The organism is Thauera mechernichensis (genome assembly GCF_029588855.1).
Classification (GTDB): domain Bacteria; phylum Pseudomonadota; class Gammaproteobacteria; order Burkholderiales; family Rhodocyclaceae; genus Thauera; species Thauera mechernichensis.
In genome coordinates, this window is record NZ_JARQZE010000002.1 from 113,122 (window position 1) to 168,960 (window position 55,839).

Consider the following 55,839-nt stretch of genomic DNA (forward strand, 5'->3'; position numbering starts at 1 on the left):
TGTATATAGCCAGATCGGCCTGGTCACCCTGGTCGGCCTCATCACCAAGCATGGCATCCTGATCGTGGAGTTCTCCAACCAGCTGCGCGAGCAGGGGCAAACCCTGCGCGAGGCCGTGGTCGAAGCCGCGGTGCTGCGACTGCGCCCGATCCTGATGACGACTGGGGCGATGGTGCTGGGGGCGGTGCCCCTGGCGCTGGCGACCGGTGCCGGTGCCGAGAGCCGCCAGCAGATCGGCTGGGTGATTGTCGGCGGGCTGCTGATCGGTACCTTCTTCACGCTGTTCGTGGTGCCGACCGTCTACACGCTGCTGGCGCGTCGTGAGCGTGAGGCGCTGCCAGACGGGGCATCGGCACAGATCCAGACCTGAACAAGCGATCGGGCCCGCACCCCGCCCGTGGCGCGAGTGCGGGCCCGGTTGACCGTGTGTGCCGTTGTCAGCCTGCGGTCTCGGCCTTCTTCAGGTGCGCATAGATCTGATCCTTGATCAGCAGCTTTTCCTTCTTCATCACTTCGACTTCTTCGTGAGTGCCGAGCTCGATGTTCGCCTCGACGTTCTTGATCTTGTGATCCAGTTCGTTGTGGCGCTCGAAGAGCTGGGTGAAGTGACGGTCGGTGTTCTTGAGACGGGTGATCAGTTCGCGGTATTCGGGAAACATAGGCTCTCCTGCATTTCAGGCTTGGGAAAAGTCGCGATCTGTTAGCTGCAGTCTACTCCTCTCCCTGTGCCTCCGCGAGTGTCTGCCCGTGACCTGAAAGCCCTCGCGGCTGGCGCCGCGCCCACTGCAGCCGACCTGTACGCGGCCCCGCTGAGCTGTGGGGCGCGACGCGGGCGTTCAACCGAACAGGTAGGGGAAGAGTCTGTTGCGCTCCTCGGCGCTGAGCGCCTTCATGCGCTTGACGTTGCGCTCAGGGATGGCATCCACGTCGGGGTAGTGGGCGATGATCTTCTCCAAGCTCTCTTCGCGGATGATGTGAAGCAGCGGCCACGGCGAGCGGTTGGTGAGGTTGCCAGGGTCATCGCTGTCGGTGTCGGCGAACTGGTACTGGGGATGGAAGCTTGCGACCTGCAGTTCGCCTTCCCAGCCGAAGTGCTCGACCCAGAGGTCTACGGCATCGAGGAAATCATTGTAGTCGGCGAAGTCCTCGAGCATGTCGGGGATGGCGAGCAGCGTGGTCTCGAGCTGTTCCGCCGGGGTGTCCGACAGGCGCTCGAGTTCGGCCTGCAGGTCGTTGAGCAGCGCTTCCTCGTCGCGCGCATGGCTGACGGCGATGCGCACGCGCCCCTCGCGCCGTGGTTTGGCGGCGAAGGGACAGAGCTCGAGGCCGATGACGACTTCGTCGAGCCACTGCTCGACGTCGCTGATGATCTGTTCGTCCATGGGTTTCCGTTGCTTGGGGTAAGAAATGGGCTGGAGGGAGTGGGGCGGCGGGGTACTTGCGCTCAGCTGTCGAGCAGGCTGAATGCCGCCGCGCGCACGGCCTCGGTGAGGTCCGGGCGCAGGCAGTCGAGCTCGATCAGGTCCGGCCATGTTTCGCGGAACTGTCTTTGCCAGGTGAGCTGGCGCTTGGCGAGCTGGCGGGTGGCGGCGATACCCTTGAAGCGCAAGTCATCGTAGCCGATCTCGCCGTCCAGGTACTCCCACGCCTGGCGATAGCCGACACAGCGCATCGAGGGCATCGCCGGGTCGAGCCGGTATTTGCGGCGCAACTGGCGGACCTCATCAACGAACCCAGCGTGCAGCATGGCATCGAAGCGCTGTTCGATACGCGCATGAAGCGCGCCGCGCTCTGCCGGTGCGAGCGCGATCGGCAGTAGCCTGCAAGGCAGAGCGTTGTCTTCCTTGCGCCCATAGCTTTCGGCCAGCGGTAGGCCGGTGAGACGCACGATCTCAAGGGCGCGCTGGATGCGCTGCGCGTCGCCCGGTTCGAGGCGTGCGGCAGCGTCGGGGTCGAGGCGGGCAAGCTCGGCATGCAGGGCCGGCCAGCCCCGCGCTGCGGCCTCTGCGTCGATGGCGCGGCGCAGGACAGCGTTGGCGGCTGGCAGGTCGGAGAGGCCGTCGCGCAAGGCCTTGAAATAGAGCATGGTGCCCCCCGCGAGCAGGGGGATCCGTCCGCGCGCGCTGATCTCCGCCGTCAGCCGTACCGCGTCTGCGCGAAACCGTGCGGCGGAGTAACGCTCTTCCGGGGACACGACATCGATGAGGTGGTGCGGGCACGAGGCACGTTCCTCGGTGCTCGGCTTTGCCGTGCCGATGTCCATGTCGCGATACACCAAGGCCGAGTCCACGCTGATGATCTCGACTGGCAGGTGCCGCGCAAGCGCCAGTGCGCAGGCGGTCTTGCCGCTGGCTGTCGGGCCAAGGAGCAGCAGTGCTGGGGGGAGCGGCGGCGAGGGGTCCGAGGTCACGGTCAAGGGGCGCGGGAGGCAGGAGTCGAGCAGCGTTGTCAAGCGCGCGGATTATCGCTCACCAGGACCGACAATGGGAAAGGGGGCGATGGGCGGCGCTCGAAGCTCGCTATCCATCGCCCCCTGCGCGCCGGGTGGCGGGCTGCGTCAGCGGTTCGCGCGCAACATCGATCGCGTCACGCTGTCGAGGGGGAGCGCGTAGTCATGCACGGCCAGCACCACGTTGGTGTCGGGCTCGATCACCTTGAGGTTGATGAAGACCATCTCGCTGCTCTGGGCGTAGGTGCCGACCACGACCGCCTGCGCCTCATGTGCCGTGGCGATGTCGCGGATCTCGCGCGTCAGCATGAGTTCGCCCTGGTCGCGCGCCATGTAGACGTTATTGCGCAGCTTCATCTCGATCATGCGGTAGCCGGCGAGGGTGAAGCGTGCTGCAACCTGTTCGGAGACCACACGGCCGAGTGTGGAGGATCTATCGAGCGCATCGATGTTCACCACCGTTGCCGCGATGAGGGGATGGCCTGCGACCAGTTGGCCCTGAAGGCGGCTTAGCAGCGTCGTCGCTGCAGCGTAATTCGCGGGGATCAGCGGATTGGCGGCGGCCTGCTCGTAGGTTGGGGCCTTGCTTTCATTGATGTTGTTGGTGGCGCAACCACCCAGGCCGAGAGCGAGTGCGCCGGCGAGCCCGGCGAGGAGGGTTCGACGCATGCTCATCATTCACCCCCCACGACGGAGAAGGTCTTCGTCCTGGCGCGCGGGGCGGGCGAGTACAGCTGACGGTCGGCGTCCGCAACGTAATAGACGCTGGTGTTGCGTGTCAGGTACTGGTTGGCGTCGGTCACGCTGGTGGTCACGATAACTTCCATCGACGGGGTGCTGCCCGCGGCGAACTCCGATTGGAACCAGGCATACGCATCGGCTCCGCCGACCGCGAGGAGCGCAGCCTTGGCTGGGCCGTTGGATGCGTACTCCACGATGTCGTAGAGCGCCCAGAGCCCGGCACCCAGCGCGGTAGCTGTGCCAGCATGGCGGTATTGGGGGCGGTCAGCGGCGAACGGGACGGCCTGGGTCTCCACGCCGACGCGGAACGCCCCTTCGGGTGCGCGCATCACCGGATGGCCGGCATCGATGAGTGCGGTCATCAACTGGCCGACGAAGGCGCGCTCGAAAGTGGATGCTTCTGCATGCTGGTTGATGAAGAGGGGCGCATGTTGCGGAAGCCCGGCCGAGATCTTTCCTGCGACGTCACGCGCGATCAGGTTCCAGTGTGCAGCGGCCTGCAGCTTCGGCTGCTTGCTGGTCTCGAAATTGGTCGCCAGCGGGGCAGGTGCGTGGGGTGTGGCGCAGGCCGCTGCCAGCAGGGCAGCGGCCGCGGCCGCGATGATGGGTGTGGCGCAGGCCGCTGCCAGCAGGGCAGCGGCCGCGGCCGCGATGATGGGTGTCTTCATGGAGCAGGGTCTCCGCAGCGAGAACGCTTGGTCATTGCTGAATAATGACAAGTGCGTAATTGGTGATTTAAAAGGCGTATGTCAAGCCACTGGCGAGGCTAACAGAAGGGACTGGCAGGCTCAATTGGCGATGGAAGCACCCTGCGGCATATTTCCGTATCGGGCTTCTGCCCTATTTTTAGGCAGAGGCTCTTTGGTGTCTCGTCTCAAGGACTTGCGCTGCTTATCCACAGCTTGTCCCTATGCCCGCTCACGGTCGCTGGGGAAAACGGACCACGCCCGAGGGCTCGGATCTGCGCCTGTCGAGCTTGTCCGCATACATCGCGTGATCGGCATGGCGGAGCAGGCTCTCCGGGCTGTCGCCATCGTCGGGATAGAGTGCGCCACCGATCGCGCCGCCGACGCTCAGTCCGAGGCCTGCGATCTGGGGTGTGGTGAGGGGCGCGCGCAGTACGGCTTCGACGTGGAGACGAACCTGATCGAGTGCGGGGCGGTCGGTGACGTTGTCGGTGACGATCACGAACTCGTCCCCGGCGTAGCGGGCGACGAGGTCTTCCGCGCGAACGCTGTGCGCGAGACGGTTGGCAATCTCCTGCAGCACCTGGTCGCCGATCTCGTGACCGTGGTTGTCGTTGATGCTCTTGAAGCGGTTGAGGTCGATGAACAGCACGCCGACGTGCGGGTTGCGCCGGTCATTGCGTGCGCGCTCGATGCGGCGCTGCAACTGCTGGAGCAGGGCCTCGCGGTTGGCGAGCCCGGTCAGGCGGTCGGTGCGCAGGCGGTCCTGCATGCGCTCGAAGCTGCGTGCAAGCTCGCCGATCTCGTCACGGCGCACGATGCCGACCGGCGTCTCGAGGTCGCCGTCACCGATGCGGCTGGCGACTGCCGCCAAGCTGCGCAGATCGCGCGACACCCAGCTCAGGATGCCGAGGCCGATCGCGACCGCGACCATCACGGCGATGGTCGCCAGCACGACCGTGCGGCGTACGTTCTCGATGACGTCGCCGAGGAAGTCGCTGGCTGGCATTGCGACCACGGTAACCCAGTCGAGGCCTGCTGCATCGCGCACGCGGTCGATGGCGGCATGGATCTGGTTGCCCTCTGGGTCGACAAACTCGAATACCCGCGGCAGCTTCTCGTCGCTGACGACCGCAATGCGGTCGCGTACCGTCAGGTAGCTCGCCTTGAGCAGGGGGTGGTCGCTCTCCGCCGCTTGCAGCCGCCCGTAGCTGCCATCGGGCAGCACGACCACGTTGGCGCTCGCTGACGAGGCGATCAGATTGCCGTCCGGCTCCACGATGAAGGCGATGCCGTTGGGCGATACCTTGAGGCGGCCGACGAAGTCATTGAGCGCCTTGAGCGCGACGTCGGTGGCGACCACGCCGGCGAATTCATTGTCGGGTCCCAGCACGCGGCGCGCACGCGTCGCCACCAGCTGCAGGGTGCCGAAATCGATGTAAACCGATGTCCAGGTGTGGCCGTCGGTCGTCTTGCCGTTTGCATACCACGGGCGTGTGCGCGGATCGAACAGCGTGGTTTCCCGGCGGACGAACTCGAGGTGGCCGTCGACACCCTGGTAGCGGTAGATGGCGCGATGTTCGTCCGCGCGCAGTTTCATGCGCAGCTCGACCTCATCGCTCGAGCGGCGATGCAGCCCCAGCCCCTGGCCAGCTTCGTTGCCATAGTAAACGTAGTCGTTCGGGTCGGTATGGATGGAGGTTGCCACCCAGAAGCGGTTGCGGATGTCGTGGAAGTCCTGCTCGATGGTCGGTGGTGCGGGCATGCCCTCGGGGAAGGCCGACTCGAGCACTGCGCTCGAACCGACGACGTGCCGGTCGACGGCCTGAGTGATCCGACCGACGGTTTCGAGCAGCAATTGACCCGAGACTGTAGACAGGGCGCGGCTTCCCGCCGAATAGGAGAGCACCCCGAGGGCCACGGCGAGGCCAACGAGGAGCAGCACATAGGGCACGATCAGCACGAGCCGCAGGGAGATGGATTGCAGGAGGCGGGTCGGCATGGCGTTGGTTCGCGTTACAGACTGGCAGTCGCTAAGGCCCTGATTCTCGGACCTTGTGGGGAAGTGCGCAAGGCAGGGTCATCCGCAAGGCGGTGCCGACGAAGCCGACAAGCGCAGGTCATGGACTTGCGGTTATCATCGCGCCTCGCCCGGTCGCTGCTGGAACCGGGTTCGTCTTCGAAATCCCCCGGAGTGTTGTCTTGAAGATCTTCTCGCCGTTGTACGCGCGCACGATGGCATGGTCGCGGCATCGACGCGCCCCCTGGTTTCTAGGTGGGCTCAGCTTTGCGGAGTCGTCATTCTTCCCGATTCCCCCTGATGTGATGCTGGCGCCGATGTGCCTGGCAAACCCGCGGCGGGCAATGTGGTTCGCCTTGCTCACGACGCTGGCTTCGGTTGCGGGCGGTGTGCTTGGGTATGTCATCGGGTACTTCGCATTCGACGCGATTGAGCCGTGGCTGCGCGAGACACGCTACTGGGCGGCCTACGAGCAGGCGGTAGCCTGGTTCGATACCTGGGGTTTCTGGGCAATCTTCGTCGCGGGCTTCTCGCCGATTCCGTACAAGGTGTTCACGATCGCAGGGGGCGTGGCGTCGATGGCGCTGGCGCCCTTCGTGCTGGCCTCGCTGGTGGGCCGTGGGGCGCGCTTCTTCCTTGTAGCCGGGCTGATGGCCTGGGGCGGCGAGCGCATGGAGGCCGTGCTGCATCGCTACGTCGACCGCCTGGGGTGGGCGACGGTCGCCGTGGTTGTGGTGGGGGCGCTGATCTACAGTTTATAGGTACGCGCAGGGGCTTGCGTCTTGGCGCGCCGGCGCTACTGGGGTGCCGGCACTACTGGCCGCGCATGAAGAAGCGATCGAGTTCTGCCATGCTGAACTGCGTCCAGGTCGGCCGTCCGTGGTTGCACTGGTCTGCGCGCTCCGTGGCCTCCATGTCGCGCAGCAGCGCATTCATCTCGGGCAGGGTGAGCTGGCGATTGGCACGTACTGCGCCATGGCAGGCCATCGTAGCGAGCAGTTCGTTGCGGCGCGTCGTCACCACCTCGGTGGCTGGGTATTCGCGCAGTTCCTGTAGGAGCTGGCGCATCAGTTCGGCCACGGGGGCGCCGGCGAGGAGGGCAGGCACGCTGCGTACGGCGAGTTCCTGCGGCCCGGCGGTGCTCACGTCGAACCCCATGCCGGCGAGGACTTCGCGGCATTCCTCTGCGGCGGCCATGTCCTTGGCGCTGACCGAAAACACGGCTGGAATGAGCAGGCGCTGGACGGCGGGCCGGCCATCGAGCACCGTCTTCAGGCGCTCGTAAAGGATGCGTTCGTGCGCTGCATGCATGTCCACCAGCACGAGGCCATGCGTGTTCTGCGCCAGGATATAGACCCCATGCAGTTGGGCGAGCGCGAAGCCGAGCGGCGGCGCTGCGCCCTCGTCTGCAGACAGGGTCCTGGTTGGCCATGCGGTTGTGCTTGCCGCGGCCTGGACTGGCGCAGCGTCGCCGACAGGGCGGGCGCCAGCGGCGAAGTCCAGGTAGCTGCGGCTTGCGGCTTCCATGGCGAGCTGGCCCTGGCGCGCTGGGGCGGCAGACCAGGCGTGCCAGGTCTGAGTCCCGGCGTTGCCCGTGCTGCTGCCGGTGAGCGCAGACGTGGCGGCCATGCCAAGCATGCTGTCGGCGGACACTGCCCGATGCTGCGGCGCAGTCGAGCTCGCGTCCGGTTCGATGCGGTTTGCACCGCTTTCGGCGAGCGTGCGCTTCAGCGCGTGGTAGATGAACTGGTGGACCGCACGCGCCTCGCGAAAGCGCACCTCGATCTTGGCTGGGTGCACATTCACATCGACGCCCGCCGGGTCGAGCTCAAGAAAAAGGACATACGCCGGATGGCGGCTGCCGTGCAGGATGTCGGCATAGGCTTCGCGCACTGCATGGGTGAGCAGCTTGTCACGCACGAAACGGCCATTGACGAAGAAGAACTGCGCGTCGCGGCTCGACCGCGAGTAGGCGGGCAGTGAGGCGAAGCCGGCCAGCCTCAGCGGCCCGGCATCTGCTTCCACCTGGCGCGCCTGGGCAACGAAGTCGTCCCCCATCAAGGCTGCGACCCGTTGCGCGGCAGGTGAGGGCGGCAGGCGGTGGGTCACGCGCCCGTTGTGTGCGAGCTGCAGGCTGATGTCCGGACGGGCGAGTGCGACGCGGCGGAACACGTCGTCGCAGTGCGCGTACTCGGTGGCCTCGGTCTTGAGGAACTTGCGTCGTGCCGGGGTGTTGAAATAGAGGTCGGCCACTTCGACCACGGTGCCCTGGTTGAGCGCGGCAGGCGCGATGCTGCGATCGCTGCCGTCGATGCGCCAGGCGTGAGTCGCAGCTTCGGCGCGGCTGGTGATCGTGGTGCGGGCGACGGCGGCAATTGCAGCGAGCGCTTCGCCCCGAAAGCCCATGGTGCCGACGCGCTCGAGGTCGTCGAGCGACGCGATCTTGCTGGTGGCGTGACGTTCGAGGGCGAGGGCAAGCTCCTCGCGATCGATGCCGCAGCCGTCGTCGGTGACCCTGATGCGGCGCACGCCGCCCTGTTCGAGCTGGACCTCGATCGCACGCGCGCCGGCATCCACTGCGTTCTCGAGTACCTCCTTGAGGACCGAGGCCGGGCGTTCGACAACCTCGCCTGCGGCGATCTGGTTGACCAGCAGGTCGGGAAGGCGGTGTATGTGGGGCATGGCGTGCTTGGATGATGAGCCGACGGCTGGGCGGCCTCGCATTATAGGCGCTGAGCTGCAGGCCGGGCCGCGGCGCCGGCCGTGCGCGCCTTGGCTCGAGGGGCAGGGCATGATCGGCAAGCGCTCGGTTATGATCCAGGGTCAGGGGCAATAGCGGGGGCGCAGGGCAGATGCATCAAGCTGAGCGGGGGTTGCCGGCACGGGCCACAGGCGTCCACCTCGGTGTGGTCTGCCTGATGTTGGTGCTAGCGGTGGCGCTCGGAGGCTGCTCGTCGCCGGGGACGGCGCCTTCTGAGCAGCGCGCGCGTGGTTTCGACCTGCGCCAGCTGCTCAAGACCGACATCAACCGCGTCGCCGAGCGCCATCAGCAACATGTGTTCGCCAGCTTGCGCCGCCTTGCCGACAAGCTGTACAAGCGCAATCCCGATGAGTGGCGCAAGGGTGGTGCGGGCAGTGCCGAGGCAGCGATCTCGAGGATCTTCGACGAGAAGCATCGCTGGCGTTTTGCATCGCTAGGTAACCGTCGCGACCTCGACGCCATGCAGATTGCGCTGCATCCGGAGTATCGCGGCGACCGGGTCCAGGCCCTCGTCGTCGGGCTCGCCAGCATGGTGCAGGCCGCCCTCGGCGATCGCGAAGTTTTTTACATGCTGGATGATCTGGAGCCCCAGCACATCTACAATGCCGCCCGTAACGTAGAGATTGCAGCGTGGAAGCTCGCGACGGCGCGCGACCCTTCGGGGCGCCCGCTGTTGTTGTCCAACGAGATGGGCGAGGTTGCCAACCTGAGCTTCGAGCGCGAGTTCGGTCGCATCATCGGGCTGCTCGATGCGCTCGCCGATATCGTCGAGGACGAAACCGACCGCACCGTCACACGCGTGGTCCAGAACCTCGGCACCGCGGTCTTCCTGCCTGTGTATTGAGCCAGCCAGCTACTTTGAAAGTGCCCGTGCTGGAGCCTGTTTCCCGACTCCCTCATTGCCATGAAGTCCATCGTCATCCTTATCTCCGGCCGCGGCAGCAACATGGAAGCCATTGTGCGTTCACGCATACCCGGCGCCCGCATCGCCGCGGTGATCAGCAACCGGCCGCAGGCGCCGGGCATTGTCTTTGCGCGTGAGCACGGCATCGACACCGCGGTGGTCGACCACACCGCCTATCCGGATCGCGAGGGTTTCGACGCGGCGCTGATCGAGGCCATTGATGCCCACCGTCCGGATCTCGTGGTGCTTGCCGGTTTCATGCGCCTGCTCACGGCCGGCTTCGTGCGCCATTACGAGGGCCGTTTGCTCAATATCCACCCTTCGCTGCTGCCTGCTTTCACCGGGCTCAACACGCATCGCCGCGCCCTCGAGGCCGGGGTGAGGGTGCACGGCACGACGGTGCATTTCGTAACTGCCGAACTCGATTGCGGCCCGATCGTCGTCCAGGCGGCGGTCGAGGTGCGCTGCGGTGACGACGAGGCGGCACTGGCCGCGCGCGTTCTCGAGCAGGAGCACCGCATCTATCCGCAGGCCGTGCGCTGGTTCGTTGACGGGCGGCTGTCCATTGATGCGCACGGACGGGTGAGCCTGCGCGACGCGCCTGATGAGCCGCTGCCTGCACTTGTTTCGCCGCGCCTCGAGCCCTCGGGTGGGGGCGTGTCGTGAGCGGCAGCCTGCGCTTTGTCGTGCTGCTCTGCCTGGCCTGCCTGGTGCCCGCGGCCGCAGCAGCGGGTTTTGCCGATCCGCCGGCGACTGGCAGCATGCGTTTCGACGTTCATTACGGTTCTCAAGGCTTCAAGGTTGGCAGTGCCCAGCACAGCTGGTCCCTTGCGGATGGACGCTATGAGCTCGAACTCGAGCTTGAGGCGCGCGGGCTCGCGGGTCTGTTCGGCTTGCAGTACCGTCAGCACAGCCGTGGGCTGCTGAGCGGGGCGGGCTTGCGGCCCGAGCTGTTCAGTGTCGAGCAGCGCGGACGCAAGAGCGAGGCAGCGCATTTCGACTGGCCGGCGGGGCGTGTCAGCATCCGCCGCGAGGGTGCGGAGCGGCGCAGCGGTACGCTCGAGGCGGGGGCGCAGGATCTGCTCAGCCTGTGGCACCAGGCCAGCCACGTCGCCCGTAATGGAAGGCCTGTCAGTCTTCAGGTCATCACCAACAAGAGCGTCAAGGACGCAGTGCTGGAGCCGGACGGCAAGGAGTCTCTGAGCCTGCCCATCGGCAAGGTGGAGACCTTGCGCCTGCGCGCGCACGCCGAGGATGGCGGGCTGAACATCCGGATCTGGCTGTCGGTAGACCATGGGCTGCTGCCGGTGCGCATCCGCATCGAGGACGAAAAGGGCGGAGTGCTGGATCAGCGCGCCGCCGCGATTGAAACGGGACGCCCGGCGGCGACCGCAACAGGAACCAAGAACTGACATGACCAAGACGAGCAAACCCGGCCGCCCGCGCACGGCAGGCAGAACTGCCACGACCGGCCGAACCGACAGGGCGGCGCGCCCGCAAGAGGCCGGCGCTGTCACTGGGGCGGGGATTTCGCGGCAGCTATTCATTCAGGCAACCCAGGCCCTGGGGGCAGTGCTCGCCTTCGAGTACCCGGCCGATGCGGTGTTGTCGCGCCATTTCCGTGACAACCGCGAGCTCGGACATCGCGACCGCGGCTTCATTGCCGAGGCGGTGTATGGCGTGCTACGCCGCTTGCGCTGGCTGCGCCGGCTGGCCGGTGCGGAGGCCACGCCGCGCATGCTGCTGCTGGCCTGGTTCGCGCGTGGTGAAGGCTGGCCGATGCGTAATTTCGAGGGCCTGGTGAGCGCTACCGAGAGCGATTGGCTTGCTTCCGTCAAGGCTGCCGACGCTGGCGAGATGAGTCTCGCCGAGCGCGTCGACCTGCCCGACTGGCTGGCCGAGCGACTGCTGCAGCAGATGGACGAAGCCGAGCTGGTGGCGCTTGCACATGGGCTGAACCGGCCGGCGCCGCTCGACCTGCGGGTGAACCTGCTCAAGGCCGACCGCGACGCGGTGCTGGCGCAGCTGCAGGCCGGTGGTGTTGCCGCCGAGCCCGGCAGGCTGTCGCCGCAGGCCATCCGGCTCGCGGCCAAACCGGCGCTGCAAAAGCACCCGCTGTTCCTGGACGGCAGCTTCGAGGTCCAGGACGAGGGCAGCCAGCTGCTTGGCCTGCTGGTGCAGCCGCGGCGCGGGGAGTTGGTGGTCGATTTTTGCGCTGGCGCGGGTGGCAAGACGCTGCAGCTGGGGGCGCTGATGCGCTCGACGGGCCGCCTGTATGCCTTTGATGTGTCGGACAAGCGGCTGGCCAAGCTCAAGCCGCGCATGGCCCGCGCCGGTCTGTCGAACGTGCACCCGGTGCTGATTGCCCATGAGGCCGATGCCAAGGTCAAGCGCCTGGCCGGCAAGGCCGACCGCGTGCTGGTCGATGCGCCATGCACCGGCCTGGGTACCTTGCGCCGCAATCCGGACCTGAAATGGCGCCAGTCGCCTGCAGCAGTCGAGGAGATGGTCGCCAAGCAGGGGGCGATCCTGGCTGCGGCGGCGCGTCTGGTGCGCCCGGGCGGCCGCCTGGTGTATGCCACCTGCAGTCTGCTCGCGGAAGAGAACGATGCCATCGTCGACGCCTTCCTGGCTGCGCACCCTGGTTTCGCGCAGCTGTCGGCCCAGGACATCCTCGACAAGCAGGGGGTGGTCGTCGCCACTGGCGAGCGCCTGCGCCTGATGCCCCATGTGCACGACACCGACGGGTTCTTTGCTGCGGTGATGGAGCGCCGTGCCGAGGCTTGAGCACGCGCGCTGCGGCCCGGGTATCTGCGCCGGAGTGCTGCTCGCGGCCAGTGTGGTATTCGTTACGCCGGCGCTGGCCAGCCAGCGTTTTGCCGCCAAGGGCGAGGTTGAGCTGGCCTTCTCGCCCAGGGACAATACCGAGCAGGTCGTGATCGACCTCATTGCGGCTGCGCGCAAAAGCCTGCAAGTGCAGGCCTACGTGTTTACCAGCCGCAGCATCGCCGATGCCATGGTGGCGGCGCGCCAGCGTGGCGTGAAGGTGGAGGTGCTGGCCGACGCGCAGATGAACCGCCGCGAAAAGGGCAATGCCATCCCGCGCTTGCTGGCGGGCGGGGTGCCGGTCGCTTTCGAGACCAAGTACAACGCCGCCCACAACAAGCTCATCATTGCCGATGCCGAGGGGCCGGCCTGTGCGGTGCTCACCGGTTCCTACAACTTCACCTGGTCGGCACACAATCGCAACGCGGAAAATCTGCTCATCGTGCGCGGACATTGCGAGCTGGCACGCGCCTACCGCGACAATTGGCTGCGCCACCGTGCCGAAGCTGCGCCTGTCAAGTCGCTGCCATGGCGGCCTTGACCCGATTGTGGACGGCGTGAAAGCGTATTGAACGCTTGGTCGTGCGCGCCGGTCTCAAGCTGGCGTATGCGCGCGGCGGCGCGTTCCGGGTAGTGGTTTCTGGTTTGCTGCGCGCGCTGGCGTAGAATCCAAGCGCTGTGTTCCTCAGAGGTGTTGTCACGCATGTATAACGGGCTGTTCGATCTTCCCTGGTGGGGCTATGTTGTCGTCGCACTCGCGCTCACCCACGTCACCATCGCTGCGGTGACGATCTTTCTGCATCGCCATCAGGCGCACCGTGCGCTGGACCTGCACCCTGTGCCCAGTCACTTCTTCCGCTTCTGGCTTTGGCTCACGACGGGTATGGTCACGCGCGAATGGGCGGCGATCCACCGCAAGCACCACGCCAAATGCGAGACGGCCGAAGATCCTCATAGCCCGCAGACGCGTGGCCTGGCGAAGGTGCTATGGCAGGGGGCGGAGCTCTATCGTGCCGAGGCCAAGAATGCCGAAACGCTCGCACGCTACGGCCACGGTACGCCGGACGACTGGCTCGAGCGCAACGTGTATCGCCATTCCGTGCTCGGCGTCTCGATCATGCTGGTCATCGATCTCATTGCGTTCGGTCCGATCGGCCTGACGATCTGGGCGGTGCAGATGGTGTGGATCCCTTTCTGGGCGGCAGGCGTGGTCAACGGGCTCGCGCACTATTGGGGCTATCGCAACTACGATTGCAGCGATGCATCGCGCAACATCCTGCCCTGGGGCATCCTGATCGGCGGTGAGGAGCTGCACAACAACCACCACAGTTTCGCGACGTCGGCCAAGCTGTCGGCGCGCTGGTATGAGTTCGACATTGGCTGGATGTACATCCGCATGCTGGAGATGCTTGGTCTGGCGAAGGTCAAGAAGACGATCCCCAAGCCGCGCCTGGTCGAGGCCAAGGCGGTGCCGGACCTGGATACCTTGCAGGCGGTCGTCACCCACCGCTACGACGTGATGACGAACTACATGCATTCGCTGCGCAAGCTTTGCGCTGCCGAGTTGAAGCGTGTCAAGCGCGATGCGGTGAGCGGTCTGGACGTCAGGGCAGTGCGGCGCTGGGTGCTGTCCGGCGAGGAGCGCCACCTTGGCGACGCGCAGAAGGAGCAGGTGCGCGTCGCCGTCGGCATGAGCCCGGCGCTGGCAACCGTGGTTGCGATGCGCGAGGAGCTGGCGGCGATCTGGGCACGCTCCAGTGCATCGCGTGAGCAGCTGCTGGCGCAACTGCAGGACTGGGTTACGCGCGCCGAGCAAAGCGGGATTGCCCAGCTGCAGGAGTTCGCCCTGCGCCTGCGCCGCTACGCTGTCTGAACAGCGGCGCCCGGCAGGCCGGGCTTCAGGTGCGTACGGCGTCGGCCCAGCAGTTGGGCGTTTCGTAAAGTCGTACGCGCTCGAGCCGCAGGTGGTTGCCGTAGGTGTCGCGGTAGGCGGGATCGAGCAGGCGGAATGCCTCCGCGGCGAGATTCTCGGCGGTGGGAACGAGGTCCAGCACGACGGTCTTGTGTTCGGGCATCGAGGTGAGGAAGTCGAGCACCCGGGTGTCGCCACGATAGACCAGGAAAGCGTGGTCCCAGCGGTCCACGACGAGTTCCTTGGCGATGCGCTTGACGTCGGCGAAGTCCATGATCATGCCATTGACCGGAAGGCCGTCGGCCTTGATCACCTCGCCCGAAAGGGTGATCTCGAGCGCATAGCGATGCCCATGAAGGTGGCGGCATTGGCTGGCATGGTCGGGGATCCGGTGACCGGCATCGAACTCGAGGCGGCGGGTGATGCGCATGGCGACTCTCTCTTGTGGGGGCGCGGATTATAGCACCGGGGGCGCTGCTGCCGGTGTCCACGGAAATTGCAAGTCTCTGAGCTGACGATGAATTCTTCCATTTCTTCGGGGGCGCCGGCAAACCGCGCCAGCACCCTGGACATCCGAAACCACGACCGCGATCTCGCCGGGCTCACCTATGTGTATCCGGTGCTGTCAAGGCGAGCGGGTGGGGTGTCGATCGGCATCAACCTCAACCCGAACAATGCCTGCAACTGGCATTGCGTGTATTGCCAGGTGCCTGGCCTGGTGCGGGGCAAGGCACCGGAGATCGATCTTGCCCGACTGCAGGACGAATTGCGCGGCTTCCTCGCCGACCTCATCCACGGCAGCTGGATGGCGCGCCACGTTCCCGATGGTGCGCGTGTCATTCGCGACATTGCCTTCTCTGGAAACGGCGAGCCGACGAGTGCGGCGGTCTTCGGCGAGGCGGTCGAGCTGGTTGCCGGGCTCAAGGCGGAGTTCGGCCTTGCGGCGGATGCCGTGCCGCTCAGGTTGATCACCAATGGCAGCCTGTTGGGCCAGGCGCGCGTCCTCTCCGCAGTGCGCCGGCTGGCGGATGCGGGGGGAGAGGTGTGGTTCAAGGTCGATGCAGGCACGGTGGACGGTATCGAGCGCATCAATGGCGTACACCTGGAGCCGGAGGCCGTCGCACGCAACTTGCAGCGCTGCGCGCTGGCCTGTCCTACCTGGGTTCAGACCTGCATGTTCCGTTGGGATGGTCAGGTACCCGCGGACGCGGACATCGAGGCTTATCTCGGGGTGCTCGAGGCGGCCGGACTGGAGCACTTGCGCGGGGTGCTGCTGTACGGAGTTGCACGTCCGTCCATGCAGGCGGAGGCGTCACGACTCAGCGCCTTGACCAGCGACGAACTCGAAGCGATTGCCGAGCGCATCAGAAAAAAAGGGCTGACGGTATCCGTCAGCCCTTGAGCTCGATTGCCCGGTGATCAGCGCTCCTTGCGCTTGGCACGGGCTTCCTTCTTGAGCGTCTTGTAAAGCTCGGGGTTGGTCGCCTTGAGGTACTCGGCGACATCCACGTCGTCGCGCTTGACCTTGTTGATGTCGATTTGCTCGACATGCACCAGGCGCAGCAGCGCCTGCACGGGGCGAGGGATGTTGCGCCCGCTTTCGTAACGCGACCCGCCACTCTGGGTCACGCCGATCTTGGACCAGAACTGCGACTGGTTCAGGCCGAGCTTTCGGCGAATTTCGCGAACATCGATTTTTTCGGTGACTTTCATTACGGTATTCCTTTTTCTCTTGACCAAGGTGGACACGGCAACGGGGTCGACTCTGGCATGGGGTGAATGGGTTTCCTATGACCTAAGTCATAGGGTGTATGAAGTATAGATCACTATCCTTTCCTCATACAATGTGGTTTTTGTTGTTTTAGTTGAAATCTGTGATTTTTTGCCTGATGTGCTCTGTCTGCCGGCGTCCTCCGGCAAATTCCTGTCCGGACGCCTTCGACGGTAGTGACGAGGCACTTTCACGTCAAATTGGATACGACAATGGCACTAATAGTTCAGCTTGACGCCGTCGTGTGCTGACCTTCCTTCGGGGGGGGCGGCTCGATTCGGCCAATGGTGCGATGCATGAAAAAGGCGCGTGAACGTGTTTGACCGATAGCCCCGAACTCGCTATGATCGCGCCTTCCTGATGGAGACGTGGCCGAGAGGTCGAAGGCACTCCCCTGCTAAGGGAGCATGCGGGCTAAAACTCGCATCGAGGGTTCGAATCCCTCCGTCTCCGCCAGAGCACTGAAGCCCCTTGTTTCGAGGGGCTTTTTTGCGTTTACGCGGTGCAGGTCGAGGCGATGGACCTTGTCAGCGTTCATCTTGGGCGACCACGGTAGGCCGCTGTTCTGCCAGCCGTTCTTTTGGCGGAATCCGGCCTGTGTCCCTTCCTTGATCACTTCGCCCTGGAAACCGTTGATGACGTGGCGTGCGTTGGCAAAGCCGCTCTCGCGCAGAAAGGCGGCGTGATCAGCGCTATGTCACCGAGGTTACACAGGACTGCCGTGCAAGGACGCCAGGCGTACGACGGCCAGGGCGATGCCGAGCAGACAGGCGGTACCCGAGAACATCAGGCGCCAGGCCAGGTGTCGTGGTACGAAGCCGACGCCACGCACGAAGCCCGCGCTCATGGCCCAGAACAGTGCCATAGCGGCCCAGTGGTCCGCGCCGCCCTGCGGACCGGAGAGGGCGGCGGGCCAGGCGGTGATGCCGAGCATGATCGCGATGGCTGTCAGCAGCGGCAGCAGGCTGATCCCGCCGGTCGGCGCGGCGGGCGGGTGGGGGGCGACCTTCGTGTTCATCGTGGCCTCCTTGCCGCCTTCAGTGCGCGCCGCTGCCGTTCGGGCGACCCGGATCGGCGTCGAGACGGGGCTGTCGCAGTGCGTCGGCGCGCGCCTCTTCGCGCGCCTGTTCATTTTCGCCCCACAGGGCGTTGAGGATGGCCAGCAGCACGGCGAAGCCGATGCCCAGGACCCAGGCGAAATACCACATGTCGTTCTCCTTGTTTCGTGTGCGCGCTCAGTATGCGGAGTGCTCGTTCTCGCGGATGTAGGCTGCGGTGACTTTGCCTGCCATCACGCTGTAGGCCCAGCTGGTGTAGGCAACGATGATCGGCATGAAGATCAGTGTGGCCCAGAACATGATGCCCAGCGTGCGATGGCTGGAGACCGCATCCCATACGGTGAGGCTGGCACCCGGCACGGTGGAGGAGGGCATCACGAAGGGGAACATGGACACGCCGGCGGTGCCGATCACGCCCACGATGGCGAACGACGAGGCGACGAAGGCGGCTAGGGTGCGGCCCTTCCACACCAGCAGCAGCGCGGCGATGCCGCCGACGTAGCCCAGCGCCGGCACCAGCATCGTCAGCGGCGCCTTGCCATAGTTGGCCAGCCAGGCGCCGGGCTGCAGTTCGACCGTCTTGGCGAGTGGGTTGGGCAGCGCCGCGGTGTCCACCGCAGAGGTGATGGCGTAGCCGAAGCCGCCGTTGGCGATCCACAGTCCTGCGGCGGTGAAGCCGACCAGCATCAGCGTGCCGAAGATCAGCGCGGCGGTGATCGAACGGCGCTGGATGTCGCCCTCGGTGCGGTGTGCGAGGTAGATCGCGCCGTGGAAGGTGATCATCGCCGTGCTCACCACGCCGGCGAGCAGCGCAAAGGGGTTGAGCAGGCCCCAGAAACTGCCGGTGTAGTGGGATACCAGGGTGTCGTCGAAGTGGAAGGGCACGCCTTGCAGCAGGTTGCCGAAGGCCACGCCGAAGATCAGCGGCGGCACTGCACCGCCGATGAAGAGCCCCCAGTCCCAGGTGCTGCGCCAGGCGGCGTTGTGGATCTTGCTGCGGTAGTCGAAGCCCACCGGGCGGAAGAAGAGCGCCCACAACACCGCCAGCATCGCCCAGTAGAAGCCCGAGAAGGCTGTGGCATAGACGATCGGCCAGGCGGCGAAGATGGCACCGCCGCCGGTGATGAACCACACCTGGTTGCCGTCCCAGTGCGGGCCGACGGTGTTGATGACGACGCGGCGCTCCTCGTCGTTCTGGCCGACGAAGGGCAGCAGCGTGCCCACGCCCATGTCGTGGCCGTCCATGATGGCGAAGCCGACGAGCAGCACGCCCACCAGCAGCCACCAGATGATTTTGAGGGTGGGGTAGTCGAGGATCATGATGTGCGCTCCGGGATCAGGCATGGGCGTGCTGGGTTTCGTTCATGTAGCGGCCGGTACCCAGGCTACCGGGGCCCTGGCGGGCGAACTTGATCATCAGAACCATCTCGACGATCAGCAGCAGGGTGTAGAAACCGACGAAGCCGGCGAGCGAGCCGTACAGGCTTTCCACCGTCAGCGTGGACACCGAGAGGTGGGTGGGCAGCACGCCGTAGATCGTCCACGGCTGGCGGCCGTACTCGGCCACGAACCAGCCCATCTCGCAGGCCAGCCACGGCATCGGCAGGAACCACAGCGCCCACTTGAGCAGCCACGGCCGCTGGGCGAAGTCGCCCTTGATCGAGTACCACAGCGCCAGGCCGAACAGCGCCAGCATCGCGAAGCCCAACGCCACCATGATGCGGAAGGTCCAGAACAGCGGCGCCACCTTGGGCAGGGTGTCGCGCGCGGCGCGGTCGATCAGCTCGGGGGTGACGTCGTCCATCGACACCACGTACTTCTTCAGCAACAGGCCGAAGCCGAGGTCGGCCTTGACCTTGTCGAAGGCCTCACGCAGTGCAGCGTCCTGCGGGTTCTTGCGCAGCGCCTCGAGCAGCTTCACCGCCTCAACGCCCACCGTCACGCGCTCGCGATTCAGTGCATAGATCTGGTTGAGACCGGGCAGCTCCTTGTCGAGCGAGCGCGTGCCGATCAGGCCCATCACCCAGGGGATGTGGATCGCGAAGTCGTTCTTCATCTCGGCTTCGTTGGGCACGGCGATGACGTTGAAGCTGGCCGGCGCGGGCTCGGTCTCCCACATCGCCTCCATCGCGGCGAGCTTGGTCTGCTGCGCTTCGCCCAGGGCGTAGCCGGATTCGTCGCCGAGCACGATCACCGAGCAGATCGAGGCGAAGCCGAAGGCCGCCGCGATGCGGAACGAGCGCTTGGCGAACTCCACGTCGCGCCCGCGCAGCAGGTACCAGGCCGAGATCGACAGCACGAACATGGCGCCGGTCACGTAGCCCGCCGACACCGTATGCACGAACTTGCCCTGTGCCACCGGGTTGAACACCACCGCCCAGAAGTCGGTGAGCTCCATGCGCATCGTCTCGTAACTGAACTCGGAACCCACCGGGTTCTGCATCCAGCCGTTGGCGATCAGGATCCACAGCGCCGACAGGTTGGTGCCCACCGCCATCAGGATCGTCACCAGCAGGTGCTGCTGGCGCGACAGGCGGTCCCAGCCGAAGAAGAACAGGCCGATGAAGGTCGACTCGAGGAAGAAGGCCATCAGCCCCTCGATTGCCAGCGGTGCGCCGAAGATGTCGCCCACGTAGTGCGAGTAGTAGGCCCAATTGGTGCCGAACTGGAACTCCAGCGTGATGCCGGTGGTGACGCCCAGTGCGAAGTTGATGCCGAAGAGCTTGCCCCAGAAGCGGGTCATGTCCTTGTAGATCGTCTTGCCGGTCATGACATAGACGCTTTCCATGATGACCAGCATCCACACCATGCCGAGCGTGAGCGGCACGAAGAGGAAGTGGTACATCGCCGTGGCTGCGAACTGCAGCCGCGACAGGTCGACGAGTTGCTCACTGACCATGGGTTTCTCCAGGAGGTGGTCGATGCGATGGCGGAGTTGAGCGGGAAACCTGTGCGGCCATGGTCGAGCTGTCGACCGATACGCGTGCGTCGCGGATGAAGGCCCACCACAGCGCCGTGATCAGCGCGAGCTTGATCAGTACGACGACGACGAGATGGCGCAGCAGGCCTTGATCTGGCAGGTTCATGCGGAACTCCCTTTGATAAGGGGTTGCTTATCAAGTCCCGTGCCAGCGTCGCCGAATGGGCTGGATTTGAGTTGAATCAAGGCACTTGCGGGTAGATCCCTTGCTCAGGGGAGAGGGCTGTCACTGCTGCTGTCTGCAGATGTGGCAGTTCGTGCACCCTGGAAGTGTCAAAGTGGCAGCGATGGAAGGTTGTGCGCCAGAGCGCGGCGTCACGGAACGCTGTCAGCACTTGTGCCTGCTCGCGGGGCGTGGAGAAGCCCGCAGTGGCGCACGATCACGCGCGCGACGCCAGCTAGGCGGACGCAGGCCGCAGTGGCTGCGTCACGGCCTGCATTGCGCCCGCGTCAGTGGGCGCTGCAACAGTTTCTGGCGAGGGTGTTGAAGGCTTCGGCCTGGGTCATGAAGATGCGGCCCGACAGCCACGCTGTCACCCCGGTCCGGTCCAGGCGGTCCCGCACCGGACCTTTCAGTTCCGAGAAATGCAGCTGCAGGCCCTTGGCGCGCAGTTCGCGATCTAGCTGCATCAGGACCTCTAGGCCGGTGAGGTCGATGCCATTGACCCCGCTCATCATCAGCACCACGTGGCGCAGGTTCGGGCGGCGCGCCAGGGCAGACGACAGCGTCTCGGAGATCCAGCGTGAGTTGGTGAACACCAGACTCTCATCGACCCGGATCGACAGGACCTCGGGCAGCGTCTCTACCTCGAAGCGATTGACGTTGCGGAATACGTCGGTGCCGGCCAGGCGCCCGACCTCGGTCCAGTGGGGGCGGGCGGTGCGCTGCAGCAGCAGGCCGATGGCGCCAACCACACCGGCGAGCAAAGCCTCCTCCACGCCCACCGTCAGTGTCAGCACCGCTACCATCAGCATCAGGGCGAACTCGGTGCGCGAGTAGCGCCACGCCAGCACGAAGGGCGCGAAATCCACCAGCGACAGCACGGCAATGACGATGGTCGCCGCGAGCACCGCGCGCGGCAGGTAATGCAGCACGTCGCCCAGCAGCGCGATTGCGAGCGCAAGGAAGAGCGCGGTCCATACGCCGGCCATGCGCGTGCGCGCGCCGGCGTCGAAGTTGACGATGCTGCGCGCGAAGCCGCCGGTAACCGGCATGCCGCCGGACACGCTGGCCGCGGCGTTGGCCGCCGCCAGGCCGAAGAGTTCGCGCCGGGGCGACACCTTCTCGCCGCGGCGTGCGCCGAGGGCCTCGGCGACGGCGAGGCTCTCGACATACGCCACCAGTCCCAGCAGTACCGCAGGGGCAAGCAGCTCCCGCCACACCGGCAACGGCGCCGTCCACGGCATCGGGAATACCAGGCCCTCGCCAAGGCTGACGGCGCCGGACAGGGCGACTCCCTCGTTCAACCGCGGGAAGCCGGCGACCCAGGCGATCGAAGCCGCGACCACGACGATGGGCGCGGTACGCGCCAGCAGCTGGGCGGTCCGGGGCCTGAAACCCAGGCCTTGCAGCACGGGGCTGCCGTGCCGGCGCAGGGCCCACAGCATCGCCAGCGCCAGCAGGCCGATGAGTGCGGTGGTCATATGGGGCAGTGGATGACTGGCGTCCGCGAGCGACTGCCACAGTGCGAGCACCGTGCTGCCGCCGGCCTGCACCCCCAGCAGTGCGGGGAGCTGGCCGATCGCGATCACCAGCGCGGCACCGGTGATGAAGCCGTGCAGCACCGGCGTGCCGAGCAGCGCCGCCAGCGTCTCGAGGCGGAACAGCGCGGCGATGAGAAACACCGCCGCCATCTCCAGCGCCAGTACCAGTGCCGCCAGGTGCGGCGTGATCTGATGCGCGGCGGCGACGCCGCCGACCGCCTGCGCCGTCATCATCGCCAGCACCGCCACCGGCCCCACGGCGAGGCTGCTGCTGGAGCCGAAGGCGGCGTAGGCGACGATCGGCAGCAGGCTCGCCATCACGCCGACCACCGGCGGCAGGCCGGCAAGCATGGCGTAGGCCAGGCTCTGCGGTACCAGCAGGATGGTGACGATCACTGCCGCGATCAGGTCGTCGCTGAGTGCACCGAGCCGGTAGTCGTGCCAGCGCGCGAGCAGGGTGCGGGGGGCGGCGGCCGTCGTCGTGGGCATAGGATGGCGTGCCTAAAGCAGATCGATCGGTATCTTCAGGTAATGCACGCCGTTGTCCTCGGCCGGTGGTAGCTTGCCCGCACGCACATTGACCTGGATCGCCGGCAGGAGCAGCGTCGGCATGGCCAGCGTACGGTCGCGCGCGGTGCGCATGGCGACGAAGTCGGCCTCGGTCACGCCGTCATGGACGTGAATGTTCTTCGCCCTCTGCTCTGCGACCGTTGTTTCCCACACCGGGGCGCGGTCGTCGGGCGGATAGTCGTGGCACAGGTGCAGCCGCGTCTCGGGTGGCAGCGAGAGCACCTTGCGGATCGAGCGGAACAGCGTGGCTGCATCTCCGCCGGGGAAGTCGCAGCGCGCGGTGCCGTAGTCGGGCATGAACAGGGTGTCGCCGACGAAGGCGTCCGGTCCGACGATGTAGGTGAGGCAGGCCGGCGTATGGCCAGGGGTGTGCATCACCTCGACGTCCAGCTCACCAATGCGGAAGCGCTCGCCGTCCTCGAACAGGTGGTCGAACTCGGCGCCGTAGGTGTTCATGTCCTTGGCGTTGAAGATGTCCTTGAACACGCCCTGCACCTGGCGGATATGCGCGCCGATGCCGATCTTGCCGCCGAGCTGCTGCTTGAGGTAAGGCGCGGCAGACAGGTGGTCGGCGTGGGCGTGGGTCTCGAGCAGCCAGTCTACCGTCAGACCGGTCTCGCGTACGTAAGCGATGGCCTTGTCGGCGGAGGTGCGCGATGTGCGCCCGGACTTGGGGTCGTAGTCCAGTACGCTGTCGATGATTGCCGCGCGGCGGCTAGCCGGGTCAGAGGCGATATGCGTTACGGTGAAGGTGGCCGGATCGAAAAAGGATTGGATGTCAGCACGTTGCATGGCCAAACCTCCATGTTGAAGTGTTGAGAATGCGCTCATCGCGCAGGATGCGCTCGTGTCGCACGTCTATTCCGGCAAGCAGATCTTGCCATGGTGAGCCGCAGCCAAGGTCTTCCATGCGAGCAGCGCTACGACCCCACTGAGCACCGCGAGCATCAGCCAGGAAAGCCCCGCGTAGAAAGGCAGTCCGCTGCGCGCACTCATCTCGAAGGTGGCGATCGTCATCGCCGCCAGCGGGAAGGAGTAGGCCCACGCCGAGATAAAGAAGGGCAGGCGGAAGAAGCGCACGGCGTTACTGGCCAGCAGCAGGGTCAGGAACAGCGCGGTGAAGTAGAGCACGCGGGCAAAGGCGTCGACCTGGCCGGTAAGTGCGACATAGGCCAGGAAGCCGACCGAAGGCGGTGCGATCAGGATGAAGAGCGTTGGGGTAAGGCGCGCGGGCAGCGGTTCGTGGAAGAACAGCCGGTACAGCACGATCGTCATCAGCACCAGCCAGAACACCAGCCCGATGCTGAAGAAGAACCAGCTGATGTCCGCCGGCGCGAAGCGCACGCCGGCGATCGGCACGATGATGTTGCCCACCACGGGGATGAACCAGGCCGGGTTGGCGTGCTTGATGTCGTAGTGGGTGTGGTGGATCCAACTGCTCATGGCGAACAGTGTGAACATGAGATGCACCGCGGCGCCGATGCCCCACATCCACGGCGCGACGGTCGGGGCGTCCTGCGCCCAGGCGATCGACAGCAGCAGCAGGCCGATGGAGATGGCGGGGAAGAAGTTCAGACGCACTGGATGGGCGCGATCGGCCTTCACCGCCTCGGGGTGGCGCAGCAGCTTGGCTCCGTACATCACGAGCAGGAACAGGTACAGCGCGCTCGCCAGCCAGCGCAGCGCGACGCCGATCTCGATCGGCATGCCACCGATGTGATGGGCCTTGAGCCAGGCAATGGTGAGGCCCGCCATGCCCATTACGGTGGAGAACAGGGCGACCGGGAAATGTGCGAGCCGTCCGCCATGCGCGTCGTGCGCAGCGGCGGGCGTAGTGGAGGAGGCGGGGGCGTTCATCGTTCTTCCTTGCAGGGCTGTCAGTAACGGAGGTCGATGCTGATCCGGGTGGTGCCCGCACCGGCAGCTACTTCGAAGGCACTGTCCGCGAACGCGGGCGGGCCGGACACGGTGGGATTGTTCGAGAGGCCGTAGCCTTCGGTCGGGAACATGCCGAAGCGGCGATTGAGTTCGCCGTTACCGTCCTCGTCGTGATAGGCCATGATCGCGTAGCGACCGGGCGGCAGCGCACCGAAGCTCACCGTCACCGTACCGGCGCTGGCCGGCACCTGCTGTATGGCGATGGCCTGCGCTTCCTTGCGGAAGGTTTTCGGGTCGGAATACAGCCCCACGCGCAGGCTTCCGCGATCATGCTGGATTCCGGTCAGACTGACTTCAAGTGCGGACGCTTGCGCCAGCACCATGGTGGCGGTTGTGGCAGAGAGAAGGAATACGAGCAGATGAGCGCTCATTGCGTGTGGCATCCGTTGATGATCAAGTGCGATGAATCGTCAGAAACCAATGACCTTGCGGTTCGGCTCCAGCAGTGCGGCGCCCATGTCGGCCGGCTTGGCCGGCTTGATGCCTTCCTTCAGGTCTTCGGCTTGCTTGCCGCTGTTGGGCAGGTAGAGCGCGCACACCGAGGCGGTTGCGCCCTTCTTCAGCGCGCCGTCGAGTAGTTGCGCCGGTGTCACGTTGTTGGGCTTGAGCGCTTCGCCGCCGGCGCCCTTGAGCGCGAGGTCGCCGGCTTGATCGCATAACAGGATGTCGACCTGCGCGCCCTGTTCCTGCATCTGGTTGGCCAGCACCATGGCCATGCCCTGGGTCATCGGGCTCTGAGCGTTGAGGACAACGGTGACTGCGGGCTTGTCGGCGAGCACGGCGGTGGAGCCGAGGGCGATGGCGAGGGCGACGAGGGCTTTCTTCATGGTAGTGCTCCTATAGAAAGGGTGATGCATCGATGAATCAGGTCTGCAATTCCGGATAGGCCTGGCGCAGCTTGTGATCGGCAATAAATGCGCCCAGGGGCAGGAGCGCGCCGATGAGCAGCAGTAGCGCCAGGCCTGGCCGGAGAATTCCGCGTGCGAGCGCACTCAGCGTCGCAGTCGCAAGGGACAGGAACAGCGCCCCGTGCAAGGGGCCCAGCAGCTTCACCCCAAGCGGCTGGTCGAGCATGTACTTGACCGGCACGGCGACAAACACCAGGGCGAGCAGTGCGATGCCGTCCGAAAAGGCGAGCCAGTTGAGGATCTTGCGGTGGGACATGCTGGACGACTCCAGGTCAGAGGTGTTCGACGGGCGCGAGCCCGATCGGGTAGGGGTTTGGCAGCGGCAACTGCGCGGCGATGTCCTGTAGCGCTGTCTGCAACATCTCCTCGACCACGGGGTGGTAGAAGGGCAAGGCCAGCAGGTCGTGCGCGGTCTCGCCGCGCTGTATCGCCCAGGCAAGCAGATGGGCGAGATGTTCGCCGCCCGTCGCGACCATCGCGGCGCCGAGCAGTCGGCCATCGGTCGCGTTGGCATAGACGCGCAGCAGGCTGTCGGTGGCGCCGAGGATGCGGGCGCGTCCGTTCTTGTCGCCGCTGGCGGTGCCGACTACGATCCCCTCGGTGGGCAGGGCGTCGAAGCGCATGCCGACCGCGGCGATGTCTGGGTCGGAGAAGGCGATGCCGAGTGGCACCTTGCGCCAGAAGCGGGTGGGGGTTTTGCGGGCAGCGTTGTAGCCGGCAATCGCGCCTTCGTCGGCTGCCTCATGCATAAGCGGCCGGTCCGCATTGGCGTCGCCGGCGATGAAGACCGGCAACTCGCCGACCTGCAGGGTCGTGGGGTCGAAGCGCGGGGTGCCGCGTTCGTCGAGTGGGAAGCCGGCAGCTTCCAGACCCAGGCTGTCGACGTTGGGGCGCCGGCCGAGGGCAGCGAGCAGCAGTTCGACTTCGGCCTTCCGTCCGTCCGCGTGCATGACAATGCCGGATGCGCTGCGCTCGAGCCGGGTCTGCGTGCCCAGCCAGAGTTCGATCTCCTGCCCAAAACGTTCGCATGCGCGCTCGCCGAGTGCAGGATCGGCGAGGCCGCCGACATTCGGTGCGAGGTCTGCCCCGACCACGCGGATGCCGAGTCGGGACAGCGCAAGCCCCATTTCCAGCCCGATGGCGCCGAGTCCGAGGATGCCGATACTGCGCGGCAGCGCTTCGAGTTCGAACAGTGCGTCGGTCGTGATCACGCGATCGCGCAGGTCTTCCAGCCAGCCAGGCATGACTGGGCGTGAACCGGTGGCGATGACGACGGCACGGGCGCGTACGCGCTGCGATCCTGCAGGCGACGAGACCTCGATGAGCGTGGGTTCGAGAAAGCGCGCCGTGCCTTCGATGAGTTTGTCGCCGGCGGCGGCGCGAGCCTTGCCGGCGCCGTTGCTGGCGAAGAAGTCGCGTTGTTCGCGCAGCCTCGCCCAGGTCGCGGCAAGGTCGATGGACAGGGCCTCGACCCCGCGTGCACCGATCCCGGCCAGGGCTTTGCGTGTCGCCCACTCCGCACCGGCATGCAGTGCGGCCTTCGAGGGCATGCAGCCCACCCGGGCGCAGGTAGTGCCGAGCGGGCCGCGGTCGATCATCAGGACGTCGCGCCCGGCACGACGCACCTCGCGCAGCGCATAAAGTCCGGCGCTGCCCGCGCCGATGATGGCGACATCGGTGTGGATTTCGTTGGTCATGCGATCTCCTGTTCGCGCGTGGCGTGATGCCCTGCGGCGTGCGAGGCGCGCTGCAGGGCGGGGGCGGCTTACAGCGACTTGGTGGAGAAGTACCAATCGACCGTGTTGTAACCTTCGGTGGCGCGCTTGTCGGCCGCCTCGGCGGTCTTGGGCGGGGAGACGATCACTTCCTTGCCCGGGCACCAGTTCTCGGGTGTGGCGACACCGTGCGTGTCCGAGGTCTGCAGTGCCTGCAGCAGGCGGACGAACTCGTCGATGCTGCGGCCGTTGCTCATCGGGTAATACACCATGGCGCGCATTACGCCATTGGGGTCGATGAAGAAGGTCGCGCGCACGGCCTGGGTATCGGCAGCACCCGGATGGACCATGCCGTAGGCGCGGGCGACATCCATCTTGATGTCTTCGATGATCGGGAAGGGGATATCGACGCCGAATTTTTCCTTGATGTTGCGCGTCCAGGCCAGGTGCGAGAACAGGCTGTCGATCGACAGGCCGAGCAGTTCGCAATTCATCTCAGCGAACTTGGGCGCGGCATTGGCGAAACCGATGAACTCGGTGGTGCATACCGGCGTGAAGTCGGCGGGATGCGAGAACAGGATCAGCCACTTGCCGCGGTAGTCCTCGAGCGAACGCTCACCATGCGTGGTTCGGACGCTGAATGCAGGGGCCGGTTCGTTCAGGCGGGGAAAGCTGAATTGCTGTGCGTTTTCCATGATGGTGCTCCTAGGGTGAGGGAGATGTCTTTCGACGAGACATACATTAGAGTATTCTAATATTTAGAGCAATGTTATTTTTTGAATTATTTCGATAGCTAAACACAATGGCTTCCCGTGCTGGCTAGGCCTCGCTCTGTCAAGGCATGCGCAATCGGCGTGCCAACTCTGCGGAAGCAGGATTGCGCTTGAAATGTCTGCGCCAAAGCTGAAACCTCAGGACAAGACGCCGGCTTTGGAGTGACTTCTGCTGCCCAAGATGGCGGTGATTGCTGCCATTTCTGGCGCGGTTTGCCTGCTGAGTCGGATGTGGAGGTGTCGCGGCGGCGTATCACACGTTCCGACGTCTCCGCTGGAGTCCATGAGGACCTGTGTATTGATGCTGCGCGAGCCAGTCGGCCGGACGATGTGACGGCCCACAGGCATCGGGAGACGGGAGCGCTCATTGCCGAAGGTCCGCATGCAGCCCCAATTCGCGCTTGTCGCCGCGCACTGGAAACGTCCGTCGAACTTGGCGACAATGCTTGGGTGGCCTCGCTGGCAGGCCCGTCCTTGCGCAGCCCGATGGCAACCGGCGATCAGTCGCACGCCCCTTGACCAGGTCTTGCGCCCCCTGTTTCGCGGCATGCTCCAGTGGGGTCACAGTCGATGCAAATGCCATCATTGCCACGCGCACGGGTCGCGGCGGGGTTATCGGTGTTGCTGTTGATCGCTGCCGTTCCGCTTGGCGTGCATGCTGCGGTGCCGCAGGCCGCTGTTCAGCAGGTGCCGGCAGGTGTCGACTTCTCCCCGACTGGGTTGTCGGCGCGGGGAGAGGGGCAGGGCGCGGCTCCGGTCGGTACGGTCGCGAGCGACGATAGGGGCGCGTCCCGACTCGCGCAGCGTGCGCAGCACCTGACGATCGCACTGTCCGTATTTGCTGCCTTGCTTCTTGCAGTGGTCGGGCTGCTGAGCTTCATCTTGCGGCAGCGCCGCAAGGTCGTCGAGGCACTGCGTCGTGAGATTGCCGAGCGGCGCGCGGCGGAGCGCGCACTGCAGGACAGTGAAACCAAGCTACGTACCCTGATCGAGCACTTCCCGGGCACGGTCTTTCGTTGTCTTGACGACGAGAACTGGACAGCACATTTCATGAGCGGCAGGGATCAGCATATCGTCGGCTATCCGACGGCGGATTTCCTCGTTGCCGGGGGGCGGACCCTGGGCGGCTGCGTGCATCCGGAGGATATCGCCTGGGTATCCGAGCTGGTCAAGCATGCCGTCGAGGAGGCTGGGAGCTGGGAGATGGAGTACCGCATGCTGGGCGCCGATGGGCAGGTGCACTGGATGGCGGAGTACGGTGCGGTTGTTCCGCCACGCGATGGCGGGCCGCGCTATCTCGACGGTTTCGTGCTCGATATCACTCATCAGAAGCAGGCTGCGCTCGAGGTCGAACGCCAGGTGAGGGCGTTTGCGGTGCTCAACGACATCGCGTCGCGTAGTGCGCTCACGCTTGCCGAGCAACTGTCCACTGCGCTGAGTCTGGGGGCCGAGTTCTTGGGTATCGAGATCGCGGTGATCTGCGAGATCCATGACGAGCGCTGCCGAGTGACGGCGATCCATGCCTCGAGTGAGTCCGGTTTGGTCCAGGGCAGCGAGTTCGAACTCGCGTCGAGCTACTGCGACCTGCCGGTGCGTGCGGGCTACATCCAGGCCTTCGAGTCCGTTGGGGCCTCGGCCGCGCGCGATCACCCGAGCTACCGCATGCTTGGCTTCGAGACCTACATCGGTATCCGCCTTGAGGTGGGCGGACGGCTATACGGTTGCCTCGGTTTCGCTGCGGCTGAAGCGAGACAGACGCCTTTCAGCGCCGGTGAGAAGTACTTCGTGGAGTTGCTCGCGCGCTGGATCGGCGCCGCCATCGAGCGGGATCAGGCCGCCCAGCACATGCGCCGGCTGGCGCACATGGTGCGGCATTCCAATGACGCCATGTTCCTCGTTCGCGACGGCATCGTCATCGACTGCAACGACGCCGCGCTGGTGATGTACGAGCGGGCACGCGAGGACATCATCGGGCACTCGCCCCTGACGTTGTCACCGCCCATGCAGCGTGGGGGCGCCTCCGCCGAGTTGGCTGCGCGCTACCTGGCCGCGGCGCGTGCGGGGCAGCCGCAACGCTTCGAATGGGTTCACTCGCGCGGCGGCGGTGGCACCTTTGATGCAGAGGTGGCGCTGAGTGGGTTCGACGAAAACGGCGAGCGGCTGGTAATCGGTGTCGCGCGCGATATCAGTGTCCGCAAGCAGCGTGAACGTGAAGTGCTCGAGTTGAACGCTACGCTAGAGGGTCGAGTCGCCGATCGGACGCGCGAACTCGAGGCTGCGCTCGAGCATCTGCGCCGTACCCAGGACGAGCTGCTGCAGAGCGAGAAACTGGCTTCGCTTGGCGCTCTGGTCGCGGGCGTGGCCCACGAGCTCAACACGCCAATCGGCAACGCGGTCACTGCGTCGAGTACGCTGAACGATGTCTACCGCCAGTTCAACGCACGTGTGGCGACGGGTTTCACGCGATCGGTCTTCAACGACTTCCTTGCCTGTGTGGACGAGGCGGGGCGCATCATCGAACGCAACCTCAGTCGGGCGGCCGAGTTGATCGGCAGTTTCAAGCAGCTCGCCGTGGACCAGACCAGCGATCAGCGTCGCCCATTCGATCTGCGCGAGGTCGTGCAGGAGGTGGGGCTGGCGATGAAGCCGAGTATCCGCCGTACCCCCTTCCGGCTGGTGGACGAGGTGCCCGCTGGGCTGAAGCTGGACAGTTATCCCGGGCCGCTCGGGCAGGTGCTGATCAACCTCATCAACAATGCCCTTGTCCACGCTTTCGAGGGACGTGATCGGGGTGCGATCACCCTCACGGCAGCTCCCGCTGGGGAGGATTGGCTGAGGCTGGTCGTCAGCGACGACGGCTGCGGTATTTCTGCCGTTAATCTCAAGCGCGTGTTCGATCCATTTTTCACCACTCGGATGGGGCAGGGGGGATCTGGGTTGGGCTTGCACATAACCCACCAGTTGGTGACCGGTATCTTGGGTGGGCGAGTCAGGATCGAGAGCGAGGAAGGCAAGGGCACATCAGTCACGATCGAACTCCCTTGCGGTCCGGAACGCTCGGGGCAGAGCGTGGTGGAGTAGGCTGGGCGGTAGCGTAAAACGGGCGCTTCGCTATGCCGCAGTGCGTGAATCTGGTCGCCGCTGTCCGATAACGAGCAGGTTGCGTGGTGTCAGGCTGCGCTCGCAGAACCTTCCCAGGACAACGTCGAAACCACGCTCGCCCAGGCCCAGCGCGAGATCGAGTACCAGCCACAATTCCAGACCGCGCCGGAAGGCGTGGCGCACGAGTTCTAGGCGAAGTACTTCGTCACGTCGCTTCCAGCCGACATGCTCCCAGTCCGCCCATGCCGGATTCGCGGGCAGCCTTACATGCTCGCGGATCGCCAGTCTGCGGCAGAAGTCATCGAAGCTGCCGTCAAACCAGGCCGCAGGTACGGGACGGAAAGGGCGTCGCGTTTCACCCTCGACTTCAGTGCGTAGCGCGATGAAACCAAGCTTCCAGGCTTGGTCGCGCGCGAGACGAGTGCGATCGCGCTCTGGTGCGGTAACCAACTCGGTTACAGCGAGCCGTAGTGCTGAGGCGTCGAGCATCAGCGAGGCGTCGCTGCTCAGGGGTTGGTAGGGGTCTTCGCTTCCCAGGTGATAGCAACACGGAGAAATCCGGTAAGCCTCGGCACCGTCAGTATGTGCGTTGCGTACCAGGCTGCGGTGGAGTTCGCCGCATGCGTGGAGCGCGAAGACCGTGCGACCGCGCACGTGTCCGTGTCCGCTCGCGGTGAGCGCGTCGGCGCACAAGATCTCTTGGTCGACACCCTTGCGGGTGGCAAGGCTCTTGGCGTCGGCGCACAGCGCGGGGTTGAGCTCGAGCGAGACCACCGGTACCTGGTCGGTGAGTGCAACCTTGCGGCCGAGGTGGCCCTTGCCTGCGCACCACTCAAGCGCAGGGGTCACGGTGGCCGGGATGTGACGGACAAATGCTTCGACTTGCGCGCGCTTGCGTCCTGGCATGCCGTCATCCTCGCGCGCACGGGAAGCAGGTCGTGAGCGAGCGGGCAGCGCAGGGACCTCGGAGAGCTTGTTCACCATGCCTAGCGCGGGCAGGTAAGCCGCGAGCCAGTCTGCGCAGGCTTCGGGGTCGAGCCCGAAGCGTTTGACCGCCTCGTCGTCCAGCGCCTCCAGAGCGGTCGCAAGCGCGGGCCTGTGCTCCCTCCACCGGGGACTGACTGAATGAAACGGAGCTGGGCGCCAGATCTCTTCGTGTTCAGCTAGCAAGGTCTGCAGTTCAAGGAACCGGGCACGAAGGTTCATCGGTTGGCGCGCACTGTGTGTGTTCTCTGGGGGCGTTCATTCCATGGCTGGCAAACGCATGATACGTCCGGTGATCCGCGACGTGGTTGTCGTGCAGAGACCTCTCGAGCAGTCGGCTTGGGGAGGGCTGAGCGCTTGTGCGGAGAATCTCGATATATGTTGTGTCTTATAGAAGACTTTTGGCTTCAGAGTATTGACCCGCGCGCGATTCAATCGCATCCTTCGTTGGTTAAGCACCCTCGAAGGAGGGGCGTGGTGTCAACATCAAGTACAGAGAGCCCGAACATGACCGAACGAGTGACCTGCGAGCGTCTTCAGGTGGCCACCAGCCTGAAGCGATTCATTGAGGAAGAGGCCCTGCCGGGCAGCGGTGTGGACCCTGCCGCGTTCTGGAGCGGGTTCGATGCGCTCGTGCATGATCTGGCCCCCCGAAACGCAGCCCTGCTGGCTGAGCGCGATCGCATCCAGGCCGAGGTTGATGCCTGGCATCGTGCCAATCCAGGCCCCATCAAAGACATGGCTGCCTACAAGGCCTTCCTGGCCTCCATCGGCTACCTGCTCCCGGTCCCGGCTGATGCCAAGGTCAGCACCACCAATGTCGATGACGAGCTTGCCGTTCAGGCGGGGCCCCAGCTCGTTGTGCCGGTAATGAATGCGCGCTATGCGCTCAATGCTGCCAATGCGCGTTGGGGATCGCTCTACGACGCGCTCTACGGCACCGATGCGATTCCCCAGAAGGACGGCGCCGAACTCACCAAGGGCTACAATCCTGTGCGTGGCCAGAAGGTGATCGCCTTCGGTCGCCAGGTGCTGGACCAGGCCGCAGCGCTTGCCGGCGCCTCGCACGCCGATGTCACCGCTTACACCGTGTCCGCTGGCGAGCTGGTGGCTGCGCTGCGCAATGGCAGTACCGTCGGGCTGCAACAGCCCGAGAAGTTCATCGGCTTCCAGGGTGAGGCCGCAGCGCCGAGCGCGCTCCTGATTCGCAACAACGGCCTGCACATCGAGATCCAGATCGATCGCGACGGCGCCATCGGCAAGACCGATGCGGCTGGCGTCAATGACCTGCTGATGGAGGCCGCACTGTCGACGATCATGGACTGCGAGGACTCGGTCGCTGCAGTCGATGCCGACGACAAGATCGTTGCCTACCGCAACTGGCTTGGCCTGATGAGCGGCACGCTCGAGGACAGCTTCGAGAAGGGCGGCAAGCAGATGACCCGCCGCCTGAATGCCGACCGCGAGTACGCCGGCGCCGATGGCAAGGTGGTGAAACTGCATGGCCGTGCGCTGCTGTTCGTGCGCAACGTGGGGCACCTGATGACCAATCCTGCCGTCCTGTGGGGTGAGGGCAAGGAGATTCCCGAGGGCATCATGGATGCGGTGGTGACCACGCTGATCGCCAAGCGCGACCTCGGCCGCCGTGGCAATTCGCGTAAGGGCAGCATCTACATCGTCAAGCCCAAGATGCACGGACCTGCCGAAGTCGCTTTTGCCGACGAACTCTTTACCCGTGTCGAGCAGCTGCTCGGCCTGCCGGCCCATACGGTCAAGCTCGGCATCATGGATGAGGAGCGTCGCACGAGCGTGAACCTGCGCGCCTGCATTGCCGCTGCGCCCGCGCGTGTTGCCTTCATCAACACCGGCTTCCTTGACCGTACCGGCGACGAGATGCACACCGCCATGGAAGCCGGTCCGATGATGCGCAAGGGCGACATCAAGAACAGCAAGTGGATCGCGGCCTACGAGCGCCGCAACGTGCTGATCGGTCTTGCCGCCGGCCTGCGTGGCCGCGCCCAGATTGGCAAGGGCATGTGGGCCATGCCGGACCTGATGGCGGCGATGCTGGAGCAGAAGATCGCCCACCCCAAGGCGGGCGCCAACACCGCTTGGGTGCCGTCGCCGACTGCCGCCACACTGCACGCCTTGCACTATCACCAGGTCAGCGTGGGCGCGGTGCAGCAGGAGATCGAGAAGCTCGATCTCAACGCGCAGGCCGAGGCCCTGCTCGACGATCTGCTCACCATCCCGGTGGTGGAGCAGGCGAACTGGAGCGAGGCCGAGCTGCAGCAGGAGCTCGACAACAACTGCCAGGGTATCCTGGGCTATGTGGTGCGCTGGGTGGAGCAAGGCGTCGGTTGTTCGAAAGTGCCCGACATCAACAACGTCGGGCTGATGGAGGACCGTGCCACGCTGCGCATCTCCAGCCAGCACATCGCCAACTGGTTGCGCCACGGCGTGGTCGGCGCCGAGCAGGTGGAGGCCACGCTGCAGCGCATGGCTGCGGTAGTCGATGGCCAGAATGCCGGTGATCCGCTGTATCGCCCGATGGCGCCGGACTTCGGTGCTTCCGTGGCCTACGCGGCTGCGCGTGCGCTGATCTTCGAAGGCTGCGCCCAGCCCAGTGGCTACACTGAGCCGCTGCTGCATCGTTATCGCCAGCAGTTCAAGGCCCGTTTCGGCGCTTGATCTGGGTCGGCAGCGGGTCGAGGCCCGCTGCGCCACCGGCTGCGGCTCGGTCGGTGGGCCAATGAAGAAAGGCGCCCGTGGGCGCCTTTCTTCATGTCCTGCAGGGCATAGCCCCTGCCCGGGGCTATCTCACCACAGCTGCCACCACGGCTTGGTGTTTGCCGGCCCGCCACGGAAATAGACGCTGTCAGGGAAGTTCGTGCGCATGACGCGCTCGGCGTCGTCGCGCAGTTGGGTCATGCCCAGCGCGTCGTAGCTCTTGACGAGCAGGAACAGGGCTTCCTCGATGGCCGGTGCCTGGGGAAAGTTCGTAACTGCCGTCTGAGCGCGGTTGATGCTGGCAACGTAGGCGCCACGGTTGTAGTAATAGCGCGCGACGTGAACTTCGTGCGAGGCGAGCGAGTTGACCAGGTACTGCATGCGCGCGCGCGAGTCGTCCGCGTAGCGGCTGTCCGGGAAGCGCTCGACGAGTTCGCGGAAGCTGTCGAACGCTTCGCGAGCGCCCTTGGGGTCGCGCTCGGAGAGATCCTGGCGCGACAGGTTGGCGAGCAGGCCAAGGTTTTCGTTGAAGTTGATCAGGCCTTTGAGGTAGTAGGCGTAATCGACGTTGGGATGGTTGGGGTGCAGCCGGATGAAGCGGTCTGCTGCTGCCAGTGCCAGCGCCTGTTCCCCCTGCTTGAAGTACGCATAGGCGACCTCGATCTGGGCCTGCTGGGCAAATCTGCCGTAGGGATAGCGTGCCTCGAGCTTCTCGAACAGGGTGACAGCCCGGTCGTAGGCGCCTTCGGACATCGAAGTCTTTGCCTCGGAATACAGCCGCTGGGCGTTCCAGCCGGTTGTTTCGTCGACCTGATCGGGCAGTAGCCCGCAGCCACCGGCCAGCAGGGCGCCAATAAGAACAGCTTTTGCCGTTAAACTTCCGAGGGTGAACCTGGCCATCGAAGACACTCGCGTGAATGAACGCGCCGATTATATCCCAGCCGACGAGCCCGACTCGCTCGAAGCGCTGACGATTCCTGATGAACTTGCAGGCCTGCGCCTGGACCAGGCGCTCGCCCGCTTGCGCCCTGAGCATTCGCGCAGTCGCTTGCAGTCATGGATGCGCGATGGCTACGTCCTGCTCGATGGCAACGCGCCTGACCCGAAGCGCAAAGTGTGGGGCGGCGAATGCGTCGAGATCGCGCCGCCGCCCGCGCCCGAGCTTGGCGCCGAGCAGCCCGAGGACATCCCGCTCGACATCGTCTTCGAGGATGCGCACCTGCTCGTGATCAACAAGCCGGTCGGGTTGGTCGTGCATCCTGGCAGCGGCAACTGGAGCGGCACGCTGCTCAATGCACTGCTGCACCACGACCCGGCGCTGGCGGCAGTGCCGCGGGCGGGTATCGTGCACCGGCTCGACAAGGACACGAGCGGCTTGCTTGTCGTTGCCAGGACGCTCGCTGCGCAGACGGAGTTGGTGCGCCAGCTTCAGGCGCGAACCGTCAAGCGCCACTACTGGGCGCTGGTCAAGGGCGAACTCACGGCGGGCGCAAGCGTCGATGCGCCGATCGGGCGCCACCCCAGTCTGCGCACGCGGATGGCGGTGGTCGGCAACGGCCGCCCGGCCGTCACCCATTACCTTGTGCGAGAGCGTTTTGCGCGCTGTACCTTGGTCGAATGCAGGTTGGAGACAGGGCGCACGCACCAGATCCGGGTCCACATGGCGCATGTCGGCCACGCCTTGGTGGGCGACGCCGTTTATGGTCAGCGTCGCACGGGCTCAGCCTTGCTCGACAGCTTTGCGCGCCAGGCGCTGCACGCCTTCAGGTTGGGTTTGCGCCACCCGCAGAGTGGTGATGACATGGCGTGGGAATGTCCCATGCCCGCCGACTTCGCCATGCTGCTGCAGGCTTTGCGTGAGGAACTGGCGTGAGCGGGGGGCACTCGCCGACGGTTGGTCGGCCGCTGGTTCCTGGCTTGTTGTGCCCGGACTGGGCTCTGCCCAAGGGTGTCGGTGCATTGCTGACGACATGTGAGGGCGGGGTTAGTGCGGGCGACTTTACCAGCTTCAATCTGGGTGCCCATGTAGGTGACGACCCGGCGGCGGTGGCGTCGAATCGCGCACGGTTGCGCGCCCATCTGCCCTCGGAGCCGGCCTGGCTCGATCAGGTACATGGATGCACGGTGGTCGACGCCGAGTCGGTGACGGGCCATGTTCGTGCGGATGCCGCAGTTTCAAGGACGCCGGGCCGGGTGTGCGCCGTGATGACGGCGGACTGCCTGCCGGTGCTGCTGTGCGATGACGACGCCACGGTCGTGGCAGCGGTGCATGCCGGATGGCGCGGGTTGGCGGCGGGTATCGTCGAGGCGACGGTCGCGCATATGGCGGTTGCGCCATCCAGCCTGCGTGCGTGGTTGGGGCCGGCGATCGGCCCTGGTGCCTTCGAGGTCGGTGACGATGTCCGGTGCGCGCTCGCCGACAGTGATGAGGAGGCCGCGCAGGCTTTCGTGGCGGGCGCTGCGCCTGGCAAGTGGATGGCTGACCTCTTCGTGCTTGCCCGCCTGCGCCTGCGCAGGCTTGGCGTTGAGCGTGTCGATGGCGGCGGGGCGTGCACCTATTCGTCGCCACGGCAGTTCTATTCCTATCGCCGTGATGCAAGGACAGGCCGTTTTGCGTCTCTGGTCTGGCTCGATGCGCACTGATTCCGGGCTCCGGCATGGCAGGCACCCGCTTCGCATCGACCTCCAAACGGCTTGGGCTATTGATCAGGGCCCGTTTCGGCTCTATCGTTGCGGTCAAGGGCTTCGCGTTCGCGTTCGCGCTGGCGCCGCCGGCGGGCCGGGGTGCCGAAGATCCACATGAAGAGGGCGAGTGGGGCGATGCCCCAGAAGACGAAGGTCAAAACGCCAGCGACGACGGTGTCCTCGGACACGGCGACGAGGATGGCGACATAGAGCCAGGCAATCGGAATCAGGTACATGCGCCAATTGTAGCGCCGCTGCGACGCCGGATCGGGATTGCCATGCAGCACAAATCAGCACGCGATGGCCGCCGGCCGTCGCCACCAGCTTTGGGAGATGTGAATGTCGGATTCAGCGGGTAAGGGGACGCCGCCTGGCGTGCAGGCCATGTTCGAGGCGGGGCAGTCCATGGCGAAGAGCTTCTTCGACGCGCTGGCGCGACAGCATGCGGCAATGCAGGATTCCTCGGGCGTAGCGGCTCCCAAGCTGCCGCTGCCCGAGACGGAGGCCCTTGGCGCCATCCAGAAGGCCTACGCGGAGAAGCACGCCCAGCTGTGGTCGTCGATGCTTGCGCGCAAGGACGGCGGGCCTGCGCCGGCCGTTGTTCAGCCGCCGCCGGGCGACAGACGGTTTACCGCGCCGGAGTGGAGTGAGAGTCCGGTGTTCGACTACCTGCGCCAAGCCTACCTGCTCAACGCCGAGTTGCTCACCCAGGTTGCCGAGGCCATGCCGATCGCCGACGGCCGCGCGAAGTCGCGCATTCAGTTCCTGACCCGGCAGTACATCGATGCCTTGTCGCCGAGCAACTTTGCCGCGACCAATCCCGAGTTCATCAAGACCGCGCTTGAGACCAAGGGCGAGAGCATCACGCGTGGCGTGCAGAACCTGCTCGGCGACCTTGAGAAGGGGCGCATCTCGATGACCGATGACTCGGCCTTCGAGATCGGCCGTAACCTGGCACTGACGCCGGGCTCGGTGATTTTCGAGAACGAGCTCATGCAGCTCATCCAGTACGCCCCGCTGACCGAGAAGGTGGCGCAGGCGCCGCTGCTGATCGTGCCGCCCTGCATCAACAAGTTCTACATCATGGATCTGCAGCCGGAGAACTCCCTGGTTCGATTCGCGGTAGAGCAGGGCTTCACCGTGTTCCTGGTGTCTTGGCGGAACCCCCGTCCGGAGTCGGGCGGGCATTTCACTTGGGACGATTACCTGGAGAAGGGGCCGCTGGCTGCGCTGGATGTCGTGCGCGCGGTGACCCGCGTAAAGAAACCCAACGTGCTCGGTTTTTGCGTCGGCGGCACCATCCTGACCTCGGCGCTCGCGGTGGCGCGGGCGCGTGGTGAGGACCCGGTGGCGAGCCTCACTCTGATGACGACGCTGCTCGATTTTTCGGATGCGGGCGAGCTGGGCTGCCTGGTCGATGAGGCCGGCGTGGCCGCGCGCGAGGCAGCGATCGGCAAGGGCGGCGTGCTCAAGGGGCAGGAGTTGGCGAACGTGTTCTCCTTCCTGCGTGCCAACGATCTGGTCTGGCAGTACGTCGTCGGCAACTACCTCAAGGGCAACAAGCCTGCGGCCTTCGACCTGCTGTACTGGAATTCTGATTCGACCAACTTGCCCGGGCCTTTCCTGACCTGGTACTTGCGCAACATGTACCTCGAGAACAACCTGCGAGTGCCGGGCAAGCTCCGGATGCTGGGGCAGAAGGTCGATCTTGCCAAGGTGGATATGCCCGCCTACCTGCTTGCGGCACGCGAAGATCACATCGTGCCATGGAAGAGCGCCTACCTGGCGCGCAACCTGCTGGGCGGCGACACCACGTTCGTGCTCGGCGCGAGCGGGCATATCGCTGGTGCGATCAACCCGGCATCCAAGAACAAGCGCAGCTATTGGACCGCTGAAGGGCGGCCGACCGACCCTGATGAGTGGTTCGAAGGTGCGACAGAGCACAAGGGCAGTTGGTGGCTGAACTGGATCGAGTGGTTGCGTCCGCATGGCGGCAAGCAGGTTGCGGCGCGAGGGCGTCTCGGCAGCACGCGCTATGAGCCGATCGAGCCGGCTCCGGGACGCTACGTGAAGGAGCGTGCCTGATCCGTCTGTCTCGACCAGATTTGCGGCGACAGCGTTGGGGCGGGCGCTGTCGTCACGATTGAAGCCCGTCCGGCACACAAGAACCCCGTCTAGGGAGAGGAGAGAACAATGTCTAGAGTTGCACTGGTAACCGGTGGTATGGGTGGTCTGGGCGAGGCGATCTGCATCAAGCTCGCGGCGCTGGGCTACAAGGTTGTGACGACGCATTCGCCGGGTAACAGCAAGGCGGCAGAGTGGCTGCAGACCATGAACAACATGGGCTACGGCTTCAAGGCCTATCCCTGCGACGTTGCCGATTTCGATTCGGCCAAGGCTTGCGTGGAGCAGGTGACTCGGGAAGTGGGTCCGGTCGATGTGCTGGTGAACAATGCCGGTATCACCCGCGACATGACGTTCAAGAAGATGACCAAGGCGGACTGGGATGCGGTGATCAGCACCAACCTCGACTCGGTTTTCAACATGACCAAGCAGGTCATGGACGGCATGGTCGAGCGCAAGTGGGGGCGCGTCATCAACGTCTCCTCGGTCAACGGTCAGAAGGGGGCGTTCGGTCAAACCAACTATTCCGCTGCCAAGGCCGGCATGCACGGCTTCACGAAGGCGCTTGCGCTCGAGGTCGCACGTAACGGCGTGACCGTGAACACCATCTCGCCGGGCTACATCGGCACCAAGATGGTGATGGCCATCCCGCAGGAGATCCTCGACTCGAAGATCCTGCCGCAGATTCCCGTGTCGCGCCTTGGCAAGCCGGAAGAGATCGCCGGTCTGGTGGCCTACCTGTCGTCGGAAGAGGCGGCGTTCGTCACCGGCGCGAACATCTCGATCAACGGCGGTCAGCACATGTTCTGATTCCTGCCTGCAGGCTTGCCGAGCCGGCAGTGGAGCGCTCCTGAGGGGGCGCTTTTTTTTCGCCTCGATGCCGCGTTCTATTGCGTTGCAACAAGAGTTGTCAACAGTGTTTATAATGCGATCGCAAGGCAGTTGATGCGCTGCCGCAAGAAGCGCCGAATGTGGTCCAGGATCCGGTCTAGCCTGGAGCGTCGGCATCTAAAATTGCTCCTGAAGGATCTCAAGATGTCCCAGAAAATCGCTCTCGTCACTGGCGCCATGGGTGGTCTTGGCACCGCGATCTGTCAATCGCTGGCCAAGGATGGCATGAAGGTTGTCGCCAACTGCCTGCCTGGCTTCGACCAGAAGGAAGGCTGGCTGGCTGCCCAGCGCGACCTGGGTTTCGACTTCGTCGCGGCTGAGGGCGATGTCTCGGACTACGAGTCCTGCGCCGCCATGGTTGCCCGCATCGAGGCCGAGGTCGGCCCGATCGACGTGCTGGTCAACAACGCCGGTATCACCCGCGACAAGTTCTTCCCGAAGATGGAGAAGGGCCAGTGGGACGCGGTGATCAGCACCAACCTCAACAGCCTGTTCAACGTCACGCACCATGTGTCGGCCAAGATGGCTGAGCGTGGCTGGGGGCGCATCGTCAACATCTCCTCGGTGAACGGGGTCAAGGGCCAGGCCGGCCAGACCAACTATTCGGCAGCCAAGGCGGGTGTGCTCGGCTTCACCAAGGCGCTTGCCGCCGAGCTGGCGACCAAGGGCGTCACCGTGAATGCCGTCGCGCCGGGCTACATCGGCACCGACATGGTCATGGCCATTCGCGACGACATCCGCCAAGGCATCATCGACACCGTGCCGATGAAGCGCCTCGGTCGTCCGGACGAGATTGGCGATCTGTGCGCCTACCTCGCGTCGGACAAGGCAGCCTACATCACCGGCGCCACCATCAACATCAATGGCGGCTTGCACATGTGCTGATGGCTGCACTGCAGCATGCGTGAAATCACGAAACCCCGTCGAATGGCGGGGTTTCGTTTTCGCACCGCGATATAATCGATCCCGCAACCCAGAGCGGGACGGACCGCCGTCGAGGAGATGGAGAAATGCAGGAACAGCAGCGCCTGATCAAGAAGTACCCCAATCGTCGCCTGTACGACACGCGTACGAGTTCGTACATCACGCTTTCGGACGTCAAGGAGCTCGTGCTCAACAACGAGGAGTTCCAGGTCGTCGATGCGAAGACCGGCGAGGAGCTCACGCGCAGCATCCTGCTCCAGATCATTCTCGAGGAAGAGGCGGGCGGCGCGCCCATGTTCACCAGCGACCTGCTGGCGCACATGATCCGTTTCTACGGCAACGCCATGCAAGGCATGATGGGGAAGTACCTTGAAAGCAACATCAAGGCGTTCACCGAGATGCAGGGAAAGCTTCAGGACCAGGCGCGCGCGATCTATGGCGAGAACAGCCCGGTCGGTCAGGACCTGTGGGCGCAGTTCCTCAATTTCCAGGGGCCCGCGCTGCAGAGCATGATGGGCGCCTACGTCGACCAGTCGAAGAAGATGTTCGAGCAGATGCAGAGCCAGCTCGAGAGCCAGACGCGCAACATGTTCACCGGCTTCCAGTTCCCCAATTACGTCAAGCCCGGCGACGAGCGCGCCGATGCGCCCGCCGCGACCGGCAAGGGCGACGCCCACAAGTGATGCCCTGACGCGAGCGGGGCGGCTGAACCTTTCTGCCACCCCCTCGTGCCGACCCCCGGACAGGTTTCCCCACGCATGACCACTTTCAAGACCCCGAACCTGCCGCGCGTCGGCTTCGTTTCCCTCGGCTGTCCGAAGGCGACCGTCGACTCCGAGCACATCCTCACCCGATTGCGCGCCGAGGGCTACAGCATCTCCGGCACCTATGACGACGCCGACCTGGTGGTGGTCAACACCTGTGGCTTCATCGATGCCGCGGTCGAGGAGTCGCTCGATGCCATCGGCGAGGCGCTGGCCGAGAACGGCAAGGTCATCGTCACCGGCTGCCTTGGCGCCAAGGACGATGTCGTGTTGGCGGCGCATCCCCAGGTGCTCGCGGTCACCGGGCCGCATGCTACCGAAGAGGTCATGCATGCGGTGCATAAGCACCTGCCCAAGCCTCATGACCCCTTCACGGATCTGGTGCCGCCGCAGGGCATTCGCCTGACGCCGCAGCATTACGCCTACCTCAAGATCTCCGAGGGCTGTAATCACCGCTGCACCTTCTGCATCATTCCGTCCATGCGTGGCGACCTGGTCAGCAGACCTATCCACGAGGTCATGCGCGAGGCCGAGGCGCTTGCCGATGCTGGCGTGAAGGAAATCCTCGTCATCTCCCAGGACACCTCCGCCTACGGTGTCGACGTCAAGTATCGGACCGGCTTCTGGGGTGGGCGGCCACTCAAAACCCGCCTTGTGGACCTGGCGCGTGCCCTGGGCGAGCTCGGCATCTGGATCCGCATGCACTACGTGTATCCGTACCCGAGCGTCGACGAGCTGATCCCGCTGATGGCCGAGGGCAAGATCCTGCCCTACCTCGACGTACCCTTCCAGCACGCCAGCCCGCGCATCTTGAAGGCGATGAAACGGCCCGCCAATGCCGAGAATGTGCTCGAGCGCGTGCGAAAGTGGCGCAGCATCTGTCCCGAACTCACTATTCGTTCGACCTTCATCACCGGTTTCCCCGGCGAGACCGAGGAAGATTTCGAGATGCTGCTCAACTTCCTTGAGGAGGCGCAGCTTGACCGCGTGGGGGCATTTTCCTATTCGCCGGTCGAGGGGGCCGCGGCAAACGAGCTGCCGGATGCCGTCCCGCACGAGGTACGCGAGGAGCGACGGGCGCGGCTGATGGACTTCCAGGAAGATATCTCCACGCAGCGCCTTGAAGCAAAGATCGACCGCGAGATGACCGTCCTTGTCGATGAGATCGAAGAGGATGGCGCGCTGGCGCGCTCGCCAGGCGACGCACCCGAGATCGACGGCCTGGTGATCATCCCCGATGCCGAAGGGCTGGAGCCGGGCGACTTCGTGCGAGTCCGCATCACGGATTGCGATGTCCATGACCTCTACGCCGAAAGGCTCGACTGACGGCGCGGCAAACGCGTTCGTCTCAGGAGCAGGGCCTTGACTCCTCCGGGGGCGTTCGCCCTGCCGCCGCAGCGTGATGGTGGCCACGAGCCGGTCATTGGCTTGGCGCTGGGCAGTGGTGCCGCGCGCGGGTGGGCGCATCTGGGGGTGCTGCGGGCGCTGGCCGAGGAGGGCATTGCGCCGCGCGTGATCAGCGGCTGCTCGATCGGCGCGCTCGTTGGTGCAGCTGCGGCTTCGGGCGACCTCGACAAGCTCACGCGCTGGGCCGAGACGCTGAAGTGGCAGGACGTCGTATCCCTGCTCGACGTGTCGCTGCGTGGTGGCCTCATCAAGGGCCAGAAGCTGATCAGTTTCTTCGAGCGCAATTTCATCGATCGCGACTTCTCCGAGCTCGACGCACGCTTTGCCTGCGTGGCGACCGAGTTGGGCAGTGGCCGTGAAGTCTGGCTGCACGACGGCAGCGTGTCCGCAGCCGTGAGAGCATCGATTGCGTTGCCCGGGTTGATGACGCCGGTGATGTACCAGGGTCATCTGCTTGTGGATGGCGGGCTGGTCAACCCCGTGCCGGTGTCCTTGTGCAGGGCGATGGGTGCCGATGTGGTCATTGCGGTCGATCTGGGGTCGGATATGGTCGGGCGTGCGCTGCGCCGAACGGCTGCGGCGCCCGTGCCGATCGAGGAAACCGAGGCCGGCTGGACCGAGCGCCTGCTGGCCGGCCTGGGACTCTCGCGTGACGACATTGATGCCTTGTCGGCGGCAATCCCATTCGGTAGCGACAGTTCGCCTTCACTCGCTTCAGTGATCAGCTCCAGCATCAACATCATGCAGGTCCGGATCGCTCGTAGTCGCCTTGCAGGCGATCCTGCCGACGTGCTCATCTCGCCGCGCGTCGGCCAGCTCGGCCTGATGGACTACCATCGCGCCGATGAGGCAATTGCCGAAGGCGTCGCTGCCGTCGGCCGCGTGCGTACGGTGTTGCGCGAGCTCACCGGCAGGTCAGACTGAGGAGGCGGGCATGGCGTCCCTGATCGAGCTCTTGCAAGGCATTGTGGGGGCGCCGAACGTCCTTACCGCGGCCGCTGACATGGCGCCGAGTCTTGCCGACTGGCGCGGGCGTTATCACGGCACCGCTCAGGCCGTCGTCCGGCCGGCCACCACCGCAGAACTCGCTGCCGTGGTGGCCACCTGCGCGCACGCGGGTGTGCCGATGGTGCCTCAGGGCGGCAACACCGGCCTGTGTGGTGGTGCCACGCCGCTCGCCGACGGGCGTGCGGTGGTGATCGGCATGGGGCGAATGAACCGTGTGCGCGCGCTCGATGTCGATAACGGCACGATCTGCGTCGAGGCCGGATGCACGCTTGCAAGCGTGCAGGGCGCTGCTGCCGCCGAAGATCTGCTGTTTCCGCTGTCACTGGCCTCTGAGGGTAGCTGCCAGATCGGCGGCAACCTGTCGACCAACGCTGGCGGCGTGCAGGTGTTGCGCTACGGCAACATGCGCGAGCTGGTGCTGGGGCTCGAGGTAGTGCTGCCTGACGGACGGATCTGGGACGGACTGCGTGGCCTGCGCAAGGACAACACTGGCTACGATCTCAAGCACCTGTTCGTAGGGGCGGAGGGTACGCTAGGCATCATTACCGCAGCAGTGCTCAAGCTGTTTCCGCTGCCGCGGGCTCGTGCCACCGCCTGGGTCGGGGTGCCCGATCCGCGCGCGGCCGTGCACCTGCTGAGGCTGATGCGCGACGCCTGCGGTGAGCGCGTGAGCGCGTTTGAGATCGTCGGTCGCAGCGCGCTTGAACTCGTACTCGCTCACATTCCCCGGGCACGCGCCCCATTGGCTCGGGGCCACGACTGGGGCGTGCTGCTGGAGTTGACCGACCCGCAGCTCGATTCAGGGTTGGCGACCAAACTTGAGCAGGCGTTGGCGGTGGCGATGGCTCGTGGCCTGGTACTCGACGCCGTGCTTGCGACCTCCGAGGCGCAGGCGGCTGAGCTGTGGGTCTTGCGCGAGCAGATCTCCGAGGCACAGCGTCTGGAAGGAGTCAGCATCAAGCACGACATATCGGTGCCGGTCAGTCGCATACCGGAGTTTCTTGAGCGCACGAAGGCAGTGCTCGAGGCGCGCTACGCCGGTGTTCGTATCGTCGCCTTCGGCCATATCGGCGATGGCAACCTCCATTACAATCTGTCGCAACCCCTGGTCGAGGCCAACGCGGCCTTCATAGCGCGCACGGCTGAGATCAATCGCATCGTGCATGACGAGGTTGCAGCCCTTGGCGGGTCGATCTCCGCCGAGCATGGGCTTGGCCAACTCAAGCGCGATGAGATCCTGCGCTACAAGTCTGAGGTCGAACTCGACATGATGCGGGCGGTGAAGCGCGCGCTCGACCCACTGGGTTTGATGAATCCTGGCAAGGTCCTGCCGCTGCGTGCCTGAGCGAGAAGGGCGAGATGGGGGCAGGAATTGAAATTGTGTGACAAGGGGGTTTACAAGGTGGGGGCTAGTTCCTATAATGCGCGCTCTTCGGTGACGGGGGTATAGCTCAGCTGGGAGAGCGCTTGCATGGCATGCAAGAGGTCAGCGGTTCGATCCCGCTTACCTCCACCACAAAGAAGAATTGGTAGTACGCAGTCCCCATCGTCTAGAGGCCTAGGACACCGCCCTTTCACGGCGATAACCGGGGTTCGAATCCCCGTGGGGACGCCAGTCAAAGCGCCCAGCATTGAGCTGGGGGCAAAGCCGGCAAGGCCGGTGCAGGTTAGTGCGGAGTGGTAGTTCAGTCGGTTAGAATACCGGCCTGTCACGCCGGGGGTCGCGGGTTCGAGTCCCGTCCACTCCGCCAGTTTCAACAGAGCTTTGCTCTGATGTGCAGCGAAGGTGACAATTCGATGCACTTGCGGTGAGCTTGATCAGAAGCTATAATCGCCGACTTGTTGTGGGGGTATAGCTCAGCTGGGAGAGCGCTTGCATGGCATGCAAGAGGTCAGCGGTTCGATCCCGCTTACCTCCACCAAATGGTTTTTGCAGTAGTAGGCTTGCAGTCCCCATCGTCTAGAGGCCTAGGACACCGCCCTTTCACGGCGATAACCGGGGTTCGAATCCCCGTGGGGACGCCAACATTGCAGCTTGGTCGTCGTAAAGATCAATCTGCAGCTTCGTGGAAACACGAAGTCGATCAGCGCGGAGTGGTAGTTCAGTCGGTTAGAATACCGGCCTGTCACGCCGGGGGTCGCGGGTTCGAGTCCCGTCCACTCCGCCACCAAAAAGCCCCGAGTCAGGTTTCTGACTCGGGGCTTTTTCCATTGGCCCATCTGTGCCCATCTCGCCTTTGCTTTCCTGGCTGGTGCTGGTGAGCAGAATCAGCTAAAGTTCATAACATACGCTACGGTATGGAAAAAGGGCGTGCCTGTGCGTCTGTCCGTGCGTGTCTTATAACCAGTCGGGAGAGCAAGTACGATGAGTATCACCAAGGTTGGTGTCGTTGGCGCGGGGACGATGGGCAATGGTATTGCCCAAGCTTTCGCGGTTGCAGGGATGGATGTGGTGATGATGGACGTGGCCGAGGCGCAGGTTAAGCGTGGCCTCGATACCATTGGCGCCAGTCTCGATCGCCTGGTGAAGAAGGAAAAGATGAGTGCCGAGCAGAAGGCTGCGGCAATGGCGCACATCGGCACGGCGACGGCGCTTTCCGCGTTGGCTGATTGCGACCTCGTCATCGAGGCTGCGACCGAGAACGTCAATCTCAAGCTCAAGATCTTCGCAGAGCTGGATGCGCTGACCAAGCCTGAGGCCATTCTCGCCAGCAACACTTCGTCGATCTCGATCACCCGCCTTGCTGCCAGCACGCAGCGGCCGGCCCAGGTCATCGGCATGCACTTCTTCAATCCGGTGCCGATGATGGCGCTGGTAGAGCTCATCAAGGGGCTGCAGACCTCCGATGCGACTTATGAAGCCGTCGAGGCGCTTGCGCAGTCGATCGGCAAGTCCCCGATCAAGGTGAAGAACAGCCCGGGTTTCGTTGTCAATCGCCTGTTGTGCCCGATGATCAACGAGGCAGTATTCGCGCTTGGCGAGGGGCTGGCGACTGCGGCAGAGATCGACGAGGCGATGAAGCTGGGCTGCAACCATCCGATCGGACCGCTCGCCCTGTGTGATCTCATCGGTCTCGATGTGGAACTGGCTGTGATGCAGGTGCTGTACGAGGGCACCAAGGATCCGAAGTATCGCCCGGCGCCGTTGTTGGTCGAGATGCTCGAGGCGGGCTATCTCGGGCGCAAGAGTGGAAAGGGCTTCTTCGACTACCCCGCGAAGTGATGCCCTCGGCGCTCCGGGGCGGAAGCCCTGGAGGAGCCGGCAGCGCCCAAATGCAAACGCCACCGTGAGGTGGCGTTTGTGTTGATGCAGAGGGCAAGTGAATCAGCCGCGGCCTGAGCGCATTGCGTCGAAGAACTCGGCGTTGCCCTTGGTGGCCTTGATCTTGTCGAGCAGGAATTCCATCGCGTCGATGTCATCCATGCCGTACAGGAGCTTGCGCAGGATCCAAACCTTCTGCAGCACGTCGGCCTTGAGCAGAAGCTCCTCGCGACGGGTGCCGGAACGGTTGACGTTGATCGCTGGATAGACCCGCTTCTCCGCCATGCGGCGGTCGAGGTGGAGCTCCATGTTGCCGGTGCCCTTGAACTCCTCGTAGATCACGTCGTCCATGCGGCTGCCGGTGTCGACCAGCGTGGTGGCGATGATGGTGAGCGAGCCGCCTTCCTCGATGTTGCGCGCGGCGCCGAAGAAGCGTTTGGGCTTCTGCAGTGCGTTGGCGTCCACGCCGCCGGTCAGTACCTTGCCCGAGGCCGGTTGCACCGTGTTGTACGCGCGTGCGAGGCGGGTGAGCGAGTCGAGCAGGATCACCACGTCGTACTTGTGCTCGGTCAGGCGCTTGGCCTTCTCGATCACCATCTCGGCGACCTGGACGTGACGGGTGGCGGGCTCGTCGAAGGTGGAGGCTACGACCTCGCCCTTCACCGAGCGCAGCATCTCGGTCACTTCCTCCGGGCGCTCGTCGATCAGCAGCACGATCAGCTTCACGTCCGGGTGGTTGGCCGTGATCGCATGCGCGATGTGCTGCAGCATCACCGTCTTGCCGCTCTTGGGTGGGGCCACGAGCAGGCCGCGCTGGCCCTTGCCGATCGGCGCGATCATGTCGATCACCCGGCTGGTGATGTTCTCCTCGCCACGGACCTCACGCTCGAGCTTCAGGCACTCCTGCGGGTGCAGGGGCGTGAGATTCTCGAACAGGATCTTGCTCTTGCACTCTTCCGGCGGGCGGCCGTTGATCTTGTCGAGCTTGGTGAGCGCGAAATAGCGCTCGCCGTCCTTGGGCGTGCGGATCTCACCCTCGATCGTGTCGCCGGTGCGCAGGTTGAAGCGCCGGATCTGCGATGGCGACACATAGATGTCGTCGGTCGCAGCGAGATACGAGGTGTCCGGGGAGCGCAGGAAGCCGAAGCCGTCAGGCAGCACTTCGAGTGCGCCATCGCCACAGATCGGTTCGCCCCTGCGGGCACGGTTGCGCAGCAGCGCGAACACGAGTTCCTGCTTGCGCAGTCTGTTTGCGCCCTCGACACCGGCGTCCGTTGCCATCTGCAGCAGTTCGCTGACATGCAGGGCCTTGAGTTCGGACAGGTGCAGAGCAGGCACGTCGGGATCGCGGGGCGTGGAGTTGCCTTCCTCGCCACCGTTGTCGACGTCGAACAGATCGTTGTCGTTCTGCTGATTCTGGGGGGGATTACCGTCTCGGTTACGCGAGCCACGGCGACGGGCACGCGAGGAGCCGCGAGAGCGGGCCGGAGCCTGGTCCGGCTTAGATGTTGCTGTCAATGAAGGCGGTCAGTTGAGATTTGGAAAGGGCGCCCACTTTGGTCGCCTCGACGTTGCCGCCCTTGAACAGCATCAGCGTCGGAATGCCCCGGATGCCGTACTTGGCCGGCGTTTCCTGGTTCTCGTCGATGTTGAGCTTGGCGATCTTGAGCTTGCCGGCGTAGTCCTTGGCGACGTCGTCGAGGATGGGCGCGATCATCTTGCAGGGGCCGCACCATTCGGCCCAGTAATCGACCAGCACCGGGGTCTGGGACTGCAGCACTTCGGACTCGAAGTTGCCGTCAGTCACATAGTGGATATGCTCGCTCATGATTCCTCACTTAAGGGCTAGCGGGTGTTGACGAAAGCCGATGACTTCGTTGTGTTGTGATGCTTGTATGGGGCTTGCTGCTGGACGCCGCGCTCGACGATTACCTCCCGAGCCGTTGTGCGGTAGGGGGGCTGGACTACGGGGCGCGGTTGGCGGAAGGGGAAGCCTTCCGGAAAGGAAGCTTGGCGAAACTTATGCGAAGGTTCGGCGGCCGTCAAGCGTGATTGATGGCTGACCAATAAACTGAGCGCCGAGGCGTGGCAAAAAAACAATGGGCTGGACTATATTCACGTCCTGCGCCTCGTCGATGGGTGGTCTGGGCGCCTGACAAACGGAGATCCTGCGATGACCTACGTCGTCACCGAAAGCTGCATTCGCTGCAAATATACCGACTGTGTGGACGTGTGTCCGGTCGATTGCTTCCGCGAGGGGCCCAACTTCCTCGTCATTGATCCCGAGGAGTGCATCGACTGTACGCTCTGCGTGGCCGAGTGCCCGGTGGAAGCGATCTATGCAGAGGACGATGTGCCTGCGGATCAGCAGCACTTCATTGCGCTGAATGCGGAGCTGTCCAGGCAGTGGAAGCCGATCGTCGAGCGCAAGGATCCCTTGCCCGATGCTGAGGACTGGGCGAAGGTCAAGGGCAAGCTCGACGAGCTTGTGCGCTGATTGCACCCAACGGGGCGCATGGCGGCTATGCGCTGCCGCATCGATGCACTAATATGGCGCAGACTTGACACTGAAACCGACGAGGTTCGGAGAACGACATGCTGGTGAGCGAGATCCTGGCGATCAAGGGCAAGGTGCTTTTCACCATTTCCCCGAAGAAGAGCATTGCAGAAGCCGTAGAGATCATGAACGAGCAGGACGTGGGCTCGCTTGTCGTGTTCTCGCGTGGCGAAATGGTGGGCATGCTGACCTTCCGTCAGGTCCTCCAGGCCGTGCAGAAGGGCGGCGCTGACTGGCAGGCGCTGTGCGTCGAGGACGTGATGTTGAGAGATCCGCTCGCTGCTTCGCCAAACATGGAGATGGACGAGCTCCGGCGCCTCATGGTCGAGCATCACCAGCGTTATCTGCCGGTCATGGAAGATCATACGCTGCTGGGTGTCGTCAGTTTTCATGATGTGGCCAAGGCGGTGCTCGAAGAGCAGAGCTTCGAGAACCGAATGCTCAAGAACTACATCAGGAACTGGCCTGAGGCCGAACAGGAGGAGCGCTGAACAGATGCTGGAGTAGCGACTCCGGCTTGTGGCGACCGTGTCGCCACGCCTCCGTGACGAATCTGTTTTCGTCCGATTGACGCCCAACCCAAAATAATCGGGCGCGATCAAGTTGGAATTGCGGGGCTGCCCTCACGGGCTGACCCGACGCCTCGGGAGGGCGGGGCCGAACGGCAATCATGCGGTTCGGCAGTTTCCAGCAACAGGAGGAGGTAGCGTGGAAAAAATCTGGCTGAAGAGCTATCCCGCGGGCGTACCGGCCGAAATTGACGTCGACCAGTTCCGCTCGCTCGGTGATCTGTTCGAGAAGAGCGTCGCGCAGTTTTCGCAGCGTGATGCCTTCTACTGCATGGGGAAGACGATCACCTATGCCGAACTCGACGCCCTGAGTGCGCGCTTCGGCGCTTTTCTTCAGGGGGAGTTGGGGCTCGCAAAGGGGGCTCGTGTCGCCCTGATGATGCCGAATGTGCTGCAGTACCCGGTAGCGCTCTATGGTGCGCTGAGAGCCGGCTACACAGTCGTCAATGTCAATCCTCTTTATACGGCGCGCGAGCTCGAGCACCAACTCAAGGATGCGGGCGTCGAGGCGATCGTGATCCTCGAGAACTTTGCCCATACGCTGCAGAGCGTCATCGGCAAGCTCTCCCTCCGTCATGTGGTCGTCACCAGTCTTGGCGAGCTGCTCGGCTTCCCGAAAGGGGCGATCGTCGACTTCGTCGTGCGCCGGATACGCAAGATGGTGCCTGCGTGGTCCTTGCCCGGCAGTGTCCGCTTCTCGGACGCGTTGCAGCGCGGTGCCCGCCATGCCTTGAAGCCGGTCGATGTGGGACATGAAGACATTGCCTTCTTGCAGTACACCGGCGGTACGACCGGCATGGCCAAGGGGGCGGTGCTGACGCATCGCAACATCATTGCCAACATGCAGCAGGCGCATGCGTGGATCAGGCCGGTGGTGCGCGAGGGCCAGGAGATCATCATCACCGCGCTGCCGCTGTATCACATCTTCTCGCTTACCGCGAACTGCCTGACCTTTTTCAAGGTGGGCGCGACGAACATCCTGATCACCAATCCGCGTGACATTCCGGGCTTCGTCAAGGAGCTTGCGAAGCATCGCTTCACGGCGATCACCGGCGTGAACACCTTGTTCAATGCCTTGCTGAACAACCCCGATTTTGCCAAGCTCGATTTCTCTTCGCTTCATGTGTCCCTGGGCGGAGGAATGGCGGTGCAGCAAGCGGTTGCCGAGCGCTGGAAGAAGGTGACCGGCGTGGCTTTGGTCGAGGCGTATGGGCTGACCGAGACGTCTCCGGCAGTTACGCTCAATCCGCTTGATCTCAAGGAGTTCAACCACGCGATCGGCTTGCCGATCTCGTCGACCGACATCAGTATCCGTGATGACGATGGGGTCGAGCAGCCAGTCGGGCAGCGTGGAGAGCTTTGCGTGCGTGGGCCTCAGGTCATGCGAGGTTACTGGAATCGCCCTGAAGAGACGGCGAGAGTATTCACGTCTGACGGCTATCTGCGCACGGGTGACATTGCGGTCATCGATGCAGCGGGTTTCATCACGCTGGTCGACCGCAAGAAGGACATGATCCTGGTCTCGGGCTTCAATGTGTATCCGAACGAAGTCGAGGATGTCGTTGCCAGTCATCCGGGCGTGCTCGAGGTGGCCGCTGTTGGTGTTCCCGACGAGCGCAGCGGCGAAGCAGTGAAGGTGTTCGTGGTGCGCAAGGACCCCGCGCTCACCGCCGAGGCGCTGATTGCGCATTGTCGCAAGGAGTTGACCGGCTACAAGGTGCCGCACCATGTCGAGTTCCGCGACGAACTGCCCAAGAGCAACGTGGGCAAGATCTTGCGCCGGGAACTGCGTGGGGCTGCCTGATGGTTGCGTGCGCGTCGGGGCTGGTTGGGCTGGTTGGGCCGGCTTGATCAGTCCTCCCGCCAGGGCGCAGCGGGCTGCCAATCGAAAAAGTCTCTTGTGCAATGCGGCGATTAGTCATTAGAATCGGCCGCAGTCTGCAAAGAGACGTTCCGAGTTCAAGTCGATAATCCGTAATGACCCTGTCCGCCCGTTTCCTCGCTGTCGTCGTAGTACGCGTAGTAAGCGTAGGACAACGCGCGTCGTAACGGGACAGAACACTCCAGCAGCAAGATTCCAAACCCCCGTCGGCGCGCAAGGCCGGCGGGGGTTTTGTTTTTTTGGCTCGTCGGTCTGGCTGTCGAATCCGCAACGAAGGAGAGCAACATGATTCAACTTACCGGCGCGCAACTTATCGTGCGTCTTCTCGAGCGTCAGGGCGTGCGTACCGTCGCTGGCGTGCCAGGCGGCGCGATCCTGCCGTTCTACGACGCCTTGTCGTCCAGTGAGCTGATCCGTCACGTGCTTGCCCGCCACGAGCAGGGTGCGGGCTTCATGGCCCAGGGCATGGCGCGCGTGAGCGGCGTGCCCCAGGTGTGCATCGCCTCCAGTGGCCCGGGTGCGACCAATCTGGTCACCGCCATCGCCGACGCTTGCCTGGACTCCATCCCGATGGTGGTCATCACCGGCCAGGTGCCGCAGGCCATGATCGGCACGGATGCGTTCCAGGAAGTGGATATCTATGGCATCACGGTGCCGATCACCAAGCACAACTTCCTTGTGCGTTCGGCACAAGAGTTGCTGGAGGTCGTCCCTGATGCTTTCCGCATCGCCATGTCGGGCCGTCCCGGTCCGGTGCTGATTGATGTGCCCAAGGACGTGCAGAACCAGCTCATCAGCATCGAGGAGCTGCCTCCGCCAGCGGTGCCCGACCCCACGCCCGCGCTCGACCTCGCTGCCATCGAAGAGGCAGCGCGCATGATCAACGGTGCGCAGCGGCCGGTGCTCTATCTCGGTGGCGGCGTGGTGCACTCGGGTGCGGCGCCGCTTGCGGTCCAGCTGGCCGAGCGCGCCGGGCTACCGACCACGATGACCTTGATGGCTCTGGGCGCAATGCCGATGGATCACCACCTGTCGATCGGCATGCTCGGCATGCATGGCGCGCGCTACACCAATTTCGTGCTCGAGGAAGCCGATGTGCTGATCTGCGTCGGCGCCCGCTTCGACGATCGCGCGATTGGCAAGGCGGCGCAGTTCTGCCCGAGGGCCAGCATCGTTCATATCGATGTCGACCGCTCCGAGCTGCACAAGATCAAGAATGCCCATGTCGCCATCCATGCCGATGTGAATGTCGCCCTGGCGGCGCTTCTGCCGCGCATCGATCCGATCATCCGGGAGGCCTGGCTGTCGAAGGTCGCAGACCTGAAGACGCGCTTCCCGATGCAACTCCCCGGCATCGAGGATCCGCGCAGCCACTACGGGCTTATCCAGGCCGTGGCCGATGCGCTCGATGACGAGGCGGTGATCGCCACCGACGTCGGCCAGCACCAGATGTGGGTTGCGCAGGCCTATCCCTTCCGTCGTCCGCGCCAGTGGCTCACCTCCGGTGGCCTGGGCACGATGGGCTTCGGCATGCCGACGGCGATCGGTGCGGCGCTTGCCGAGCCGGAGCGCACCGTGGTGTGCTTCTCGGGCGATGGCAGCTTCAAGATGAACATCCAGGAGCTCGCGACGCTTGCCGAGGAAGGCCTGAACGTCAAGATCGTGCTCATGAACAACAACGCGCTCGGCCTGGTGTACCAGCAGCAGACGCTGTTCTACGGCAAGCGCCTGTTCGCCTCGAAGTACCGCACCGAGCCCGATTTCGTGAAGATCGCTGAAGGCTTCGGCGTGCCTGCGGTGGATCTGGACAAGGCCGAAGATCCGCGTATGGCGCTTGCCGAAGCCCTGCGTGCTCCGGGTCCGTGCCTGATCCATGCGACGATCGACCGCGAACAATTTGTCTATCCCATGGTGCCGCCCGGTGCGGCCAACACCGAGATGATCGGAGGCTGATGATGATCGAACAGGTTGCCGACCCGCTGCCGCAGACGAGCTGCGCCAAGGTCGTTCTCGAAATCGATGTGAACAACCACCCCGGGGTGATGAGCCACATCTGCAATCTATTTGCGCGCAGGGCGTTCAACGTCGAGGGCATCCTGTGCATGCCGGTATCGGACGGCAAGCGCTCGCGTATCTGGCTGCTGGTGTTCGACGACCAGCGCCTGGAGCAGATGGTGCGCCAGGTCGAGAAGCTCGAAGACGTGCTGGCGGTACGCCGGCACGGTGCCGAGCACGAGGTCTTCGAGCGTCTGGAGAGCTTCTTCCACTGATCGCCCGAGCGCCGGTGCGTGGCACCGCCGCGGTCATCGGCCCGGCGGCGCGGAGGGGATGGGCTTGCGTGCTAGACTCACGCCCCATCCCCTTTTCCATGATGCAACCAGTCGCGCTGCAGCCGTGGCCTCTGCGGTCAGGTGCGGCGCTTACGAGAGGCGAATCCTTCCATGTCCGGCAACACCTTCGGCACGCTCTTCACCGTCACGTCCTTTGGCGAATCGCATGGCCCGGCCATCGGCTGCGTGGTTGACGGGTGTCCGCCGGGGCTCGCGCTCAGCGAGGCCGATATCCAGGCCGAACTCGATCGCCGCAAGCCGGGTACTTCGCGCCACGTTACCCAGCGCCGCGAGCCCGACACCGTGGAGATCCTGTCGGGTGTGTTCGAGGGCGTGACCACCGGCACGCCGATCGCGTTACTCATCCGCAACCAGGATCAGCGCAGCAAGGACTACGGCAACATCGCCGATACCTTCCGCCCCGGGCATGCGGACTATGCCTATCTGCAGAAATACGGCCTGCGCGATCACCGCGGCGGCGGACGTTCGTCGGCGCGTGAGACTGCGGTGCGCGTCGCGGCGGGCGCGATCGCGCGCAAGTGGCTGCAGGAACGCTACGGTATCGTCATCCGTGCCTGCATGACCGCGCTCGGGCCTATCGAGATTCCCTTCGTGTCCTGGGACGAGGTCGACGGCAATCCCTTCTTCGCTCCCAATGCCGCCATCGTGCCGCAACTCGAGGCCTACATGGACGAGCTGCGCAAGTCGGGCGATTCAATCGGTGCGCGCATCGATGTGGTCGCCAGCGGCGTGCCCGTGGGGTGGGGCGAGCCGGTCTACGGTCGCCTGGACGCCGACATCGCCTATGCGATGATGGGCATCAATGCCGTCAAGGGCGTCGAGATCGGCGCTGGCTTTGCCTCAGTCGCCCAGCGTGGCACCGAGCACGGTGACGAGATGACGC

At 64.5% G+C, this 55,839-nt stretch carries 54 protein-coding genes and 7 tRNA genes (2 of these 61 cut by a window edge); 34 read left to right on the forward strand and 27 right to left on the reverse strand.

The window, feature by feature from the left end; genetic code table 11:
• On the forward strand, positions 1-370 hold the 3' portion of the coding sequence (locus tag P7F68_RS03395; RefSeq protein WP_277830735.1) for an efflux RND transporter permease subunit. 2,705 nt of this gene lie to the left of the window's left edge; only the last 370 of its 3,075 coding nucleotides appear in the window; its start codon lies beyond the left edge, outside the window; the stop codon is at positions 368-370.
• A gap of 67 nt (positions 371-437) precedes the next feature.
• On the opposite strand, the gene P7F68_RS03400 is transcribed toward P7F68_RS03395, so the two are convergent.
• From P7F68_RS03400 to P7F68_RS03425, 6 genes are all read right to left on the reverse strand, one after another.
• On the reverse strand, positions 438-659 hold the full coding sequence (locus P7F68_RS03400) for an HP1242/YdcH family protein (protein WP_002935824.1): 222 nt from the start codon (positions 657-659) through the stop codon (positions 438-440).
• 177 nt (positions 660-836) lie between these two features.
• On the reverse strand, positions 837-1,382 hold the full coding sequence (locus P7F68_RS03405) for a DUF1415 domain-containing protein (RefSeq protein WP_002935821.1): 546 nt from the start codon (positions 1,380-1,382) through the stop codon (positions 837-839).
• A 62-nt stretch (positions 1,383-1,444) separates the two neighbouring features.
• Positions 1,445-2,443 carry a tRNA (adenosine(37)-N6)-dimethylallyltransferase MiaA gene (gene miaA, locus P7F68_RS03410; RefSeq protein WP_277831214.1) on the reverse strand — a complete coding sequence of 333 codons (999 nt, stop codon included), beginning with the start codon at positions 2,441-2,443 and terminating at the stop codon, positions 1,445-1,447.
• A 114-nt stretch (positions 2,444-2,557) separates the two neighbouring features.
• Positions 2,558-3,118: a FlgO family outer membrane protein gene (locus P7F68_RS03415; protein WP_277830740.1), complete on the reverse strand. Its 561-nt coding sequence runs from the start codon at positions 3,116-3,118 to the stop codon at positions 2,558-2,560.
• 5 nt (positions 3,119-3,123) lie between these two features.
• Positions 3,124-3,858, reverse strand: a complete 735-nt coding sequence (locus P7F68_RS03420) for a hypothetical protein (protein ID WP_277830742.1) — start codon at positions 3,856-3,858, stop codon at positions 3,124-3,126.
• Positions 3,859-4,108: 250 nt separating this feature from the next.
• A complete protein-coding gene (locus tag P7F68_RS03425) occupies positions 4,109-5,878 on the reverse strand; it encodes a diguanylate cyclase domain-containing protein (RefSeq protein WP_277830744.1) in 1,770 nt (589 codons plus the stop codon).
• 200 nt (positions 5,879-6,078) lie between these two features.
• Here P7F68_RS03425 and P7F68_RS03430 point away from each other — a divergent pair, with 200 nt between their 5' ends.
• Positions 6,079-6,657: a YqaA family protein gene (locus tag P7F68_RS03430; RefSeq protein ID WP_277830746.1), complete on the forward strand. Its 579-nt coding sequence runs from the start codon at positions 6,079-6,081 to the stop codon at positions 6,655-6,657.
• A 52-nt stretch (positions 6,658-6,709) separates the two neighbouring features.
• Here P7F68_RS03430 and mutL read toward each other — a convergent pair whose 3' ends face one another.
• Positions 6,710-8,578, reverse strand: coding sequence for a DNA mismatch repair endonuclease MutL (mutL, locus tag P7F68_RS03435; RefSeq protein WP_277830748.1), 1,869 nt, complete (start codon positions 8,576-8,578; stop codon positions 6,710-6,712).
• Positions 8,579-8,814: 236 nt separating this feature from the next.
• Between mutL and P7F68_RS03440 the strand changes: the two genes are divergently transcribed.
• The 6 genes from P7F68_RS03440 (at position 8,815) to P7F68_RS03465 (ending at position 14,260) form a co-directional block, all read left to right on the forward strand.
• A complete protein-coding gene (locus tag P7F68_RS03440; protein ID WP_198291736.1) occupies positions 8,815-9,501 on the forward strand; it encodes a hypothetical protein in 687 nt (228 codons plus the stop codon).
• Between the two features lie 60 nt (positions 9,502-9,561).
• Complete coding sequence (purN, locus tag P7F68_RS03445) at positions 9,562-10,227, forward strand: phosphoribosylglycinamide formyltransferase (RefSeq protein WP_002923706.1); 666 nt, start codon at positions 9,562-9,564, stop codon at positions 10,225-10,227.
• A complete protein-coding gene (locus P7F68_RS03450; protein ID WP_277830753.1) occupies positions 10,224-10,973 on the forward strand; it encodes a DUF3108 domain-containing protein in 750 nt (249 codons plus the stop codon). The genes purN and P7F68_RS03450 overlap by 4 nt, the downstream gene beginning before the upstream one ends.
• Before the next feature lies 1 nt (position 10,974).
• Positions 10,975-12,348, forward strand: a complete 1,374-nt coding sequence (locus P7F68_RS03455; protein WP_270069580.1) for an RsmB/NOP family class I SAM-dependent RNA methyltransferase — start codon at positions 10,975-10,977, stop codon at positions 12,346-12,348.
• Positions 12,335-12,928 (forward strand): phospholipase D family nuclease, encoded by a 594-nt coding sequence (locus P7F68_RS03460; RefSeq protein WP_277830757.1) that lies wholly within the window; start codon positions 12,335-12,337, stop codon positions 12,926-12,928. Before P7F68_RS03455 ends, P7F68_RS03460 begins: the two co-directional genes overlap by 14 nt.
• Before the next feature lie 162 nt (positions 12,929-13,090).
• Positions 13,091-14,260, forward strand: coding sequence for a DesA family fatty acid desaturase (locus tag P7F68_RS03465; RefSeq protein ID WP_277830759.1), 1,170 nt, complete (start codon positions 13,091-13,093; stop codon positions 14,258-14,260).
• A gap of 25 nt (positions 14,261-14,285) precedes the next feature.
• Here the strand turns inward: P7F68_RS03465 and queD are convergent, their stop codons facing one another.
• Positions 14,286-14,729 carry a 6-carboxytetrahydropterin synthase QueD gene (gene queD / locus P7F68_RS03470; protein ID WP_002923714.1) on the reverse strand — a complete coding sequence of 148 codons (444 nt, stop codon included), beginning with the start codon at positions 14,727-14,729 and terminating at the stop codon, positions 14,286-14,288.
• Positions 14,730-14,816: 87 nt separating this feature from the next.
• Between queD and P7F68_RS03475 the strand changes: the two genes are divergently transcribed.
• The gene (locus tag P7F68_RS03475; protein ID WP_002923718.1) at positions 14,817-15,701 is read left to right on the forward strand and encodes a radical SAM protein; all 885 of its coding nucleotides are present in this window, start codon (positions 14,817-14,819) and stop codon (positions 15,699-15,701) included.
• A gap of 17 nt (positions 15,702-15,718) precedes the next feature.
• Here the strand turns inward: P7F68_RS03475 and P7F68_RS03480 are convergent, their stop codons facing one another.
• Complete coding sequence (locus P7F68_RS03480; protein WP_002923721.1) at positions 15,719-16,012, reverse strand: helix-turn-helix domain-containing protein; 294 nt, start codon at positions 16,010-16,012, stop codon at positions 15,719-15,721.
• Between the two features lie 420 nt (positions 16,013-16,432).
• Here P7F68_RS03480 and P7F68_RS03485 point away from each other — a divergent pair.
• Positions 16,433-16,526 (forward strand) — tRNA-Ser (locus P7F68_RS03485).
• A gap of 250 nt (positions 16,527-16,776) precedes the next feature.
• Here the strand turns inward: P7F68_RS03485 and P7F68_RS03490 are convergent.
• The 13 genes from P7F68_RS03490 to P7F68_RS03550 all read right to left on the reverse strand — a co-directional run bounded on the left by P7F68_RS03490 (position 16,777) and on the right by P7F68_RS03550 (position 27,638).
• Positions 16,777-17,088 carry a cyd operon YbgE family protein gene (locus P7F68_RS03490; RefSeq protein ID WP_002923722.1) on the reverse strand — a complete coding sequence of 104 codons (312 nt, stop codon included), beginning with the start codon at positions 17,086-17,088 and terminating at the stop codon, positions 16,777-16,779.
• Between the two features lie 19 nt (positions 17,089-17,107).
• Positions 17,108-17,278, reverse strand: coding sequence for a cytochrome bd-I oxidase subunit CydX (gene cydX / locus P7F68_RS03495; protein ID WP_277830766.1), 171 nt, complete (start codon positions 17,276-17,278; stop codon positions 17,108-17,110).
• 27 nt (positions 17,279-17,305) lie between these two features.
• Positions 17,306-18,448, reverse strand: coding sequence for a cytochrome d ubiquinol oxidase subunit II (gene cydB, locus P7F68_RS03500; RefSeq protein ID WP_277830768.1), 1,143 nt, complete (start codon positions 18,446-18,448; stop codon positions 17,306-17,308).
• Positions 18,449-18,464: 16 nt separating this feature from the next.
• Entirely contained in the window at positions 18,465-20,027 is a 1,563-nt protein-coding gene (locus P7F68_RS03505) for a cytochrome ubiquinol oxidase subunit I (protein WP_277830770.1), read from the reverse strand.
• Positions 20,017-20,214, reverse strand: a complete 198-nt coding sequence (gene cydP, locus P7F68_RS03510; RefSeq protein WP_002923728.1) for a cytochrome oxidase putative small subunit CydP — start codon at positions 20,212-20,214, stop codon at positions 20,017-20,019. The genes P7F68_RS03505 and cydP overlap by 11 nt, the downstream gene beginning before the upstream one ends.
• Before the next feature lie 344 nt (positions 20,215-20,558).
• Positions 20,559-22,301: a SulP family inorganic anion transporter gene (locus P7F68_RS03515; protein ID WP_002935790.1), complete on the reverse strand. Its 1,743-nt coding sequence runs from the start codon at positions 22,299-22,301 to the stop codon at positions 20,559-20,561.
• 12 nt (positions 22,302-22,313) lie between these two features.
• Positions 22,314-23,174, reverse strand: a complete 861-nt coding sequence (locus P7F68_RS03520) for an MBL fold metallo-hydrolase (protein WP_002935789.1) — start codon at positions 23,172-23,174, stop codon at positions 22,314-22,316.
• 66 nt (positions 23,175-23,240) lie between these two features.
• On the reverse strand, positions 23,241-24,239 hold the full coding sequence (locus tag P7F68_RS03525) for an SLAC1 anion channel family protein (RefSeq protein WP_002935787.1): 999 nt from the start codon (positions 24,237-24,239) through the stop codon (positions 23,241-23,243).
• A gap of 20 nt (positions 24,240-24,259) precedes the next feature.
• Positions 24,260-24,691: a DUF2141 domain-containing protein gene (locus P7F68_RS03530; RefSeq protein ID WP_277830776.1), complete on the reverse strand. Its 432-nt coding sequence runs from the start codon at positions 24,689-24,691 to the stop codon at positions 24,260-24,262.
• A 39-nt stretch (positions 24,692-24,730) separates the two neighbouring features.
• The gene (locus tag P7F68_RS03535) at positions 24,731-25,147 is read right to left on the reverse strand and encodes a DsrE family protein (RefSeq protein ID WP_002923738.1); all 417 of its coding nucleotides are present in this window, start codon (positions 25,145-25,147) and stop codon (positions 24,731-24,733) included.
• Positions 25,148-25,184: 37 nt separating this feature from the next.
• Positions 25,185-25,484 (reverse strand): DUF3817 domain-containing protein, encoded by a 300-nt coding sequence (locus P7F68_RS03540; protein ID WP_002923740.1) that lies wholly within the window; start codon positions 25,482-25,484, stop codon positions 25,185-25,187.
• A gap of 16 nt (positions 25,485-25,500) precedes the next feature.
• A complete protein-coding gene (locus P7F68_RS03545; RefSeq protein WP_277830783.1) occupies positions 25,501-26,925 on the reverse strand; it encodes a dihydrolipoyl dehydrogenase in 1,425 nt (474 codons plus the stop codon).
• A 68-nt stretch (positions 26,926-26,993) separates the two neighbouring features.
• Entirely contained in the window at positions 26,994-27,638 is a 645-nt protein-coding gene (locus tag P7F68_RS03550) for a peroxiredoxin (RefSeq protein WP_002923745.1), read from the reverse strand.
• Positions 27,639-28,334: 696 nt separating this feature from the next.
• Here P7F68_RS03550 and P7F68_RS03555 point away from each other — a divergent pair.
• Positions 28,335-30,797 (forward strand): ATP-binding protein, encoded by a 2,463-nt coding sequence (locus tag P7F68_RS03555; RefSeq protein ID WP_277830786.1) that lies wholly within the window; start codon positions 28,335-28,337, stop codon positions 30,795-30,797.
• A 30-nt stretch (positions 30,798-30,827) separates the two neighbouring features.
• Here the strand turns inward: P7F68_RS03555 and P7F68_RS03560 are convergent, their stop codons facing one another.
• The gene (locus tag P7F68_RS03560; protein WP_277830788.1) at positions 30,828-32,024 is read right to left on the reverse strand and encodes a methyltransferase; all 1,197 of its coding nucleotides are present in this window, start codon (positions 32,022-32,024) and stop codon (positions 30,828-30,830) included.
• A gap of 285 nt (positions 32,025-32,309) precedes the next feature.
• Here P7F68_RS03560 and P7F68_RS03565 point away from each other — a divergent pair, with 285 nt between their 5' ends.
• On the forward strand, positions 32,310-34,493 hold the full coding sequence (locus P7F68_RS03565; RefSeq protein ID WP_277830790.1) for a malate synthase G: 2,184 nt from the start codon (positions 32,310-32,312) through the stop codon (positions 34,491-34,493).
• Positions 34,494-34,622: 129 nt separating this feature from the next.
• On the opposite strand, the gene P7F68_RS03570 is transcribed toward P7F68_RS03565, so the two are convergent.
• Positions 34,623-35,432 (reverse strand): outer membrane protein assembly factor BamD, encoded by an 810-nt coding sequence (locus P7F68_RS03570; protein ID WP_037982179.1) that lies wholly within the window; start codon positions 35,430-35,432, stop codon positions 34,623-34,625.
• A gap of 13 nt (positions 35,433-35,445) precedes the next feature.
• Here P7F68_RS03570 and rluD point away from each other — a divergent pair, with 13 nt between their 5' ends.
• Positions 35,446-36,405, forward strand: coding sequence for a 23S rRNA pseudouridine(1911/1915/1917) synthase RluD (rluD, locus tag P7F68_RS03575; protein ID WP_386041131.1), 960 nt, complete (start codon positions 35,446-35,448; stop codon positions 36,403-36,405).
• Positions 36,402-37,175, forward strand: coding sequence for a peptidoglycan editing factor PgeF (gene pgeF, locus P7F68_RS03580; RefSeq protein WP_277830795.1), 774 nt, complete (start codon positions 36,402-36,404; stop codon positions 37,173-37,175). Before rluD ends, pgeF begins: the two co-directional genes overlap by 4 nt.
• Positions 37,176-37,231: 56 nt before the next feature.
• Here the strand turns inward: pgeF and P7F68_RS03585 are convergent, their stop codons facing one another.
• Positions 37,232-37,453, reverse strand: a complete 222-nt coding sequence (locus P7F68_RS03585; protein WP_277830797.1) for a hypothetical protein — start codon at positions 37,451-37,453, stop codon at positions 37,232-37,234.
• A gap of 103 nt (positions 37,454-37,556) precedes the next feature.
• On the opposite strand from P7F68_RS03585, the gene P7F68_RS03590 reads away from it, so the two are divergent.
• The 14 genes from P7F68_RS03590 to P7F68_RS03655 all read left to right on the forward strand — a co-directional run bounded on the left by P7F68_RS03590 (position 37,557) and on the right by P7F68_RS03655 (position 47,558).
• A complete protein-coding gene (locus P7F68_RS03590) occupies positions 37,557-39,302 on the forward strand; it encodes a PHA/PHB synthase family protein (protein WP_277830799.1) in 1,746 nt (581 codons plus the stop codon).
• A gap of 108 nt (positions 39,303-39,410) precedes the next feature.
• Positions 39,411-40,151 (forward strand): acetoacetyl-CoA reductase, encoded by a 741-nt coding sequence (phbB, locus tag P7F68_RS03595; protein WP_002923756.1) that lies wholly within the window; start codon positions 39,411-39,413, stop codon positions 40,149-40,151.
• A gap of 225 nt (positions 40,152-40,376) precedes the next feature.
• Positions 40,377-41,117 (forward strand): beta-ketoacyl-ACP reductase, encoded by a 741-nt coding sequence (gene phbB / locus P7F68_RS03600; RefSeq protein ID WP_002923757.1) that lies wholly within the window; start codon positions 40,377-40,379, stop codon positions 41,115-41,117.
• 125 nt (positions 41,118-41,242) lie between these two features.
• Positions 41,243-41,839 (forward strand): polyhydroxyalkanoate synthesis repressor PhaR, encoded by a 597-nt coding sequence (gene phaR, locus P7F68_RS03605; RefSeq protein ID WP_002923758.1) that lies wholly within the window; start codon positions 41,243-41,245, stop codon positions 41,837-41,839.
• Positions 41,840-41,914: 75 nt separating this feature from the next.
• The gene (gene rimO, locus P7F68_RS03610) at positions 41,915-43,246 is read left to right on the forward strand and encodes a 30S ribosomal protein S12 methylthiotransferase RimO (RefSeq protein ID WP_277830802.1); all 1,332 of its coding nucleotides are present in this window, start codon (positions 41,915-41,917) and stop codon (positions 43,244-43,246) included.
• Positions 43,247-43,282: 36 nt separating this feature from the next.
• Complete coding sequence (gene rssA / locus P7F68_RS03615) at positions 43,283-44,251, forward strand: patatin-like phospholipase RssA (RefSeq protein ID WP_002923761.1); 969 nt, start codon at positions 43,283-43,285, stop codon at positions 44,249-44,251.
• Positions 44,252-44,261: 10 nt separating this feature from the next.
• Positions 44,262-45,680: an FAD-binding oxidoreductase gene (locus P7F68_RS03620; RefSeq protein ID WP_277830805.1), complete on the forward strand. Its 1,419-nt coding sequence runs from the start codon at positions 44,262-44,264 to the stop codon at positions 45,678-45,680.
• A gap of 95 nt (positions 45,681-45,775) precedes the next feature.
• Positions 45,776-45,851, forward strand: a tRNA-Ala gene (locus P7F68_RS03625).
• 23 nt (positions 45,852-45,874) lie between these two features.
• Positions 45,875-45,950 (forward strand) — tRNA-Glu (locus tag P7F68_RS03630).
• A 59-nt stretch (positions 45,951-46,009) separates the two neighbouring features.
• A tRNA-Asp gene (locus P7F68_RS03635) sits at positions 46,010-46,086 on the forward strand.
• Between the two features lie 95 nt (positions 46,087-46,181).
• Positions 46,182-46,257: transfer RNA gene (locus tag P7F68_RS03640), tRNA-Ala, on the forward strand.
• A gap of 27 nt (positions 46,258-46,284) precedes the next feature.
• Positions 46,285-46,360: transfer RNA gene (locus tag P7F68_RS03645), tRNA-Glu, on the forward strand.
• Positions 46,361-46,426: 66 nt separating this feature from the next.
• Positions 46,427-46,503: transfer RNA gene (locus tag P7F68_RS03650), tRNA-Asp, on the forward strand.
• A gap of 197 nt (positions 46,504-46,700) precedes the next feature.
• A complete protein-coding gene (locus P7F68_RS03655; RefSeq protein ID WP_002923764.1) occupies positions 46,701-47,558 on the forward strand; it encodes a 3-hydroxybutyryl-CoA dehydrogenase in 858 nt (285 codons plus the stop codon).
• Between the two features lie 102 nt (positions 47,559-47,660).
• On the opposite strand, the gene rho is transcribed toward P7F68_RS03655, so the two are convergent.
• Together rho and trxA are read right to left on the reverse strand one after the other, a co-directional pair.
• Positions 47,661-48,926: a transcription termination factor Rho gene (gene rho / locus P7F68_RS03660; protein WP_157354431.1), complete on the reverse strand. Its 1,266-nt coding sequence runs from the start codon at positions 48,924-48,926 to the stop codon at positions 47,661-47,663.
• 172 nt (positions 48,927-49,098) lie between these two features.
• Positions 49,099-49,425: a thioredoxin TrxA gene (gene trxA / locus P7F68_RS03665; protein WP_002923767.1), complete on the reverse strand. Its 327-nt coding sequence runs from the start codon at positions 49,423-49,425 to the stop codon at positions 49,099-49,101.
• 345 nt (positions 49,426-49,770) lie between these two features.
• On the opposite strand from trxA, the gene fdxA reads away from it, so the two are divergent.
• The 6 genes from fdxA to aroC form a co-directional block, all read left to right on the forward strand.
• Positions 49,771-50,094 carry a ferredoxin FdxA gene (gene fdxA, locus P7F68_RS03670; protein WP_002923768.1) on the forward strand — a complete coding sequence of 108 codons (324 nt, stop codon included), beginning with the start codon at positions 49,771-49,773 and terminating at the stop codon, positions 50,092-50,094.
• Positions 50,095-50,192: 98 nt separating this feature from the next.
• Complete coding sequence (locus P7F68_RS03675) at positions 50,193-50,645, forward strand: CBS domain-containing protein (RefSeq protein WP_002923770.1); 453 nt, start codon at positions 50,193-50,195, stop codon at positions 50,643-50,645.
• Between the two features lie 217 nt (positions 50,646-50,862).
• Positions 50,863-52,527 carry a long-chain-fatty-acid--CoA ligase gene (locus tag P7F68_RS03680; protein ID WP_002923771.1) on the forward strand — a complete coding sequence of 555 codons (1,665 nt, stop codon included), beginning with the start codon at positions 50,863-50,865 and terminating at the stop codon, positions 52,525-52,527.
• Between the two features lie 363 nt (positions 52,528-52,890).
• Positions 52,891-54,558, forward strand: a complete 1,668-nt coding sequence (gene ilvB / locus P7F68_RS03685) for an acetolactate synthase large subunit (RefSeq protein WP_002935767.1) — start codon at positions 52,891-52,893, stop codon at positions 54,556-54,558.
• On the forward strand, positions 54,558-54,875 hold the full coding sequence (ilvN, locus tag P7F68_RS03690; RefSeq protein ID WP_002923773.1) for an acetolactate synthase small subunit: 318 nt from the start codon (positions 54,558-54,560) through the stop codon (positions 54,873-54,875). Before ilvB ends, ilvN begins: the two co-directional genes overlap by 1 nt.
• Positions 54,876-55,046: 171 nt before the next feature.
• Positions 55,047-55,839 carry the 5' portion of a chorismate synthase gene (gene aroC / locus P7F68_RS03695; RefSeq protein ID WP_277830811.1) on the forward strand. The gene runs 338 nt beyond the window's last position, so only the first 793 of its 1,131 coding nucleotides appear in the window; the start codon lies at positions 55,047-55,049; its stop codon lies off the right edge, out of view.

Bases quoted from the DNA above. Each gene is read 5' to 3' on its own strand.
- P7F68_RS03400 (WP_002935824.1), bottom strand. From the start codon at position 659: ATGTTTCCCGAATACCGCGAACTGATCACCCGTCTCAAGAACACCGAC.
- P7F68_RS03405 (WP_002935821.1), bottom strand. From the start codon at position 1,382: ATGGACGAACAGATCATCAGCGACGTCGAGCAGTGGCTCGACGAAGTC.
- P7F68_RS03415 (WP_277830740.1), bottom strand. From the start codon at position 3,118: ATGCGTCGAACCCTCCTCGCCGGGCTCGCCGGCGCACTCGCTCTCGGC.
- P7F68_RS03420 (WP_277830742.1), bottom strand. From the start codon at position 3,858: ATGAAGACACCCATCATCGCGGCCGCGGCCGCTGCCCTGCTGGCAGCG.
- P7F68_RS03425 (WP_277830744.1), bottom strand. From the start codon at position 5,878: ATGCCGACCCGCCTCCTGCAATCCATCTCCCTGCGGCTCGTGCTGATC.
- mutL (WP_277830748.1), bottom strand. From the start codon at position 8,578: ATGCCCCACATACACCGCCTTCCCGACCTGCTGGTCAACCAGATCGCC.
- P7F68_RS03440 (WP_198291736.1), top strand. From the start codon at position 8,815: ATGTTGGTGCTAGCGGTGGCGCTCGGAGGCTGCTCGTCGCCGGGGACG.
- purN (WP_002923706.1), top strand. From the start codon at position 9,562: ATGAAGTCCATCGTCATCCTTATCTCCGGCCGCGGCAGCAACATGGAA.
- P7F68_RS03455 (WP_270069580.1), top strand. From the start codon at position 10,975: ATGACCAAGACGAGCAAACCCGGCCGCCCGCGCACGGCAGGCAGAACT.
- P7F68_RS03465 (WP_277830759.1), top strand. From the start codon at position 13,091: ATGTATAACGGGCTGTTCGATCTTCCCTGGTGGGGCTATGTTGTCGTC.
- queD (WP_002923714.1), bottom strand. From the start codon at position 14,729: ATGCGCATCACCCGCCGCCTCGAGTTCGATGCCGGTCACCGGATCCCC.
- P7F68_RS03475 (WP_002923718.1), top strand. From the start codon at position 14,817: ATGAATTCTTCCATTTCTTCGGGGGCGCCGGCAAACCGCGCCAGCACC.
- P7F68_RS03480 (WP_002923721.1), bottom strand. From the start codon at position 16,012: ATGAAAGTCACCGAAAAAATCGATGTTCGCGAAATTCGCCGAAAGCTC.
- P7F68_RS03490 (WP_002923722.1), bottom strand. From the start codon at position 17,088: ATGAACACGAAGGTCGCCCCCCACCCGCCCGCCGCGCCGACCGGCGGG.
- cydX (WP_277830766.1), bottom strand. From the start codon at position 17,278: ATGTGGTATTTCGCCTGGGTCCTGGGCATCGGCTTCGCCGTGCTGCTG.
- cydB (WP_277830768.1), bottom strand. From the start codon at position 18,448: ATGATCCTCGACTACCCCACCCTCAAAATCATCTGGTGGCTGCTGGTG.
- P7F68_RS03505 (WP_277830770.1), bottom strand. From the start codon at position 20,027: ATGGTCAGTGAGCAACTCGTCGACCTGTCGCGGCTGCAGTTCGCAGCC.
- cydP (WP_002923728.1), bottom strand. From the start codon at position 20,214: ATGAACCTGCCAGATCAAGGCCTGCTGCGCCATCTCGTCGTCGTCGTA.
- P7F68_RS03515 (WP_002935790.1), bottom strand. From the start codon at position 22,301: ATGCCCACGACGACGGCCGCCGCCCCCCGCACCCTGCTCGCGCGCTGG.
- P7F68_RS03520 (WP_002935789.1), bottom strand. From the start codon at position 23,174: ATGCAACGTGCTGACATCCAATCCTTTTTCGATCCGGCCACCTTCACC.
- P7F68_RS03525 (WP_002935787.1), bottom strand. From the start codon at position 24,239: ATGAACGCCCCCGCCTCCTCCACTACGCCCGCCGCTGCGCACGACGCG.
- P7F68_RS03530 (WP_277830776.1), bottom strand. From the start codon at position 24,691: ATGAGCGCTCATCTGCTCGTATTCCTTCTCTCTGCCACAACCGCCACC.
- P7F68_RS03535 (WP_002923738.1), bottom strand. From the start codon at position 25,147: ATGAAGAAAGCCCTCGTCGCCCTCGCCATCGCCCTCGGCTCCACCGCC.
- P7F68_RS03540 (WP_002923740.1), bottom strand. From the start codon at position 25,484: ATGTCCCACCGCAAGATCCTCAACTGGCTCGCCTTTTCGGACGGCATC.
- P7F68_RS03545 (WP_277830783.1), bottom strand. From the start codon at position 26,925: ATGACCAACGAAATCCACACCGATGTCGCCATCATCGGCGCGGGCAGC.
- P7F68_RS03550 (WP_002923745.1), bottom strand. From the start codon at position 27,638: ATGGAAAACGCACAGCAATTCAGCTTTCCCCGCCTGAACGAACCGGCC.
- P7F68_RS03560 (WP_277830788.1), bottom strand. From the start codon at position 32,024: ATGAACCTTCGTGCCCGGTTCCTTGAACTGCAGACCTTGCTAGCTGAA.
- P7F68_RS03565 (WP_277830790.1), top strand. From the start codon at position 32,310: ATGACCGAACGAGTGACCTGCGAGCGTCTTCAGGTGGCCACCAGCCTG.
- P7F68_RS03570 (WP_037982179.1), bottom strand. From the start codon at position 35,432: ATGGCCAGGTTCACCCTCGGAAGTTTAACGGCAAAAGCTGTTCTTATT.
- P7F68_RS03585 (WP_277830797.1), bottom strand. From the start codon at position 37,453: ATGTACCTGATTCCGATTGCCTGGCTCTATGTCGCCATCCTCGTCGCC.
- P7F68_RS03590 (WP_277830799.1), top strand. From the start codon at position 37,557: ATGTCGGATTCAGCGGGTAAGGGGACGCCGCCTGGCGTGCAGGCCATG.
- phbB (WP_002923756.1), top strand. From the start codon at position 39,411: ATGTCTAGAGTTGCACTGGTAACCGGTGGTATGGGTGGTCTGGGCGAG.
- phbB (WP_002923757.1), top strand. From the start codon at position 40,377: ATGTCCCAGAAAATCGCTCTCGTCACTGGCGCCATGGGTGGTCTTGGC.
- phaR (WP_002923758.1), top strand. From the start codon at position 41,243: ATGCAGGAACAGCAGCGCCTGATCAAGAAGTACCCCAATCGTCGCCTG.
- rimO (WP_277830802.1), top strand. From the start codon at position 41,915: ATGACCACTTTCAAGACCCCGAACCTGCCGCGCGTCGGCTTCGTTTCC.
- P7F68_RS03620 (WP_277830805.1), top strand. From the start codon at position 44,262: ATGGCGTCCCTGATCGAGCTCTTGCAAGGCATTGTGGGGGCGCCGAAC.
- P7F68_RS03655 (WP_002923764.1), top strand. From the start codon at position 46,701: ATGAGTATCACCAAGGTTGGTGTCGTTGGCGCGGGGACGATGGGCAAT.
- trxA (WP_002923767.1), bottom strand. From the start codon at position 49,425: ATGAGCGAGCATATCCACTATGTGACTGACGGCAACTTCGAGTCCGAA.
- fdxA (WP_002923768.1), top strand. From the start codon at position 49,771: ATGACCTACGTCGTCACCGAAAGCTGCATTCGCTGCAAATATACCGAC.
- P7F68_RS03675 (WP_002923770.1), top strand. From the start codon at position 50,193: ATGCTGGTGAGCGAGATCCTGGCGATCAAGGGCAAGGTGCTTTTCACC.
- ilvB (WP_002935767.1), top strand. From the start codon at position 52,891: ATGATTCAACTTACCGGCGCGCAACTTATCGTGCGTCTTCTCGAGCGT.
- ilvN (WP_002923773.1), top strand. From the start codon at position 54,558: ATGATGATCGAACAGGTTGCCGACCCGCTGCCGCAGACGAGCTGCGCC.